The sequence below is a fragment of the Actinomadura rudentiformis genome (assembly GCF_008923185.1).
Lineage (GTDB): Bacteria > Actinomycetota > Actinomycetes > Streptosporangiales > Streptosporangiaceae > Spirillospora > Spirillospora rudentiformis.
Genome location: NZ_WBMT01000011.1, coordinates 56,952 through 113,763 on the forward strand (window position 1 = coordinate 56,952; position 56,812 = coordinate 113,763).

Consider the following 56,812-nt stretch of genomic DNA (forward strand, 5'->3'; position numbering starts at 1 on the left):
TCGGCGGCTCCCTGGGCGGCGGAGCGGGGGCCCGTGTGGGCGTTGAGGTCGGTGGCGCAGTAGCCGGGGTTCGCCGCGTTCACCTTGATCGGGGTGTCGGCCAGTTCCTTGGCGTAGGCGATGGTGATGCCGTTGAGCGCGGTCTTCGAGGAGTTGTAGGCCAGAAGGTTGAACGGGAAGAACGGGCTTTCGGGGTCGGTGAGCAAGGTGAGGGAGCCGAGCTCGCTGGAGACGTTGACGATGCGTCCCGCGGGGGAACGGCGGAGCAGGGGCAGCATCGCGTTGGTCACCGCCACCACGCCGAAGACGTTCGTCTCGTACGTGTGACGGAGGGCCGCGAGCGGGGTCGCGCTGGGCAGGACGGAGGCTTCGGCGGGCGCGATTCCGGCGTTGTTGACGAGGATGTCGAGCCGGTCGAGCCCGCCGGCCGCCTCTCGGATGGAGGCCTCGTCGGTGACGTCCAGGTGGACGAAACGGGCGTCGATGCCGTCGGCGGTGAGCTCGGACACGGCCTTCTCCCCGCGTTCGGGTGAACGGGAGCCGAGGAGAACGGTGATGCCGGCGGAGCCCAGAGCCCGGGCGGCTTCCAGGCCGATGCCCTTGTTGGCGCCGGTGATGAGAGCGATGGAGCCGATGGAGTTCGTCATGCCGTCCAGGCTGGGGTGACGCGCGGCGGGTGAGGAGAGACCGCCTGAGGCTGGGATCGGCGATACCACCCTGGGGGCGGCCGGGGCGCGTCCTCATGGGGGATGCTGGTGAACGTGGACAGAGCGGAGATGGCCCAGTTCCTGCGGTCGCGGCGGAACGGGATCCAGCCGCACGACGTGGGGTTGGAGGCCGGTACGCGGCGCCGTACACCGGGCCTGCGGCGCGAAGAGGTCGCGCGGCTGGCAGGCATGTCGGTCGACTACTACATCCGGCTGGAGCAGGGCCGCGGGCCGCGGCCGTCACGGCAGATCCTCGCGTCTCTCGCGCGGGCGCTCCGGCTGACCGAGGACGAGCGCGCCTACCTCTACAACGTCGCGGGCGAGCCGGTGGGGCCGCCGGTCGGCCCGCCGCACGAGGTGCCCGCGGGCATTCTGCACCTCCTGGACCGGCTGGACGACACCCCGGCGTACGTGCTGAGCGCCGAGCACGAGGTGCTCGCCTGGAACGCCCTGGCCGCGGCGCTGATCGCCGACTTCTCGACGATGGCGCCCAAGGACCGCAACGTGATGCGGTGGTTCTTCGGCCCGGACACCGATGAGCGGCTGGAACAGGACGAGGAGTACCTGGCGTTCGCCCGTGACAGCGTCGCCGACCTCAGGGCGGCGGCGGGTCGCTATCCGGATGATCCAGGGATCAGGGATCTGGTCGCCGAGCTGACCGCCAAGAGCGGCCTCTTCCGGAGGTTGTGGGCCGAACACCGGGTCGAAGTCAGGCGGAGCAACACCAAGCGGATGGTGCACCCGGTCGTCGGCCCGCTGGAGCTGCACTGCGACGTGCTGCTCGTACCGGAGAAAGATCAGAAGGTGGTGCTCTACACCGCGGCCCCCGGCACCGCGTCGCACGAGGCGCTCAAGCTGCTGCGCGTCGTGGGCATCCAGTCGCTGACGACACCGTGAGAAGCCGCGGTGAGCCCGTTGGCCCACCGCGGCTTCTCATCGGCTCTAGCGGAGTTCGCGCTTGAGGATCTTGCCGGTGGCGGTCATCGGGAGTTCGTCGCGGAACTCGACGATGCGCGGGTACTTGTAGTTGGCGAAGTTCTCCTTGCCCCAGGCGATCAGCTCGTCCTCGGTGATCGTGGCGCCGGGCGTGCGGATGATGTACGCCTTGACCTCCTCGCCGTGCGACTCGTGCGGGACGCCGACGACGGCGGCCAGGGAGACCTGCGGGTGGGTCATCAGGACCTCTTCGAGCTCCCGCGGGTAGACGTTGAAACCGCCACGGATGATCATGTCCTTGGAGCGGTCGATGATGAAGTAGTAGCCGTCCTCGTCCCGCCTGGCGACGTCGCCGGTGCGGAACCAGCCGTCCTTGATCGCCTCGCCGGTCGCCTCGGGCCGCTTGTAGTAGCCCTTCATGATGTTGTGGCCGCGGATGGCGATCTCGCCGGGGCCCTCGCCCTCGATCTCCTTCCAGTCGTCGTCGATGAGCTTCATCTCGACGCCCCAGATGGGGAGGCCGACCGAGCCCGGCTTGGTGGGCCGGTCGGGGCGGTTGAACGAGGCGACCGGGGAGGTCTCGGACAGGCCGTAGCCCTCCAGCACGTCGGCGCCGAACTTCTCCTTGATGCCCTTGAGGACTTCGAGCGGCAGCGCGGAGCCGCCGGAGACGGCCACGCGCAGGTTCTCGCGGATGGAGGCCACGTCCTCGGCGGAGGTGTCGTCGGTGAGGAGCGCCCAGTACATGGTGGGCACGCCGGCGAAGATGTTGACCTTCTCCTTGACCATCAGCTCGATCGCCTGCTTGGCCTCGAACCTCGGCAGCAGGACGAGGGTCGCCCGGCGGTAGAACCCCACGTTCATCACGCAGGTCTGCCCGAAGATGTGGAACAGCGGCAGCGTCACCAGCGACGTGTCGTGCAGCGTCTTCTTGAAGAGCGTGTCGTCGATCATCGCGTTGGTCAGCAGGTTGCTGTGCGACAGCTCGGCGCCCTTGGGCTGGCCGGTGGTCCCGCTGGTGTAGATGATCACGGCGGTGTCGGTCGGGGCGGTCTGCACCGACTCGAACGTGGCCGGCTGGTCGGCCAGGGCCGCCCAGAACAGCTCGGCGCCCTCGATCGGCGACTCGGTGGTGGCCAGGCTGGCGGGCAGCAGGAAGAAGTGCTCGCACTCGGCGGCCTGCTCGAAGCCGGCATGCCCGGCCTCTCCCAGCGGCAGTTCCGGGGTGCCCTCGAAGCAAAAGAACGCCTTCGCGTCCGAGTCATCGAGGTGGTAGGCGATCTCGCGCGGCTTGAGCAGCACGTTCAGCGGCACGACCACCGCACCCGCCTTGAGGGCCCCGAAGTAGATCATCGGAAAGTAGGGCAGGTTCGGGCTGGAGAGGGCGACCTTGTCGCCCGGCTTGATGCCCCGCGACACCAGCAGGTTCGCGACCTGGTTGGCGATGCCGTCGACGAACGCGTACGAGAGCCGCAGATCTCCGAAGACCAGTGCTTCGCGATCGGGCGTCTCCCGGGCCGCGTCTTCAAGCAGGACGGAGAGATTGAGCATGGCACTCCTCGCGCACGGGGCATTGTCGCCAGCCGGTTATTACCGGCGAGTCTATGAACGGTTCGCCTCATATTCGCCTACCGGCCCCGCGCTACGCCATCCCCTCCGCCGCAGATGACGTGCATCTTTGTGACCAAGCCCGCCGTCACCCCGGGAAAACTGTGCACCGCCACAAGACCACGGCCCCCGACCGTAGATCGAATACCTGCCGAACTAGATCAAATACGCCCGCTTCGGGTGGTACGGTCCGATTCGACCGCAAAGCTGATCTTGTGTCGTCATTCACGGCGCGGCGCGGGACCGGCGGGCGGCATTCCGATCACGCAGACCGGAGGTACGACCACATATGAAGCGCATCACCCGGGTGCTCGCCACCACGACGCTGGGGGCGGCCGTCGCTCTCGGCGGTGGCCTTGCCATCGCCAGTCCCGCCGAAGCCGCGGCATCCTGCGGCCCCGGCTACAAGCAGATCAGCAAGAAGCCGCTGAAGCGCGGCAAGACGGTGGTAGGCGACATGTACGTCTACGGCTACAAGTACGCCAAGGGCAAGTACAAGACCAAGCACTGGCACTGGACCTGTGCGATCGCCAAGCCCCGTAAGGCATACAAGGGCAAGGTCAGCCACATCCAGGTCGAGATGTTCCGCATGAACAACGTCGGCTCGATCACCGGCTATGTGGAGGACGGCCGCAAGCGCAACTACAAGTCCTACGCGGGCCCGATCCGCCTGAAGACCTACGGCTACGCCCAGTCGGCCGTGGTCAAGAACGCCAAGCTCAAGTACAAAGGCAAGTGGTACTCCAGCTGACGTTCCTTGACAATGCCCGCCGGTGGACCTCACCGGCGGGCATTGTCGTAGCCAGGGGCTCGCGGCCCGGGCCTTGGGATCAATGAGGCGGCCTCGGGCCTTGCCGCTGCGCTAGTCTTGGGGTATGCGACCCAGGCTGCTTCTTAGCCCGCCGCGTTGACGCACCGGCGTTGACGCGGCGACCCCTCCTGCGCGAGGGGTCTCTTCATGTGCAGAGCCTGTAATGCGCAGGGCCTGCCGGCACGAATACGAGCCGGTCGGCATACAGGGGCAGCCGGACGAATCCCGTACAGAAGGACCGGAGTAGCGACCGTGAGCAGCGACGAGCAGTACGACCCCCGGGCGGTTCAGGACAAGTGGCAGGCCCGGTGGGCGGAGCTCGACCCGTTCAAGGCCGTCGAAGAGGACGACGGCCGGGAGCGGCGATACGCGCTGGACATGTTCCCGTACCCCTCCGGTGACCTGCACATGGGCCATGCGGAGGCGTTCGCCATCGGTGACGTGCCCGCCCGCTACTGGTTCCAGCGCGGCTACAACGTCCTGCACCCCATCGGCTGGGACTCGTTCGGCCTGCCCGCCGAGAACGCCGCGATCAAGCGCGACTCCCACCCGGCGGAGTGGACGTACGCCAACATCGACACCCAGGCGGCGTCGTTCAAGCGCTACGCGCCCGCGTTCGACTGGTCGCGGCGGCTGCACACGTCCGACCCCGAGTACTACCGGTGGACGCAGTGGCTGTTCCTGCGCTTCTACGAGCGTGGCCTGGCGTACCGTAAGGGCGGCCAGGTCAACTGGTGCCCCAACGACCAGACCGTGCTGGCGAACGAGCAGGTCGTCGGCGGCCACTGCGAGCGCTGCGGCGCGCTGGTCGAGAAGCGCGTGCTGACCCAGTGGTACTTCAAGATCACCGAGTACGCCGACCGGCTGCTGGAGGACATGAAGCAGCTGGAGGGCAAGTGGCCCGAGCGCGTCCTGCTGATGCAGCGCAACTGGATCGGCCGTTCCACCGGCGCCGACGTGGACTTCGTGATCGAGGGCCGCGACGAGCCGGTCACCGTCTACACCACGCGCCCCGACACCCTGTACGGCGCGACGTTCATGGTCGTGGCCGCCGACGCCGATCTGGCCGAGGAGATCGTCGCGCCCGAGCAGCGCACCGCGTTCGAGGCGTACCGCGAGGAGGTCTCCCGGGAAAGCGAGATCGAGCGGCTGTCCACCGAGCGCGACAAGACCGGCGTCTTCCTGGGCCGGTACGCGATCAACCCGGTCAACGGCGAGCGCATCCCGGTCTGGGCCTCCGACTACGTGCTGGCCGAGTACGGACACGGCGCGATCATGGCCGTGCCCGCGCACGACCAGCGTGACCTCGACTTCGCGCTGAAGTTCGGTCTGGACGTGCGCGTCGTCGTCGACACCGGCGAGCCCCACCCCACCGAGACCGGCGTGGCCACCACGGGCGACGGCCGCATCGTCAACTCCCCGGCGATCGAGGGCCTGAGCAAGGCCGAGGGCATCGCCCGGATCACCGAGGTCCTGGCGGAGCGCGGCACGGGCAAGGCTTCGGTCAACTTCCGCCTGCGCGACTGGCTGGTCTCGCGGCAGCGCTTCTGGGGTTGCCCGATCCCGATCGTTCACTGCGAGGCCTGCGGCGAGGTGCCGGTGCCGGACGAGCAGCTGCCCGTCCGTCTGCCCGACAACCTGCGCGGTGCCGACCTGGCGCCCAAGGGCACGTCGCCGCTGGCCGCGGCGGCCGACTGGGTGAACGTGGAATGCCCCAAGTGCGGCGGCTCCGCCAAGCGCGACACCGACACCATGGACACGTTCGTCGACTCGTCCTGGTACTACTTCCGCTACTGCTCGCCGGACTACACCGAGGGCCCGTTCGACGTCGAGCAGGTCCGCAAGTGGATGCCGATCGACCAGTACACGGGCGGCGTCGAGCACGCCATCCTGCACCTGCTGTACAGCCGCTTCTTCACCAAGGTGCTGTACGACATGGGCATGGTCGACTTCACCGAGCCGTTCACGCGCCTGCTGAACCAGGGCCAGGTGATCCTGAACGCCAAGGCGATGTCCAAGACCACGGGCAACCTGGTCGACCTGGGCGAGCAGATCGCCGAGCACGGGGTCGACGTCGTGCGCCTGGCGATGTTGTTCTCCGGGCCGCCCGAGGACGACATCGACTGGGCGGACGTGTCGCTGCACGGCATGGCCAAGTTCCTGTCCCGCGTCCACCGCATCGCCTCCGAGGTCGCCTCCGACCCCGGCGCCGACGCGACGACCGGCGACGAGGGCCTGCGCCGCGTCACCCACCACACGATCTCCGAGGCCACGACCCTGGTCGATTCCCACCGCTTCAACGTGGCGATCTCCCGGATCATGGAGCTGGTCAACGCCACCCGTAAGGCCATCGACTCCGGCCCCGGCGCCGCCGACCCGGCCGTACGCGAGGCGGCCGAGACGATCGCGATCCTGCTGTCGCTGTTCGCCCCGTACACGGCGGAGGAGTCGTGGGCGCTGCTGGGCCGTTCCGCCCCGGTCACCAAGGCCGGCTGGCCCACCGCCGACCCGGTCCTGCTGGTGCAGGAGACGGTCACGTGCGTGGTCCAGGTCGCGGGCAAGGTCAAGGACCGCCTGGAGATCTCCCCGGAGATCTCCGACGCCGATCTGGAGGCGCTGGCCCTGGCCTCCCCGAAGGTCCAGGACGCCCTGGGGGGCCCCCCCCCGCGCCGCGTGATCGTCCGCGCCCCCAAGATCGTCAACATCGTCCCCGGAGCCTGACGCACACCGACCGTTCCCCCAGACCCTGCGGCGCGACGGCCTTGATCCGCAGGGTCTGCGGGGCGGCACGTGCGGCCACGGACGGCCCGGCGCCGGGTTGTGCGCGGAAGGATCTTGGTCAAGACTGCGGGCATGGCGGACGACCTCCTCAGCAATGGACCCGAGAGGCCGCGCCGCCCGTTGGCACGCCGTGCCGCCGTCGCGGCGGCGGTCCTGCTGGTGATCGGGGCAGGGGGCGTACGCCTGCTGGCCGCCGATGACACGAAGACTCCGCGGCGCCCGGTGGAATCTGCGCCCGCCGGAACGTCCCCGACGTCCGGGATCGTCGTGCCCGCCGGACCGGACGCGCGCCTGGAGCCGGGGGAGATCCCCGGCATCGCGCTCGGGAACGCTTCCAACGGAAGCACACTCGAACGCCGAGACCGGGCGGGAGCGGCAAACCCATGGAGTGTCGTCGTACGGCGGAAAGACGGATCACTGGCCAGCCACGGCGCGGTGATCACTTATCCCGTGCCGAAGGCCTCCCCGCAGCGCCGTGTCCGGATCGGCGGCGTGCAAGGCAGGGCCGGGGACGGGCAGATCATCTGGAAGATCGCCGGGTCGTACGCGCGCATACGGGGCGATCTACCCGAACGCGACCTCGTCCGGCTCGCCGCCGCGACGACGGTCGTCGACTCGCGGCCCTCGGTGCGGGCCCTGGCAGGGTTCCCGTGGACCGTCGACGGGCACTACCGGCCGCGGGTGATCCGGGAAGCGCGGTACGGCTCGAAGGAACTGGCCGAGGTCGCCGCTCTCGGCCGCGGCCTCACCCTCGTCGGCGTCGCTCCCCTCGGCGGGGTGGAGGACCGGCTGTACGAGGCGAACGCGCGACCGGCCGGAACCGTACGCGGCAAGCCCGCCGTCGTCACGTCCGCGCTGGGAGGCAACGGCATACTGGCCTGGGAGGCCACGCCCGGGATGGTGGCCTTCGTCGGCTACAGCGGCGCGTCCATGAACGATGACGCCGTCGCCGCCCTGCGCCGCGTCGCCGAACGGACCAGGCTGCTGGACGAGCAGCAGTGGCGGTCCACCGGACCGCACACCACCGACGGCGTCAACGACTTCGGCTGAGTCACATCTTGCGCAGGACCGCCACCACCCGGCCGAGCACCGACGCCTCGTCACCGGGGATCGGCTCGTAGGCGGGGTTGGCGGGCATGAGCCAGATGTGCCCGTCCTTGCGCTTGAACGTCTTCACCGTCGCCTCGCCATCGATCATGGCGGCGACGATGTCCCCCTGCTCGGCGACGGGCTGCTGCCGGACGACGACCCAGTCGCCGTCGGCGATCGCGGCCTCGATCATCGAGTCACCGGAGACCTTCAGCAGGAAGTGCGTGCCCTCACCGACCAGCTGCTTGGGCAGCGTGAACACGTCCTCCACGGCCTCCTCAGCGAGGATCGGGCCACCGGCGGCGATCCGGCCGACCAGCGGGACGTATGCGGGCGCGGGACGGCCCGAGCTCTCCTGCACGCCCACCGTCTCGTACGAGTCGGCCTCGGTCAGCACCGGCGTGGCGCCCGGCACCCGCACCTCGACGGCCCGCGGGCGGTTGGGGTCGCGCCGGAGGAAGCCCTTGCGCTGAAGCGCGCGCAGCTGGTGTGACACGCTGGAGGTGCTCGTGAGCCCCACCGCTTCGCCGATCTCCCGCATCGACGGAGGGTAACCGCGGCGCTGGACCGAATCGCGGATCACCTCGAGCACCATGCGTTGCCGCTGGGTGAGGCCGCTCTCGTCCATCGGCCCATCGGGCAACTCCCGGACCTTGCTCATCGCTAGTCGCCTCCCGGCGCTTCGATCCGTCACTCCTTGTCATGGAACGTTATCGCGTCAGAGCGGGATGATCAAACAATTGTTCGAAGAAAGTGCTCGCGTTTTGTCGGTGCCATGCGATAGAACATCGTACACGCGTTCGATCGAAAATTCGTTCGAAGATCAACAGGTGACTGGGGGTCGAGATGGTGGCGTACGAGAGGGCGAGCGACCCGGGAATCAGACTGACCCGCAGAGGCCGCGCCGTACTGACCGCATTCGCCGCCTGCACGCTGCTCGTGGCCTTCTGGCTCACCGAGGGCCCCGGCGCCCGCGCCGGCGACGGCGGCCATGCACCCGCCCACCGGCAAACCGTCGTCGTCGAGCCCGGCGAGACTCTCTGGGACATCGCCGCCCGCCACGCCCCCGACTCCGACCCCCGCCGCACCGTGGACCGCATCATCGACCTCAACAGCCTCTCCAGCCCGGTCGTCCAGCCAGGCCAGCAACTCCGCCTCCCCGCCCGCTGACAAGCCCCCGGCCGACCCCCGCAGAGACCGCCGGTTCCGTGGACCCCTGGGCGCAGCGCACCTTGGCAGTAGCCGCGCTGCCACCCGGCGCGGCCACTCGCCCGCGTCCGCGTTGCGCGTGCCTGACCCGCACCCGCGCTGCCTCGCCTGTCCTCCCCACGCCTGCGCTGCGCGCGCCCGCGCCCGCCCAGGCCTGCGCTGTCCACCCCGGTTCTACCCGCGCCACCGCTGCCGCGCCTGCCCTGCATCTCGGCCGCGCTGCCGCGCCTGCCCTGCATCTCGGCCGCGCTGCCGCGCCTGCCCTGCATCTCGGCCGCGCTGCCGCGCCTGCCCTGCATCTCGGCCGCGCTGCCGCGCCTGCCCTGCATCTCGGCCGCGCTGCCGCGCCTGCCCTGCATCTCGGCCGCGCTGCCGCGCCTGCCCTGCATCTCGGCCGCGCTGCCGCGCCTGCCTTGCGCGCGCCTGGACTGCCGCGCCCCGCGCTGCGCTCGCCCGTCCTGCGCGCGCTGGCGCGCCCGCCCTGGTCGGCGTCTGCCCGCGCGCGGCTGCCGTGCGCGTGCCTGCGCTGCCCCTGCGTGCTTGCGCTGTCACCTGGGGGTGCGTGCTCCTCGCGTTTCTGGAGCCGGGATGGTCGCGTGTTGTGGGCGCTTGTGTGGGGTGCCGGCTCGGTGGGCTTCGCTTGCGGGGGAGGTGGTTGAGGGTGCCTCGGGATCCGGTGGAGGTGATCGTGACCTGATCGTGATCTGAGAGGTGGGAGGTCCCGGTTTCTGGGGGCTGCGGGGGGTGGGGTGGTGATCTTGCTGGTGGGTGATGGCGGGTGGTTCCGGGTGCGACAGGTGTTCGATGCTGCAGGTCAAGGGCGCGACACGCCGGGGTGTGACACGGGAGGCCCGGTGTGATCAGGATCTACGTGAGAGGCCCCCGTTGAGGTTGCGAAGGCCTGGCGCGCGCCCTACGGTTGACCACAACATCTAGTAGTTACATGGATGTCATTAACCACAAGTTGTGTTCTTGTGGCGATTGTTTTTGATCTGTCAGGGGAGGAGGGAACGCGGTGCACTGCCCGTTCTGCCGTAACCCTGACAGCCGAGTGATCGACAGTCGTTCGACGGATGACGGGGCCGCCATTCGGCGGCGGCGGTCATGCCCTGAATGCGGCAAACGGTTCACGACGCAGGAGAACGTGCTGCAGATGGTGGCCAAGCGAAGCGGGGTCACCGAGCCGTTCTCGAGAGACAAGATCATCGCCGGGGTGCGCAGGGCCTGTCAGGGGCGCCCGGTGGACGAGGATGCGCTCGCCAAGTTGGGGCAGCGGGTCGAAGAGGCGATCAGGGCGACCGGGGTTGCGGAAATCCCCTCGCATGAGATCGGCCTCGCGATCCTGGGACCCCTCGGCGAATTGGACGAGGTCGCCTACCTGCGATTCGCCTCGGTCTACCGGGGCTTCGAGTCGCTCGACGACTTCGCCAAAGAGATCGAAGCACTGCGCAGAACGGATTCCTCGGGGGAAGCCGACCGGCCTCACTAGAGGCCGTTCCTGCAGACAGTTGAAAGCGCCCGCAGCCGGGATGAGCGGCTGGCAGGGCGACGTTATTCCTGGATAGGGCCCGGCGGAGGCCCGAGGAGGGGGAGTGTCATGACGGAAACGGTGAGCGGCTCGGCTCGGCGCGGCAAGGGGGGCCGCAAGGGGCTGAAGGTCGACCGCATTTTCACCAAGCCCGGCGTGCATCCGTACGACGAGATCCGCTGGGAACGTCGTGACGTGGTCATGACCAACTGGCGCGACGGCTCGGTCAATTTCGAGCAGCGCGGGGTGGAGTTCCCGGAGTTCTGGTCGCTGAACGCCGCGAACATCGTGACGTCCAAGTACTTCCGTGGCGCGGTGGGCACGCCGCAGCGGGAGTGGAGCCTCAAGCAGCTCGTCGACCGCGTCGTGAAGATGTACGTCGACACCGGTCTGCAGAACGGCTACTTCGCCTCCGACCAGGATGCGGAAATCTTCGACCACGAACTGAAGTACGCGCTGGTCCACCAGTTGTTCAGCTTCAACTCCCCGGTGTGGTTCAACGTCGGCACCAAATCCCCACAGCAGGTGTCCGCGTGTTTCATCCTCTCCGTTGACGACTCCATGGAATCGATCCTGGAGTGGTACAAGGAAGAGGGAACGATCTTCAAGGGCGGCTCCGGCTCGGGGGTCAACCTCTCGCGCATCCGTTCCAGCAAGGAGCTGCTGTCGTCCGGCGGCACAGCCAGCGGCCCGGTCTCGTTCATGCGCGGCGCGGACGCCTCGGCCGGAACGATCAAGTCGGGCGGCGCCACCCGGCGTGCGGCCAAGATGGTCGTGCTGGACGTCGACCACCCGGACGTTGCCGAGTTCATCGAGACCAAGGCGCGTGAAGAGGACAAGATCCGCGCGCTGCGGGACGCCGGGTTCGACATGGACCTGGGCGGCAAGGACATAGTGAGTGTCCAGTACCAGAACGCCAACAACTCCGTCCGGGTGTCGGACGAGTTCATGCGCGCGGTGGAGACGGACGGGGAGTTCGCGCTGCGCGCCCGTCTGACCGGCGACGTCGTCGAGAAGGTCCAGGCCAAGGAGCTCTTCCGGCTGATGGCCAAGGCGGCGTGGGAGTGCGCCGACCCGGGCATCCAGTACGACGACACGATCAACGACTGGCACACCAACCCCGAGTCGGGCCGCATCACCGCGTCCAACCCGTGCTCGGAGTACATGTCGCTCGACAACTCCTCCTGCAACCTCGCCAGCATCAACCTGCTGAAGTTCCTCCGCGCGGACGGCACGTTCGACGTCGAGAAGTTCGTCAAGCTGACCGAGCTGATCATCACCGCGATGGACGCGTCCATCACGTTCGCCGACTTCCCGACCCAGAAGATCGGCGAGACGACGCGCGACTACCGCCAGCTGGGCATCGGCTACGCCAACCTCGGCGCGCTGCTCATGGCGACCGGCCACGCGTACGACTCCGATGGCGGCCGCTCGCTCGCCGCCACGATCACCTCGTTGATGACGGGCGTCGCCTACCGCCGTTCCGCCGAGCTCGCCGGCGTGGTCGGCCCGTACGAGGGGTACGCGCGCAACGCCGAGGCCCACAAGCGCGTCATGCGCAAGCACGCCGCCGCCAACGACGAGGTCCGTACGCTCGACGAGATGGGCAAGGCCGTCCACGCCGCCGCCACCAAGCAGTGGCAGGAGTGCCTCAAGGCCGGCGAGAAGTACGGCTACCGAAACGCCCAGGCGTCCCTCCTCGCGCCGACCGGCACCATCGGCCTGATGATGGACTGCGACACCACCGGCATCGAGCCGGACCTCGCGCTGATGAAGTTCAAGAAGCTCGTCGGCGGCGGCTCCATGCAGATCGTCAACCACACGGTGCCGCGGGCGCTCGAGATGCTCGGCTACCAGCAGGAGCAGATCGAGGCCATCGTCGAGTACATCGCCGAGAACGGCCACGTCGTGGACGCGCCCGGGCTGCGTCCCGAGCACTACGAGGTGTTCGACTGCGCCATGGGCGAGCGCGCGATCAGCCCGATGGGCCACGTGCGCATGATGGCCGCGGTCCAGCCGTTCCTCTCCGGTGCGATCTCCAAGACCGTCAACATGCCCGAGCAGGCCTCCATCGAGGACATCGAGAAGGTGTACTTCGAGGGCTGGAAGCTCGGCCTCAAGGCCCTGGCGATCTACCGGGACAACTGCAAGGTCGGCCAGCCCCTGTCGGCCGCCGGCACCAAGACCAAGGAGGAGCCGGTCGCCGTCGAGGCCGCGGCCCCGGCGCGCCCCGTCCGCAAGCGCCTGCCCAAGCAGCGCCCCGCGACCGTGACCCGCTTCTCGGTCGCCGGTGCCGAGGGCTACATGACCGCCTCGTCCTACCCGGACGACGGTCTCGGCGAGGTGTTCCTCAAGCTCGGCAAGCAGGGCTCGACCCTCGCCGGAGTCATGGACGCGTTCTCCATGGCGATCTCCATCAGCCTCCAGTACGGGGTGCCGCTGGAGACGTGGGTGGAGAAGTTCACCAACATGCGCTTCGAGCCGGCCGGCATGACGGACGACCCGGACATCCGCATGGCGACCTCGGTGATGGACTACATCTTCCGCCGCCTCGCCCTCGACCACCTGCCGTACGACGAGCGCGCCGAGCTCGGCATCTTCACCGCCGACGAACGCGCCATGCAGGCGAACGGCGAGGACCCGGCGTCCCTGCACACCGATGCCGAACTCGAGCACGAGACCCTGGCCCAGTCCGCCGAGATCACCAGGCCGTCCACGGCCGCCGCCAAGTCCGCGGCGGCCCCGGCCCCCGAGGCGCATTCGTCGATGGAGGTCATCGAGAGCCGCCAGGGCCGCACCGCCGACGCACCGCTCTGCCTCACCTGCGGCACGAAGATGCGCCCGGCCGGCAGCTGCTACGTCTGCGAAGGCTGCGGCTCCACCAGCGGCTGCAGCTGATTTCGGGAACGGGCAGGGCGCTTTCTGGAGCGGCGTCCTGCCCGTTCGGCTGCGGTTGACGTCCCAAACGTCAGAAGGGGGGAGCCGGCCAGTGCCGGTTCTTCCCTTCGTCGTGTCCGGCCGGGGCGGTCGCGGCGCCGGCGTTCTCCTGGAATTCGGTGGACGGTGATCTCTTGGCCTCCAAGGCCGATAGGACGGAGAAGGCCGTGTCACAGGTGCCGCATTCCGCGTCGCCGAACACGTGCCTGAGGCCCCAGGCGAGTCTCGGCTGCTCGTCTCTTATCGCTGCGTGATGCAGTCCCTGGGCGGCGTCCTGCAAATCGTCCGGGGCGGCCGGGCGCAGCGGGATGGGGTGCACGTCACCGAGATTCCAGTCGCGAATCGACGAGTAGCAGCCGAAGTCTCCGATCACAATGCTGACTTTGTCGGAGCACTGGGGGCAGGAGACGTCACAGCAGAAGTCCAGGAAATCGTCGAGGACGTCGCTCAGGACAGGGAAGCCGTCCAGCGCGAGCTTCGCGCGGAAACAGACCCGGTAGCCGGCTGGCCGTTCCGACAGCCATCCGTCGGCCAAGGCGCTGAGCATGGCCACCGGCTGGTGGAGCTCCTTCATCTTTTCCAGGGGACGACCTTCGCGGAGACCAGCCCCCACGATCTCGCCTGCGAGCTCGATCGCAGGGAACCTCACCGCTCGGTTCGTATGCTGTGCGAGGGAGGCCAGGGCCGGCAACGCTGCAATGCCGGCATCGCAGGTATTCCCCTGGTGCCAGAGTTGGATCCACAGCTCGTCCCAGGCTTCCTTGGCGCCGTTCCCCGCTGCCTGGAGAAGCGTGGGGACGTCGTGCGCCGGCCCGTACACACCCTGCAAACGCGCCCAGTCGATCACAGGCCGAGTTAAGCACGGCTGTGGCGGTCACTCGGGCGATGTCCGCGGGAATGCTGCACACTCCGAATAAGTGCTCTCCCCCAGTAGCGCGACGCCGCAAGGTGTAGGAGAGAACACGAGGGCGGGGAGCCCCGGCAAGAGCCGGGCTCTCCGCTCTTTCATGTGGAAAGTCTCGTCGTCAGTCGCCCATACCGCAGCGTGCGAGTCCGCCTTCACCGCAGCGTGCGGATATCGAGTTGAGGTTCCAGTAACTGGAAGGTGCACGGTGTCTTCATGAGCACGGACGCGGAGTCGTTCACCATCGGGCAGCTTGCTCGCCGGACCGGATTGCCGGCCCGGACGATCAGGTTCTGGTCGGACGCAGGCCTGGTGCCTCATGCACGATCAGCCGGGGGTTACCGCCTCTACGGACCCGAGGCGGTGCTCCGGCTCGAACTCGTCAGGACTCTGCGGGAGCTGGGCCTTGGCCTGGACGTGGTGCAGCAGATCCTCTCGCGGGCGGTCACCGTGACGGATGTCGCCACGACGCAGATCGCTGCGCTGGACGCGGAGATCCGGACGTTGAGGCTGCGCCGCGCGGTGCTCAGCACCATTGCCAACCGTGGAAGCTCGATTGAGGAGACACTTCTGATGCACAAACTGGCCCGGCTGTCGGCGCAGGAACGGCAGCAGATCATCGATGATTTCGTGACGGACATCGTGACCGGCATCGATCCGGACTCGCCCGCCATGGGAGTCGCGAACAGCATGCGGCAGATGCCCGTCGAGCTCCCCGACGACCCCGCCCCCGAGCAGGTGGACGCCTGGATCGAGCTGGGCGAGCTGGTCGCGAACGAGGACTTCCGCAACCGAGTACGTGCGATGGTGGTGGCAGGGGCTGGAGCGGACGAACTCGGCTACGAGCCGGACTACCAAGCGGTCTCAGAACATGCCGGACGGGCGCTGGCAGAGGGTGTCGAGCCCGGCTCGGTCCAGGGGAAGGCCGTCCTCGACCGCCTCATAGCGCCCGAACTCCCCTCCGGAGAGCGCGCCCGGCTCCTCGAACAGCTTGAGGTCTTCGTCGACGCGAGGGTGGAACGCTACTGGCAGCTATTGGCGATCATCAACGGCCGTCCACCACACCCGGCTGCCGTTCCGAACTTCGAGTGGCTGATCGCCGCCCTCCGCGCCCACACGAACGAATGATCACCTTGATGCGGCCTCGCTGGGGAAGCGAGGCCGCATCGGCTCAGAGCATCCCGTTGGGAACATCCGCAGGGTCGGGGACGGGCTGGACGACGTCCCAATGCTCGACGATCAAGCCGTCCTCGATCCGCCAGAGATCGACAACGGCGATGCCACGTTCGTCTCCGGGCGGCGTCATCAGGTAGTGCACCACCGCGTACTGCTCGTCCACGACGACCCGCTTGAGGTCGAGCCTGGCGTCGGCGATCGGTGACTTGGCGATGAACTCGATGAACGCGTCGCGGCCCGAGGGATTCCCGGGGCTGTGCTCGACGAAGTCCTCCGTGAGGACGTTCCGGAGATACTCGACGTTCCCGTTCACGAACTCCTGGAAAGAGCGTTCGATGAGTTGCCTGTTGCGTGCGGCTTGCGCGGTCTCGTTCATGCCCAGACCATCGCAACCCCCCGTGACCACTGTCGATTACATGGCATGTAGTGGTGACCGGCGCCGCACCTTCGATAGAACGGCTGCATGACGGAGGACCGGCCTGTCGGGGAGTTGCTGCGGGATTGGCGGCACCGGCGGAAGCTCAGCCAGCTTGACCTGGCGATTCAGGCGGATGTGTCGCCGAGGCATGTCAGCTTCGTGGAGACCGGTCGCACGATCCCCAGTCGGCCGATGGTGCTGCATCTTGCCGAACACCTGGGTGTTCCGCTGCGCGAGCGCAATCGGCTGCTTGTCGCGGCTGGCCATGCGCCCGTCTACCAGCAGCGTCCGTTGGACGACCCGGATCTGGCCAAGGCTCTGGAAGCGGTCGAACGAGTGCTGCGCGGGCATGAGCCGTTTCCCGCAGTCGCGCTGGATCGCCGCTGGAACGTGATCCTGGCCAACTCGGCGATCGGCGTGTTCTTCGAGGACGCTGACGCGGAGTTGCTGGAGCCACCGATCAACATGATGCGCCTTGGCCTGCACCCGAAGGGCTTTGCGCCGCGGCTGAGCAACCTGGCCCAGGTGCGCGCGTTCCTGATGCCGCGCCTCGCGCGCCAGGTCGCGCAGACCGGCGATCCGGAGTTGAGCGCGCTGCACGAGGAGCTGGTGTCGTACGGGGTTGAGGGGGACCTGCCTCCGCCTGATCCGGCCGATATCGCCCTGCCGATCCGGATCCGGCATCGTGGCGTTGAGCTCAGCCTCTTCAGCACGATCACCACGTTCGGCACGGCCTTCGACATCACTCTCGAAGAGATCGCCGTCGAGGCCTTCTTTCCGGCCGATGATGTGACTGCCGAATTCTTTCGGGCCGCCTAGTGGCCCACACACTGACGAATGTGCGACACGGGTGGCGCCAGTGAGTATCGGCGGTCATTCAGGCGGGGAACGTGGCGGCCCAGCGTTCGTTGTCGAGTCGCAGCGAGTTGGCCAGCTGCCCGATGGTGCGGTACCAGCCCGCCAGGACGACGAACTCCAGCATCTGGGCTTGGTCGTAGTGCCCGGCCAGTTCGTTCCATGCGTCCTCGGACAGGTTCGCCGAGTCGTGGAGCTCGTCGACCGCTTGGATCAGGGCGCGTTGCCGTGGTGACCATGGGGTGGGGTCCCCGGTGACGGTGGCGTCGATCTGCTTCTTTGTGAGCCCGACCGCCTCCGCGAAGGTCGCGGCGTGCACACCCCATTCGTACTCACAGCCGGTGCGGGCGCAGGCTCGGGCGATGACGATCTCGCGGTCTTCCGCAGGGAGCCGGCCGTGTGCCAGCAGTCCGGCACCCAGGACACGCATTCGAGAGGCGAGTTCGGGATTGCGGTGAAGCACTCGGAAGAGCTGCAGCGGGTCGTGGGCCACGCCGGGTGGCATCCACTTGCGCAGAGCCTCGCTGATCTCAGGCGCGTACGGGGGAGTGAGCGGTTCGATGCGCGGCATGGGGCAGGCCCTCCATGATGCTTCTGTTTTCGAATCACTATGGCGCTTTGAAAACAGAAGCGCAAGGTCTCAGCTCCCTCCGGAGAGCGTCGACGCCCAGCGTTCTGACCAGGTGGCAAGCGGCCGGAGTGCCTCGTACGCCTCCTGGCCGAGAGCGGTGAGCGTGTACGGCCCCTCGGGTGTCTGATCGACGAGTCCCGCGGTGGTGAGTTCGACGAGGCGCTGCCGCAGCACGCTCGACGACATGTTGTCGCATCGCTGTTGCAAAGGGCGGAATCCCTGCGGCCCCTCGTGCAGCTCCCACACGATCCGCAGAGTCCAACGCCGACCGAACAGGTCGAGCGCCGCCATCAGTGGTCGGCCAGTACTGGAGCCCCGTACGGGCCGTCCTGGCGTAGGCGTCGTCATCGGAGGCCCCCGTGTTTCGTTTTTCGAAACGCTAGCAGCCGGCCGCCATTGGCACTGCTCGCCTTTCCAGCAGAGCGCACTGGAGCTCTGATGGCCGGAGTGTGTCCGGCGGCGACGCCCTTGTGGTGGACGAGTGATGTGGTGGATGAGTGATGTGGTGGGCGCGGGAGTTGGAATCTGGGCGGTGGGCCGGCTGTTGACCTTGTACGTGACACACGGTGAGTACAAGGTCCCAGGTGGGAAGCTCGTGGCCGTCGACCTTGAGGTCGAGGATGGTCGTCTCCGGCAGGTGAGGGTCAGCGGGGACTTTTTCCTTGAGCCGGACGAGGCACTGGACAGCATCAATGCGGCTCTGGAGGGCCTGCCCGCAGGGCTGGAGGCCCGAGACTTCGCTGGCCGGGTGGACGCCGGCCTGCCTCAGGGCACCGTCATGCTCGGCGTCTCGTCCGAGGCCATCGGCATTGCTGTCCGCCGCGCTCTGGCGCACGCGTCCGACTGGCGTGACCACGACTGGCAGCTCATTCACACCGAACCCCAGGCTCCCGTCCTCCATATGGCTCTGGATCAAGTACTCGCCGAGGAGGTCGGTGCCGGCCGGCGGCCGCCCACGCTGCGCGTGTGGGAATGGGCCTCCAATTCTGTGATCATCGGTAGCTTCCAGTCGTTGCGGAACGAGGTGGACGCCGAGCAGGCGGAGCGTCACGGGGTGACGGTCGTCCGCCGGATCAGCGGTGGCGGTGCGATGTTCGTCGAGCCCGGCAACACCATCACCTATTCGCTGTACGCGCCGGAGTCGCTCGTGGCGGGCATGTCCTTCGCCGAGAGCTACGCCTTCCTGGACGACTGGGTGCTGGGCGCGCTCGGTGACCTGGGGATCAAGGCCTGGTACCAGCCGCTGAACGACATCGCGTCCGCCAACGGGAAGATCGCCGGAGCCGCCCAGAAACGGCTGGCGGCGGGTGCGGTGCTGCACCACGTGACCATGGCGTACGACATCGACGCGGACAAGATGACCCAGGTCCTCCGCATCGGCCGCGAGAAGATCTCCGACAAGGGCATCGCCAGCGCCAACAAGCGGGTCGATCCGCTCCGTAGCCAGACCGGCCTGCCTCGCGAACAGATCATCGACCGGATGATCGCTCATTTCCGCGCTCGGTATGGCCTCACCGACGATCGGCTCACCGAAGCCGAGCTCCGTACGGCGGAGAAGCTCGCCATGGAGAAGTTCTCCAGACCGTCCTGGACCGCCCGCGTTCCCTGACATTCCGACTTCTTCGGCCCGGGTGTTGTCGGTGGCGGCGTGTTCAATGCGCTCATGGAGATGGACACGCAGCGGCCTGGGTTGTTTTGGGATGTGCAGGCAGGGCGGGTCCCGCCACCCCCTGCCGCGGTCACGCTCGGCTGGGAACTGGTCGAGGTCGATCCGGAGCAGGGCACCATCCAGGTGGCCTTTCAGGCGGGCGAGCAGTTCGTCAATCCTGTCGGCGTGATCCAGGGCGGCTTCCTGGCGGCGATGCTCGATGACACGCTCGGCCCGGCGCTGGTCGCGACGTTGCCGGCGAACCAGTTCGCGCCGACTCTTGATCTGCATGTTCAGTTCCTCCGTCCTGCCCGTCCTGGAAGGCTCCTGGGACATGGCCGGATCGTGAAGCGCGGCAAGGATGTGTGCTTTCTTTCCGGCGAGCTCATTGGGCCCGACGGCAAGACGGTCGCTGTGGCGACGGCGACCGCACGAATCCAGACCACTGGCCAGGGGTGACCGCGACTGGCGGCCGTGTCGCCGTGTGACCACCCACCTGGATCGGCGGTGGGCTACTCCCACCTGGATCGGCGGTGGCTAGCGGGGCGGCGGATGAGTGGGGAGGGAGAATCCCGGCTCGTACCGTGTGGTGGGTGAGCCGGGGGTATGGGCCGAGTACGCGCTGCGGACCTCCATCGCCGACAGCGGCTCCAGACGGCCGCCGTTCAGCAGCCAGCCACGGACGGTCTCGCTGCCGTCGCCCTCGGTACGGATGGTGACGGCGGCTGACTCTCCGAGGGCGTACGCGGCGGCGAGGATCGTGGTGAAGATGCCTAATGGCGGGCCGTACGACAAGACCTGGTGTGCCGACTTCTCGAAGTCTGCCTGGATCGAGAGTTGCTCCGGGCCTGCGTCCATGACGCAGGTGAGCCTGTGGACTCCAAGGCCCACGCCTCGTATGAGAGCGAGGAGGATTGCGGTCGCACGCGCTGTCGCTTCTCGGGCCGGATCGTTGGGCTCGTCGCCAGGCTCGGGTCTGGTGGCGTTGCCCAGGAGTTCGAGGGCGGCGGCCGCGGTGCGTTCGTCATCGCGTTGACGGCTGAGCGCGTGAAACAGCACGTCGAGCGGCTCTCCTGCGTAAAGCTGCGGCGGCAGAAGACGAGGACTCGCGGAGTAGTGCGCGCGGCTCTGGACGTGGTCTGTCGGCAGACTCTCGCCTGCGCAGAAAGAGCGGTAGTCCCCCGGATCGAACGGGCGCACCCAGACCCGACTGCCGTGGCGACGCAGATCTCGCAGGAGTAAGCGCAAACGTTCGCGATATCTGGCGTAATCGCCGAACTCCGGCGTTGGGCACACCTGATGCATGGCCTCGAAGTCGGCCTCGCTGCAGATCAGGGCAACGGTGATCTCCGGGCCTGGTCGCCGGACGGCGGACGGAGTCCGGCGGTGGCGAGCATTGCGGATCTTCTTGGTGGCCATGATCCCTCCCGGGTCGGATACCTTGCGGAGTCGGATGACTCCTTATGGTGACGACCGTAGGCCGCGCGTCTGACATTTCCGCGCGGCCGCTCCCCGGGCTGCCGATCAGGGGGTCGGCGGGCCTTCTTCGGGGCGTTCGACGGGTTGGGTATGGGAAGGACGGCGACGACGGATGCCGCGGCGACCGGCCACGAGGGTGTCGTCTTCGGTGCCTTCGATGATGGCGGCGGCTGTGCGCGGCTCGTCCGGGGCGTGAGCGCGTGGCTCGTCCGGGGCGGGAGAAGGCGTGCCCGGGGATTCGCCGACCTCGACGAAGTGCTTGAGGGCCTCGGTGACTTCCGGATCCGGATCCGGGTCCTCCTGAGGCCACGCGCCGCGCTTGAACACCAGCGCGTCAACGGAGAGGCGGCCGCCGGCGCCGGCGGCGAAGAGAAGGCTCACCAGGCCCAGGACCAGCACGAGTTCGTACCCGTAGCCGACCTTGTCGCCTTCCACGAGCATCAGGCCCTGGTCGACGTGGACGAAGACGAACGCGCCTGCCATGTCCAGGAAGAGAAGGGCGCCCGCGATCGGGAGGCCCGCACCGGCGATCAGGGCGGCGCCGCCCAGCAGTTCGACGAACGCCGCGTACGCGGCGGCGGCCGTGGGGACGGGTACGCCGAGGTCGTCGAAGCTCTGGCCGGTCGCGGTGATGCCTGCTTCGATCTTCTGCCAGCCGTGGGCGATGAAGACGACTCCGACGGCGATTCGTGCGAGCAGGGCCACGACGTCGTAGAACAGCGATGGACGCATTGACGTCGCTCCTTCCGTATGGGCAGGGGCCGCTCGTGAGTATGACCCGTAGCAGGGCGAATCCGCGAGCCTTCCTGGCCAGGGGCGGCAGCATAAGCGGCGGGTGTTGTCGCCCATAGGCCGCTCCTGGTCATAGGTTGGGGACCGTCGGATGAGAAGGGGTGCGTAGATGTCGATGCAGAAGGGCGCCAACACGGCGGTGCCTGTGGCCTCGGTCCGGGTGGAGCTGGGATGGCAGGGTGGTCCTGGCGTGCTTGATGCCGACGCTTCCGCGCTGTTGCTCGCTGGGACGGGCAAAGTACGTTCGGACGACGATTTCGTCTTCTACAACCAGCCGGTGCACGGTTCTGGTTCGGTACGGCACGAGGGCAAGCAACGGGGGCCGACCGTACGGGACGTCCTCGCCGTGAACCTGTCGGCGGTCGAGCCGGACATCGAGAAGATCGTGGTCGCGGCCTCGGCGGACGGCGGTACGTTCGGTCAGTTCCAGGGGCTGTATGTCCGGGTGGTGGACGCCGCGGCCGGGACTGAGGTCGCGCGTTTCGACAACCCTGGCGCCACGACCGAGACTGCGTTCGTCCTGGGGGAGCTCTACCGGCGCCAGGGTGCCTGGAAGTTCCGCGCCATCGGGCAGGGGTACGACTCGGGTCTCGCGGGTCTGGCCACTGACTTCGGTATCTCCGTAGACGAGCCGAGCGAGAGCGCCGCCCCGCCGCCACCCGTACAGCCGCCAGCTCCTCCCGCTCCGCCCCAGCAACCCGTGCAGCCGCCGCCCCCGCCCCAGCCGCAACAGGCTGCACAGCCGCAGCCTCAGGTGCAAGGCGGGATGATTTCGCTGACGAAGAGCTCCCCGTCGGTGTCGCTCACCAAGCAGGGTGCCACGTCGGGCAACATGCGGGTCAACCTCAACTGGACCGCGCGCGAGGGCGTCGCGACCGGGCGGTTCGGCAAGCGGCGCCGTGGCTACGACCTCGACCTGGACCTGTGCTGCCTCTGGGAGCTGATGGACGGCCGCAAGGGAATCATCCACGCCGTCGGTGACTTCGGCGCGCTCGACCGCCCGCCGTTCATCCAGCTCGACAAGGACGACCGCACGGGCTCGGTCGAGACCGGCGAGAACCTCACGATCAACCTCGACCACACCGCGCAGTTCAAGCGCATCCTGGTGTTCGCGGAGATCTACGACGGCGCCGACGACTTCCGCGGCCTGGACGCGATCGCCACGCTCTACCCGGTGGGCTCCCCGCCGATCGAGATGCGCATGGACGACTGCCACGACGCCTCGCGAGACGCCGTCCTCGCCCTCATCGAGAACGTGAACGGGGACCTGGTGGTCCGCCGTGAGGGCCGGTTCGTCCTGCCCCCGCCCGGCCGCCCGCGTTGGGGCAAGATGTCGGTCGACCAGGCGTACAACTGGAACCTCGAATGGGTCGCTTCCCGCGGCAAGGACTGAGCCAGCGCAGGGCACACCTTGTCAGTGTGCCCTGCGCTGTCGTATCGGCGGGCTGTCGTATCGGCGGCCGCGCTCAGGACTTGATGGTTTCGGCGAGCTTCTTGTCTTTGCTCACTCGTACGAGGGCGGCGGCGAAGCGGGCCAGGTCCTTCTCTGGGACCTCGTCGGCGAGGCGCTTGGGGTCGGCGGGAAGACCCAGTCGTTCGGCGCCCTTGAGGGTCTGGCTGTCGAAGTAGGGGCGCAGCCAAGGCCACATGGCCTGGGCCTCGCGGCAGAAGATGTCGACACCTGTGGGACCGATCCCTGGGAACTCCCGCAGCAGCTTGCCCGCGCGTTCCCTGTCGCGCCCTGACTCGATCGCGAGCCGCCGCATGTCGCCCTGGTACTTCTCCTGAACCATCTCCGCCATATCGCCGAGCCGCGTCGCGGTGCTCTCGTCGTACCGCACGTAGTGTCCCCGTCCCAGGGCGTCGACGCGGTCCTGCCAGCTCAGCCTGTTCATACCGCGCGGTGTGCCGCCGCCCGCCTCGAACAGCTCATGGGCAGCCGCCATCGCGATGTCCGAGGAGATGCGGGTGCTCATCAGGTTGGCCAGGACCAGCAACTTGAAGAGAGCGGCAGGCTGGTCCTTCAGTGGGATGCCGGCCTCCTCCGCATAGGTCGTGCTCGCCTCTCGCATCAGCTTTCGTACGACAGCGTCCATGGCATCGTCCTCCCGTCATCGAGCGGCTTACCCCGGCTGTGGGGAACAACTCCGCCCGAAGTCAAAGACGATGTCAGATCAGGCTGAGCTGTCCCTCTCCCGCGAGCGGGTCGCGGTGCTTCTTAAGGTGACGCCATCGCGGGAGGTCGTCCAGATATGACCACGACATCCGGTGATGAGGTGTTGGTCCGTGTTCCTCCAGGGCCTTCTGGTGGACGGGCGACGGGTATCCGGCACACGCGCCGAAGCCGTACGCCGGGAACTCCGGGTCGAGCCCGGCCATCAGGCGATCGCGATGCACCTTGGCCAGGACGGACGCCGCCGCGACCGTGACGGACCGTTGGTCGGCTTTGACTTCGCAGCGCACGCGCCAAGGCCGCTTCAGGAAGTCGTTGTTGCCGTCGAGGATCACCATGTCGGGCGGCTCCGGCAGGGCCTTGAGCGCGCGCAGGGTTGCGCGGCGCAGCGCCTCTGTCATGCCGAGCTCGTCGATCTCCTCGGGCGAGGACGAACCGATGGCGTACGAGGCCAGCCAGCCGGGCAACACCTCGGCGAACGCCTCCCTGTGCGCCTCGGTGAGGAGCTTGGAGTCGGTGAGCTTGACCTTGCGCTTGCCCCGTCCAGGTAGCTCCGGCGGCGGGCTGAGATCGGTGACCGCCGCGCACACCACCACAGGCCCGGCCCAGGCGCCGCGCCCGACCTCGTCCACGCCTGCGATCCGCAGGGCGCCACCCTTCCGCAGCTGATTCTCGATCTCGTACCCCGCCACCCGAGGCAACGGAGGCGGGGACGAGCCTTCACCTGCCGATTCGAGACCTGGGAGCGATTCCCCGCCGGCTTCCACGAGGTCCGCGTCATCTATGGGGCGGCGACCAGTCGCGCTGCGGCGACCACTTGCGCTGCGGCCAGCGATGCGGGGCCGGACGCCCCCGTTGGAGTTGGCGGTTCCGCGGGGATCGTTGTCGGTCAAGTGGGCTCCGGTCCAAGAGTGTCGTCCTCCAAGAGTATTGACTCGCGTCCTGCGATCACCATGCTTAGGCTGCCGACATGGCCGTGTCTTTGTTCGCCGTCACACTCGACTGTCCCGATCCGGAGAAGCTTGCGCGGTTCTACGAGGGCTTCCTCGGTGGCCGTGTGCATGTCGCGGACGATGGCCATTTCGCGGTGCTGGTCATCGAGGGCGAAGTGCGGCTCGACTTCCAGCGGGCGGACAATCCGGCGCCGCCGAAGTGGCCCGACCCGACAGCGCCGCTGCGCCATCATCTCGAGTTCGCCATAGACGAGGAACCGGATGAGATGGAACGCAGGCTCCGTGAACTCGGGGCCTCGGTGCCCTCTCACCAGCCCGATGACGACCATTTCCGGGTTTACGTCGACCCGGCAGGTCACCTGTTCTGCGTGGCCCCCAGAGCCAACACCTACGTCCGCGAGGATTAGGCCCGGTCGACCAGGACAGGCAGTCGACCAGGACAGGCAGTGGAGGCGCCGGGAGTTCAGAGCCAGCCGTTGTGGCGGGCGGTGCCCACGGCCTCGATGCGGTTGCGTGCGCCGGTCTTGCCGATGGCGGACGAGAGGTAGTTGCGGACCGTGCTCTCCGACAGGTGCAGCCGGGTGGCGATGTCGGCGACCGTGGAGCCGTCAGCCGCGGCTGTCAGTACGTCGCGTTCGCGATCGGTGAGCGGGTTGGGGCCGACCGAGAGGGCGGCGGCGGCGAGGGCGGGGTCCACGACCTGTTCGCCGGCGAGAACGCGTCGAATGGCATCGACGAGGTTCTCGATCGGGCCGTCCTTGACCAGGAAGCCGCTGGCGCCGGCCTCCATCGCGCGGCGCAGGTAGCCGGGACGGCCGAAGGTCGTGACGATCAGGACCTTGCAGGACGGCAGCTCGCGGCGAAGGTCGGCGGCGACGTCCAGGCCGCTGCGGCCCGGCATCTCGATGTCGAGCACGGCGACGTCGGGCTCGGACTGGAGTGCTGCCGCGAGCGCCGAGCCCCCGTCCGCGACCTGGGCGACGATCTCCAAGTCCTCTTCGAGGTCGAGCAGGAGCGCGAGCGCGCTGCGCATCATGCCCTGGTCCTCGGCGAGCAGAACTCTGATCACGCGACCATTGTCTGTCCTTACGGGTCTCCGGTGACCGGAATGGCGACCTTCAGCATGTAACCGCCACCGGGGTGCGGGCCCGCCTCGACGGTCCCGTTCGCAGCGGCCATGCGTTCCTTGAGGCCCTTCAGCCCATAGCCGCCGGTGTCCAATGACAGCCCGTCCCCAGCAGAACCCGTTGGATGGCCGTGCCCGGTATTCGCGCCAGAGCCGTCGTCGTGAATTTCCAGGACGGCGTGGTAGCCGTCGTTGTGGACGGAGATCTCGCAGTGCCGGGCGCCGCTGTGCCGGATCACGTTCGTGATGCCCTCCCGGACCGCCCAGCCCAGCAACGCGTCGGGCTCGGGCGGCGGCGGAGGCCCTTCGCGGCGTACGACCGGCTCGATTCCGGCGTCGGCCAGCGCCGTGTGCGCGGCGTCCAGTTCACCGGCCAGGCCGCGCCCCCGATAGCCGTGGACCGCCTGGCGTACTTCGCCCAGTGCCTGACGGCCCACGGTCTCGATGTCGGCGGCCTGCTCGGCCGCGACCTTGGGATCATGCTCGGCTATGCGCCGCACGGCCTGGGCCTTCACCACCATGATCGACAGGGTGTGGCCGAGGAGGTCGTGCAGGTCGCGGGAGAATCGCAGCCGCTCCCGTTCGACGGCGGCGTGCGCGAGCTCCTCGCGTGCCTCGCGGAGCATTCCGATGACGATGAAGAGCCGCAGCACGATCGCGGTCACCAGCGCGGCGGTCGCCGTTCCGTACGCGTATCCGAGCACGCTCTCGCCGCTCTCGTCCGCCAGCCAGGGAACGAGGATGGACAGCGCCGTCGGCAAGCCGATGATCACCAGAAGGGGCAGGTCCGGCCCGTTCTCCCGGGCTCGAACGTGGCCTGCCAGCGCTCCGGAGGCCAGTCCCAGCATCGGGAAGAGCGGGTACCACCCGTCCCCGAAACCGAACGTCGCTCCGCCCACGACGGCCATCAAGGCCCCGAACAGCAGGAACGGCAACCGCAGCGGCACGCGCCCACTGAACGCCGTGAACACGACCGCCACGTACAGCGCGCCGGCAGCCACGATCGCGGGCAGCGCCAGCCAGAGCGGCCCGGTCCCGTCGCCCAGAACGTTCTTGATGGGCCACGCCAGGAAGAGCATCCAGATGCACAACGCTCCCGCGCTCGGGCCCTTCCGGTCGACCTTGTCGAGATCGATGTCCGGACGCCGCCGCCGGCTGCCGCTCACCTGGCGATCACCTCGTTCACGCGCGCCGGCGTATGCCGGTCCGCCTGGGCCGCTCATGCTGAGCGAGCCGTGCGCCGATGCGCGCGGACGGCCGGGGGCGCGAACGCCGGCCAGCAGCACGCCGGCGGGTTTGCCGGTCTTGGTTGTCACATGACAGACGCTACGAGTGTGTCCGACAAGTCTGGCAGGGTCGACGATCCACCGTTGCCCGGTACAAATGTCCTGTTCGCTGGGCTCGCCGCCTGCCTCGTTCGACAGAAACTTTCGCCGTCCTGTCCCGGCAGGAGTCAACGAACCGCGTGCGAGGAGTCCCGTTCGAGCCTGTCCTGCGCTTTACTCGCCTGTGATGGCATTGTTCGGCAGATCCCGCTCCCGCCCGGCGGGCACCGCGGCGCGGGATCTATTCGAGCGCCTGCGATGGCGTTACTTCCAGGTCCAGGCGGGACTGCGCTTCCTGGGCGGGCTGCTGCTGCTCACCCTGGCGGTGGCAGGGGCCGTGCTGCTGAACGGACCGGTGCTCAGCGCCGCCGCGTTCACCCTCATCCTGCTGATCGTGGTGCATCTGACCCTGCGATCGCCGGCGGGCATGGCCGTGGTCTCGGTGATCGTGGGCTGGCTGGTGGTGTCGGTTCCGCTCGGCCATCTGTACCCAGGACATGAGGACCAGCGGCCCTACCTCAGCCCGTCTCTACTGCTCGCGCTCCTCGCTCTGCCTGTCGCGTTCGTGGCGCTGCGCCTGCGGGGGTACGCGCCGTGGCGCACGGCGTTGCTCGCCTTCGCCGCGGCCGGAATCGTCACGGCTGCGGCAGCCCATCCGCTACCGGACTTGCAGGTGCTGCCCGGCTGGCTGGCTGCGCTCGGCTTCCTGGCCTACCGATGGGACCAGGCGCGCCGTTCGGTGCCCGCCGAGGCGTACGAGACGGGATGGGTGCAGGAACAGTCCAACCCGGGAGGCGACGGCATGACGGCGCCCGGCAAGCCTCGTCCCGATCGCCGCACCGGTGCAGGGTCGCGCAAAGGGCCGAAGCCTGGCGTTGGTCCGCGTTCGGGCGGCGGCTCCGGGAAGGGAAGCGGGCCAGGTCCGGGTGGCGGCTCAGGCGCGGGTGGCGGCTCTGGCACTGGTGGCGGTTCAGGCATGGGCGGCGGGCTGGAGGGCGCGTCTGGAGGAAGCTCAGGGAGCGGGTCCGGCTCGGGTAGGAGTGGCGGGACGCTGGACTCCGCCGGGGTGCCTGTGGCCACGCAGGCGGCGTACGAGGCGCGCGCGGCGGCGCAGGCTCAGGAGCTCGGCGGCGGTGAGGGGTCGCGGGACGACGGCACGCAGGACGGACGTGCCGAGGACCAGCCGGAGATCTCGGTCGCCGAGGCGCTCGCCGAGCTGACCGGCATGATCGGGCTGGAGCCGGTGAAGCGCCAGGTGCGTTCCATCGCCGCGTCCATCGAGGCCGCACACCTGCGAGCCGCCGCCGGTGTGCCGACCGAGAAGCCCATGCGGCACTTCGTCTTCGTCGGCCCGTCGGGCACCGGCAAGACCAGCGTGGCCCGCGTGCTGGCCAAGATCTTCTACGCCTTCGGGCTGCTGCCGACGCCGAACCTGGTGGAGGCGCACCGCGCCGACCTCGTCGGGGAGTTCCTCGGCGCCACCGCGATCAAGACCAACCAGCTCGTGGACTCGGCGATCGGCGGCGTGCTGTTCATCGACGAGGCGTACGCGCTGGTCAACTCCGGCGAAGGGCAGCCGGACCGGTTCGGCAACGAGGCCGTGCAGACCCTCCTCAAGCGCGCCGAGGACGACCGCGAGAATCTGGTCATCATCCTCGCCGGGTACGAGGCGCAGATGACCGAGTTCCTCGACTCCAACCCCGGGCTGGCCTCGCGGTTCGGCACGCGCGTGCATTTCCCCTCGTACCGGACGGCCGAGCTCCTGTGCATCGCCGACTACCACACCGGCCTGCGCGACGACCGGCTCGACGACGAGGCCCGGCGCCGCCTGGGTGCGCGTTTCGAGGAGATCGAACGGCGCGGCATCGTCGACGAACTCGGCAACGGGCGGTTCGTGCGTTCGCTGACCGAGGCCGCCGCCCGCGCGCGTGACGTCCGCGTGGTCGAGGCATCCGACCGGCCCACCGCCGACGACCTGGTCACACTGCGCACCGAGGACGTCGAGACCGCGTTCGCCGAGCTCACCGAGCGGTACCGCGGGTACGCCGAGACGCCGACCCTCGACGAGGCCCTCGGCTCCCTCGACGCGATGATCGGGCTGTCCGCCGTCAAACGCCAGGTGCGTGAGATCGCCGCGCAGCTCCAGGTCGCCCAGATGCGCGCCGAACAGGGCCTGGTCACCCGCTCGCCGACCCGCCACTTCGTCTTCACCGGGCCGCCCGGCACGGGCAAGACCACCGTCGCCCGCGTCCTCGGCCGTATCTTCGCGGCGCTCGGCCTCCTGGCGCGGCCCTCCGTCGTCGAGGCCCAGCGCGCCGATCTCGTCGGCGACCACCTCGGCGCCACCGCCCTCAAGACCAACAAGGTCATCGACTCGGCGCTCGGCGGCGTGCTCTTCGTCGACGAGGCGTACGCGCTGAGCAATCCCGGCTACAGCGGCGGCGACGCGTTCGGTGCCGAGGCCGTCCAGACGCTTCTCAAACGAGCCGAGGACGACCGCGACCGCCTCGTCGTCGTCCTGGCGGGATATGACCGGGACATGGAGCGCTTCCTGGCCTCCAACCCGGGCCTGGGCTCGCGCTTCGACGTGCGGGTCGACTTCCCCTCGTACGGCCCGGACGAGCTCCTCCAGATCGCCCAGCTGATCGCCGAGCAGGAAGGTGACCGCTGGGAGGAACAGGCGCTGGACGACCTGGCGCTCGTCTTCCAGCGTGCCTGCGGCACGGGACGCATCGACGAACTGGGCAATGGCCGCTTCGCGCGTTCTCTCTACGAGAAGGCCTGCGCCTCACGTGCCGTACGAGCAGCCCAGCTGGGCCCGGCCGCCACCACTGCCGACCTGACCATCCTCACCACCGACGACGTCCGCGCCGCATTCGCAGAGGTGACACACCGCCTCGGCTGAACACACCTCCACGGATTGTCGGATGGATGCGGTCTAATCGGGCTATGGGATCAGTGACGTGGGCTCAGGTGCTGGCCTGGCGAATGCGGCGGCAGCTCCTCGAACCGGCCGGAGACCTCCCGGCCGTGGAGGTGGCGCGGCGGCTGGCCGGCGTGCAGGCGCAGGTCGCGTCGTCCGCCGAGCTGGCGATCGCGGTCCGGCAGGCGACGCCCGCGCCTGGGGAAGTGCCGAAGGCGCTCTGGGACGAACGTTCACTCGTCAAGACGTGGGCCATGCGCGGGACGCTCCATCTGCTGCCCGCCGACGTCGCCGGGGCCTACCTCGCGCTGTGCGCCACGCTCCGCCACTGGGAGAAGCCTTCGTGGGCCAAGGCCTTCGGAGCGAGCCCGCCCGACCTGGAGGCGATCGCCGAGGCCGCCGGAGAAGCGTTGGCCGGGGGAGCGGCGCTCACCCGCGAGGAGCTGAACGCGGCGATCGTGGAGAAAACGGACTCGGCGCATCTCGCCGAGGTCTTGGGATCGGGCTGGGGGCCGCTGCTCAAGCCGCTCGCCTGGTGGGGCGTGCTCTGCTACGGCCCTTCGCAGGGCCAGCGCGTGACGTTCGCGTCGCCTGAGCAGTTCGTGCCCGGCTGGAAGGGGTTGCCCGAGGTCGAGGACGCGGCCCGTACGGTCGTGCGTGCCTTTCTTGGGGCGCACGGGCCTGCGACGCCGGAGATGTTCGACAACTGGCTGACGCGCAAGTCCTCCCGCAAGAAGGACGTCAAGGCGTGGTTCGCGGCGGCGGGCGAGCTCGCCACGGTCGACGTCGAGGGCGTCGAGATGTTCGTTCTGCCGGAGCATCTGGACGCGCTCATCGACACCGCACCGACGCGTTCCGTGCGCCTTCTGGGTGGGTTCGACCAGTACGTGCTCGGCGCCGGAACGGCCGCCACGTACCTCATCCCGGCCGAGCGCCGCGCCGCGGTCAGCCGGACGGCAGGCTGGATCTCGCCGGTGGTGCTCTACGAAGGCCGCGTGGCCGGGGTGTGGGAGGGCAAGGACGGCGACATCGCCGTGACGCAGTTCGAGGACATCCCTGCCAAACCGCTGGCCGCCGAGATCGCCAGGATCACTCCGCTCCTGTCCCGTACGGCCAAGGCCTCCTGACTCCGGGCGCGCGCGCCTGGATCCGGCGTTGTTTCAAGCTTCGAGGAAGTCCTTGAGGGCGGCGAGGCGGTCGCGCCAGAGGGCCTTGAGTTCGGCCGCCGTCTCGGCATCGGGCAGCTTCTCGTGCAGCAAGGCGACCTGGGCCCTGTTGTGGCCCTTGGGGGTGAAGCCGACAGCGATGCGCGTCGAACCGTCCTCCCAGTCGGCCCGCAGAGATTTGGGCTCGGCGGCGGTGCGGATCTTGATCTGGTCCGGGAGCCAGCGTTTGCGGAGTTTCGGATCGGTGAACGCCTCGAACAGCCGTTCCGCCGAAGCGTCCACGGTCTTGCTGACGCTTGCCGAGAAATAGCCGGAGGCGTTCTGCCCCGGCGCGCGCATGCCGCGTTCCTGCTCGTACCCCACGGTGAGCGTCTGCGCCCACCAGTGATCGATTCCCTGCTCGTCGGTGAGCCAGCGCACGATGTCGCCGTGCTCGCGACCCATGGCGCCCCAGTCGTCCAGCAATGCGAACCAGTCGTCCCAGGTGCGAGCCGTGTGCTCGTGGACGGAGGCATTGGTGATCTTGGACGTGAGCGCCTTGGGGGCCCCGGCATCCGGAGCCTTGGGCTTGGACGGCTTCTGACTCATGATCAGTTCCTTCCCCAGTTGTGCCGTCGTCATGGCGTTGACCTGCTCTTTCGATTGTCGAAGACCCCGGACGGGCTCCGTTGCACGTTGTGACCGCCCGGGGACGACCGCCCGGGGACGGTCGTCCCCTAGCTCTCTCGGGGTGTTAGGGGCGGCCGGCGTGGGGGACGTCCACCTGGCAGGTGAGGATGCGGGCCTGACGGATCTTGGCGGCTTCCTCCGGGTCGTAGGTGGGGGCGGCGCACAGGAAGAGGGTGCGCCCGTCCTCACCGCCCAGAGCACAGGCGAAGACGCCCAGGTCACCGGCGCTGATCTCCTCCAGGATCTCGCCGCCCTCCCGGACGCGGAGGGCGCGGTTGCCGCCCGCGTCGGCCATCCAGACGGCCCCTTCGGCGTCGAGGGTGATGCCGTCCGGAGGGCTGCCGGGCGTTTCCGCCCAGATCCTCCGGCCGGCCAGCGTCCCGTCCGGCTGGATGTCGAACGCGGTGAGGCGTTCGGCCCAGGACTCGGCGATGATCAGGGTCGAGCCGTCCGGGGTGATGGCCGGGCCGTTCGGGAACGACATCCCGTCCGAGACCACGGCGACGCTGCCGTCAATGTCCACGCGGAGCAGGACGGTGGTCGGCTGCTCGTCCCAGGCCATGTAGTCGACGCAGCCGATGTACGCGCGGCCCTCGGCGTCCACGACCAGGTCGTTGGCCGTTCCGCCGCCGGCGTACGAGGAAAGATCGGCATGGACGGCGGGCTTGCCGTCCTCCAGGCGGAGCAGCTTGTTGTCCATCATGGAGACGATCAGCTGGGTGCCGTCGGGCAGCCAGCCGAGGCCCGATGGCGACCCGGGTACCTCGGCCACCGTTTCGGCCGTACCGTCGAGAGAGACCGCCAGTACCTGGTGGCGCCAGAAATCGGAGACCCACAGGCAGCCGTCGTGCCAGCGCGGGCCCTCGAAGAACGCGCCGCCGGTGATGAGGGTGTCGAGTGAACGCATGATCGTGCTCCCCTGCTCGGGGCGCCCTCGGTGGGCGCCTTTCACCGGGGACGTAGAGACCGCCTCGACGTTCTCGACATTGCGTGGGGGAGAATTTCCCAAGGATCTCTGGAGGCGGCCGTGAAGTTTCTGATCATGATCTACCACAACCCGGAGAGCCGGGCGATATGGGCGGAGATGTCCCCGGAAGACCAGAACCTGGGGCTGGACGCCTACGAGGCCCTCGACGCGGCGCTCACCGAGTCCGGGGAGCTCATCGCCTCCGAACGGCTGGCCTTCCCCGAGACCGCCCGCCGGGTCAGCGTCCGCGACGGCAAGACGATCTCCACGGACGGCCCGTTCGCGGAGGTCAAGGAACAGCTGGCGGGCTTCTACCTGGTCGACTGCGAGGACATCGAACGTGCCACCGAGATCGCGGGGCAGATCCCGGAGGCGTTCCTCGGCATGATCGAGGTACGACCCGTCATGGGCTTGCGAGGCCCGGAGATGTGAAAGGCACCGAGGACCTCCTGCGCGAGCTCGCCCCGCAGGTGCTCACCGCCCTCGTACGGCATCACGGCGATTTCGACGCCTGTGAGGACGCCGTGCAAGAGGCGCTGCTGGCCGCCGCCGTGCAATGGCCGGACGAGGGCGTGCCCGACAACCCCAAGGGCTGGCTGATCACGGTCGCGTCCCGCCGCCGGATCGAGCTGTGGCGCAGCGACTCGGCCCGCAGACGCCGCGAGGAGACCGTGGCCGCCCTGGCGCCGGCGGCCCCCGAGGCCGTGCCCGCCACAGACGACACTGTCACGCTCCTCCTGCTGTGCTGCCACCCGTCCCTGACGACGGCCTCCCAGATCGCCCTGACCCTGCGCGCGGTCGGAGGCCTGACCACCGCTGAGATCGCCCGCGCGCTCCTGGTGCCCGAGACGACCGTCGCCCAGCGGATCAGCCGGGCCAAGGCGCGCATCAAGGCCGATGGCGCCGAGTTCCGGATGCCGCCCCCCGCCCAGCTGCCCGAACGCGTCGCCGCGGTCCTGCACGTCCTTTACCTGATCTTCAACGAGGGCTACACGGCCAGCTCCGGCCCGGTACTCCACCGCGTCGAGCTCTCCGGCGAAGCGATCCGCCTGACCCGCCAGCTCCACACCCTGCTCCCCGAGGACGGCGAAGTGGCAGGCCTCCTGGCCCTCATGCTGCTCACGGACGCCCGCCGCCCCGCCCGGACCCGTTCAGACGGTGCCCTCGTCCCCCTGAACGAACAGGACCGCACCCGCTGGGACCGCACTGCCATAGCCGAAGGCACCGCGCTTGTAACCCGCGCCCTGGCCACCACCCCGATCGGCCCCTACCAGCTCCAAGCCGCGATAGCCGCCCTCCACGACGAGGCTGCCCGCGCCGAAGACACCGACTGGCGCCAGATCCTCGGCCTCTATGAACTCCTGGAAACCATGGCCCCAGGCCCCATGGTCACCCTCAACCGCATAGTCGCGTACGCCATGGTCCACGGCCCGCGGGCAGGCCTAGAACGCCTGGCCGCCGCAGAGTCGGCCCCCGCGCTAGCCGATAACCACCGGGTCCACGCCGTACGAGCCCACCTGCTCGACCTAGCCGGCGACCACGCCGCCGCCCGTCCCCACTACGAACGAGCCGCGCGCCTAACCCTCAGCATCCCGGAACAGCGCTACCTCCACTCCCGCGCCACCGCCCAGCCCTGAAGACCCAACCCCCGCCAGGGGCCAGGTGGTGAGGAGCAGGTCTACGGCTTGGTGGAGTTCTTCGGCTGTGGCGCCGCTGGTGGCTTGGACTGAGAGGCCGTTGGTCGTTGCCCAGATGAGGCGGGACAGGGCGTTCGGGTCTGCGTCGGGCGGGAGGTCGCCTTCGGCTTGGGCTCGTTCGAAGCGGGCTCGGAGGGCGGCGTGGCCTGCTTGGCGGCGTGCGGTCAGTTCTTTGCGGGCGGCGGCGCCTTGTTGGCCGGTGGCCAGGGCGCCTTGGACGAAGAGGCAGCCGCCTGGGGCCGAGGTCGTGAGTTCTATGGCGCCGCGCATGAGTGTCTCGGCGGTGGCGCGGGCGGTGGGTTCGGCCATGGCCTTGGTGGCGTAGTTGGCCGGGCCGGTGGCGTAGCGGTCGAGGACCTTGATGAAGAGGGCGTCCTTGTTGCCGTAAGCCGCGTACAGGCTCGGCTTGTTGATGCCCATCGCCTTGGTCAGGTCGGAGAGCGCGGTGCCCTCGTAGCCCTGGCGCCAGAAGACCTCCAGGGCGCGGTCCAGGCGTTCGTCGACGTCGAACTCGCGTGGCCGTCCCGTCATCGTCCCCTCCGTTGCGTAATCCGTACCGATCGGTATAGTACTCCACGTCATTCCATACTGCTCGGTACATAAGTGGAGGCTGGACGTGGGCAAGGTTCTGGACGGCAAGGTCGCGCTGGTGACCGGTGGGTCGCGGGGCATCGGCGCGGCGACGGCGCGGGCGCTGGCGGACGCGGGCGCGGACGTGGCGATCAGCTATGCCGCTTCGGCGGACAAGGCGGCGGACGTGGTCCGGGACTTGGCGAGCCGGGGTGTACGGGCCGACGCCTACAAGGCCGACCAGTCCGACCCGGAGCAGGTCGCCGGGCTGGTGGAGGGAGTGGTGGCGGACTTCGGCGCGCTGGACGTGCTGGTCAACAACGCCGGGGTGATCACGTACGGGGGCGTGGGCGACGAGATCGACGAGGCGGCGTTCGACCACATGTACGCGGTCAACATCAGGGGAGTCGTCGCGGGTACGCGGGCCGCTGCGAAGGCCGTCCGGGACGGCGGGCGGATCATCACGGTGGGGTCCAACCTCGCGAGCCGTACGAGCTTCCCGGGGATGGCCGACTACGCGGCGACCAAGGCTGCGATCGTCGCGTACGCGCAGGGCGCCGCGCGCGACCTCGCACCGCGGGGCGTGACGGTGAACGTGGTGCAGTCGGGGTCGGTGGCGACGGACATGAACCCGGAGGACGGGCCGATGGCCGACGCCCAGCGGGCGGGCAACGCCATGGGACGGTTCGGGCGGCCGGAGGAGATCGCCGCCGGGATCGTCTTCCTGGCGAGTCCGGCCGCGTCGTTCGTGACGGGGACCGTTCTGACCATCGACGGCGGTGCCCTCGCCTGAAGTCGCGCCCGGGTGGCGGTCATGGTCGCAGCGGTTAGGGTCTCGGTGTGGCGCCGAACGACGATCAGACCGAGTACCGCCAGACCCCCTACGCGCCGCCGCCCGGGGCGACCGAGATCCTGCTCGTCCGGCACGGGGCGTCGGAACCCGCACGGCCTGACCGCCCCTTCCCGCTGGTGGACGGGCACGGAGACCCCGAGCTGGCACCGGAAGGCCGTGAGCAGGCCGGACGGGTCGCAGAGCGGCTGAGCAAGATCCGGCTCGACGCCGTCTACGTGACGTCGCTGCGGCGGACCACGCAGACCGCCGAGCCGCTGGTGCGGATGAGCGGGATCGAGCCGCAGGTCGAGAAGGACCTGCGCGAGGTTCATCTGGGGGAGTGGGAGGGCGGCCTCTTCCGCAAGATGATCCGGGAGAACGGTCCGATCGCGCAGCGGTTCTGGGCCGAGGAACGGTGGGACGTCATCCCCGGCGGAGAGCCGACCGAGGCGTTCGCCGCACGCGTGCGCGGCGCGGTGGACCGCATCGCGGCGGCGCATCCGGACGGGCGGGTCGCGGTGTTCACGCATGGCGGCGTGATCGCCCAGGCGCTGGCGATGGCCAGCGGGGCTCGGCCGTTCGCCTTCCTCGGCGCCGACAACGGGTCGATCTCGCAGCTGGTGGTGCTTGGTGGCCTGTGGTCCGTACGGCGTTTCAACGACACCGCCCATTTCGAGTCCGCCCTGGGCGCCGGCTTCACACCGCTGAGCTGACCCGGGACGGCCGCCTCCACGGTGATCAGGTCGCCGGGGTGAAGCGGAGTCGCTGGCCGGGCCTCAGCTGGGCGGCCAGGGGGATGTCGGCCGCGCGGACGACCGCCACCACAGGGTAGCCGCCGGTCGTCGGGTGATCGGCCAGAAAGATGATCGGCAGGCCGCTGGGCGGCACCTGGAGGGCGCCGGTCACCATGCCCTCGCTGCCCAGTTCGCCGTCACGGGCGCGGAGGAGCTTCGGGCCGTCGAGGCGTACGCCCACGCGGTTGCTGTCCGGCGTCACCTCGTACGGCTGCCCGCACAGCACGGAGATCGCGTCGGGCACGAACCAGTCGTCGCGGGGGCCCGGCAGGATCCGCAGTATGGGGACATCGGGCGGCTGCGCCACGGGAGCGACGTCCACCCCGATGTCACTCAATCCGGACGACCCACCGATCGGCAAGCGGTCACCGGCCGAGAGCGGAGCGGGGCCGAGTCCGGAGAGGAGGTCCGTGGACCGGCTGCCGAGCACCGGCTCGACCCCGAGCCCGCCGCGTACGGCCAGGTAGGTGCGCAGGCCGCGGGCGGGAAGCCCCACCTCGACGAGGCTGTCCGGCGGGACCCGGCAGGGCGCGTTCATGCCGTGTGCGCGTCCGTTGATGAGGAGCGGGGCCGGGGCGCCGGAGACGGCGATCCATGCGGCACGGTGGAAGCGGAAGGCGGCGCCGCCGAGGGTGAGTTCGACGCCCGCCTCACTCTCGGGGTTGCCGACGAGACGGTTGGCCAGCCGCAGCGCGCGGCCGTCGGCGGCTCCTGAGCATGGCACGCCCAGATGCGCGTGGCCGGGACGGCCGAGGTCCTGCACGGTCGCCAGCGGCCCGGGTCGGACGACCTCGATCACCGCGCATCCTCCGGGGAGCGGACGAAGCGGACGCGGGTACCGGGCTGGAGGAGGGACGGCGGGTCGCGCGTCACGTCCCACAGCCGCAGGTCCGTACGGCCGAGGAGCCGCCAGCCGCCCGGTGACGCGGACGGGTAGACGGCGGCGTACGGCCCGGCGATCGCGACCGACCCCGCGGGTACGGAGGTGCGCGGCGACTCCCGGCGCGGGACGTGCAGGGCGGGGTCGAGGCCGGTGAGGTATCCGAAGCCAGGCGAGAACCCGAGATACGCCACGGTGTACGCGGCGGACGCGTGGCGTTCGATCACTTCGTTCCGCGAGAGGCCCGTGAGCTGGGCGACCTCGTCGACGTCCGTGCCGTCGTACACCACCGGGATCTCCACGGCGGGAGCCTCACCGGCCGCCGATTCCGGAAGGGGCAGCTCCGGCAGCCGGGCGGCGAGCCGGCTGAGATCGCAGCGGGCCGGGTCGATGACGACCAGGACCGTGCGTTCGCCGGGAATGACGTCGAGCACGCCGGTCACGGTCGCGTCCTGGCCCGTGGCCGCCTTGCGCACGGCGGCGTGGAGACGGTGTGCGGTCTCCAGATCGCCGGTCTCGACCAGAAGCGCGGTGTCGCCCGCCCTCCGGACCCTCACGCGAAGGGCTCCAGCGCGACGCCCGCCTCCGCCAGCGCGGCCCGGACGGACCTGGCGAGCTCGACGGCGCCGGGGGTGTCGCCGTGAACGCAGATCGAGCGGGCCCGCAGCGGGACCTCGGCGCCGCCGACCGCGACGACCACCCCGTCGACCGCCATCCGGACGGCCCGTTCGACGACGACGGCGGCTTCATGGATGACCGCTCCCGGCTCGCGCCGCGACACCAGCCTGCCCTCCGGCGTGTAGGCGCGGTCGGCGAAGCATTCGGCGACGACCGTGAGGCCGTCGGCGACCTCGTGCACCGCCGAGCCCGGCAAGGTGAGGAGCGGCAGCGACGGGTCGTACGCGCGGACCGCGTCGGTGACCGCGCGAGCCTGTGCCGGATCACCCGCGATGCGGTTGTAGAGGGCGCCGTGGGGCTTGACGTAGGCGACGCGGCCGCCCTCGACACGGGCGATCCCGTCGAGCGCCGCGAGCTGGTAGAGGATCTCGGCCGTCAGTTCCGGCGCCGCGACGTCCATTTCGCGGCGGCCGAACCCGGCCAGATCCCGGTAGGACACCTGCGCGCCGATCGTCACCCCGCGGGCGACCGCGCCAGCGCACACCCGCCGCATGATGAGCGGATCGCCGGCGTGGAAGCCGCACGCCACGTTCGCGCTGGTGATCACGTCGAGCAGGGCGAGGTCGTCGCCGAGCTCCCAGATGCCGAATCCCTCACCCAGGTCGGCGTTGATGTCCATGACGGGCATGTCCCAGATCTATCACCCGGCCGCACCGGCGCCGCGCCCGAGTGCTCGGCGTGGTGTGGTCACAGTGGGGCGGCGTCCGAGTGGTCGGTGATGAACATCCGGCCCGGCGAGTGGGTGACGGCGAACGCCGGCTTGCTCGCCATCACGACCGCCTGGGGAGTGACCCCGCACGCCCAGAAGACCGGCACGTCGTCCGGCGCGAACTCGACCGCGTCACCGAAGTCGGGCCGGTCGAGATCGGCGATTCCCAGCTCCGCGGGGTCGCCGACGTGGACCGGCGGTCCGTGCATCTCCGGATGGCGCGCGCTCACCTCGATGGCGGTGGAGACGAGCGCGGGCGGGACCGGGCGCATCGACACCACGAGGGGCCCGGAGAGCCGTCCGGCGGGAACGCACGGCCGGTTGGTCACGTACATCGACACGTTCCGGCCCTGGCCTATGTGCCGTACCGGCACGCCCGCAGCCGACAGCGCCGCCTCGAAGCTGAAGCTGCACCCGAACAGGAAGCCGATCAGGTCGGGCCGCCAGTACTCGGTGGCGTCGGCCACCTCGGCCAGGAGCGTGCCGTTCTCGTAGATCCGGTAGGCGGGCAGGTCAGTGCGCAGATCCGCGGCCGGTGCGACGCCGCGGGGATGCGGGTCGCCGGGGTCGGTCACGTCCAGCAGCGGGCACGGACCGGGATTGCGATGCGCGAACAGCAGCGCGTCGAACGCGAGCTCACGTGGCACGGCGAGCAGGTTCGCCTGCGCGTATCCGCGGCACCAGCCGCTCGTCGTCGGCGTCGTGGCGCCCGTACGGAACAGGGCGCGGGCCTGCGTCGGCGTCAGAACCGACGGTTGGTCGAGGGCCTGGCTCATGCAGGCGTCATGCCCGATTACCGCCTCTTTAGACGGTTTCCTCGCGCAGATCCGCCACGTCGGCACGCGGCGCCCACGCCTGGTAGACACCGCGGTCGAACGTTTCGAGGCCGAGCCGTTCGGCCACCGGCGCCTTGCCTCCCGTGTACTCCACCCGGAGCCAGGTCTGGTGCTCGCCGAGCACCACGAAGGGCTCGCCCTGCCACGTGCAGAACGTGTTGACGTACGAGAGGTGCTCCAGCTCCGCAGCCGGCACCACCCGCACGAAGCGACCCGGCGCCGCCTCGGTGAAACCGTCCGCCGGGGCCGCCGAGTAAAGCCGCACTTCGGCCCCATCCGGGCTCGCCTCGTACTCCGCACCGCGCCAGCCCGCGTAGTAGCCGTGCCGGAAGCTCATACGCCCTCCACTCGCACCCAGCGGCGGCGGTCCGCGTCGTATCCGGCGACCAACGCCTCCACTCCGGACCGGTGGATCCGGTACATCTCCGCACCGTGCGGCAGGCGCTGGCTGTCGACCTTGAACTCCGGGATCGCGGGCCCGTCACCCGGCGCGTACCCCGACCCCGGGAACGGCGCCTTCTCGATCACCCAGCCGCCCGGAATGATCCCCATGCTCCACTCGTCGATCCCGCCCAGTGGCCGCCGGAACAACGACGGCTTCACGGCCGGCCACCGGATCACGTAGATGTCCTCGTCCCTGGCCGAGAACGGCGACCCTTCGTAGACCAGGCCAAGCGCGCGCACGAGCAGCTGTGGAGTATTCAGCTCCGCCACGTCCTGCAGCCGATGCACATACCCGGCGACCCACTCGTAGCCGCCGTCGAGATAGTGCGCCACATGCTCCGGCCGGACCACCTTCTGCATCACGACGAAGTCCGCATCGACAGGCGGTGCCGTAGATGGAGACCCCGGTACGGGCGGCTGCGGTGGCACGAAGTCTCGCCCATATGGCGGTGCGCTCTCTCGCATAGGCGGGGGCGCTATCTCCTGCACCGACGATGCGGCGCCCTCCCGCACGGGCGGTGGCGCGCCCTCCTGTATTGGTGGTGGCGGGCTTTCCTGTACGGCGGGTGATGCGCCCTCTTGCACGGGCGGTGCTGAGGCCTGCTGCGAGGACGGCGGTGCGTCTCGCACAGGCGATGGTGCGCTCTCTTGCACCGACGATGCCGCGAACTCTCGCAGGGGCGGTAGCGCGCTCCCGCGTGAAGATGGCGCGTTCTCCTGAACGAGTCGCGGCGCCGTCTCCCGAATAGGCGGCGTGGTTTCCCGCACGGACGGTGGCGCGCTTTCCGGCACGGGCGGTGACGCGGCTTCTTGAAGGGGCGGGGCGAGGTCTCGTACGGGTGGCGGCGCGGCTTCTCGTACGGCAGGTGCGGGCTCCGGTGCCGCTTGAGGCGCAGGAGCAGGTGCCTTTTGCTTGGCTGACTTAAGGAGGGCGGCGTCCAGATAGGCGGCGCTGGGAAGCCCGGGGTTGACGGCGAGCTGCCACTCGGGGCGAGGCCAGTTGCCGGCGAGTTCGGTGAGGGTGGCGGGCCGGTGATGGACCGCTTGCCCTCGCAGCGAACGATCCATCGCGTCCGGCGACGTGAAGGCCAGGACGAACGTGCCGTCGCCGAACTGGGCGGTCGCGTAGTGATGCCCGGCGCGCGACGGGTCACCGGGGACCGGGAGATGGAGGACCGCCCCGGCGAGCAGATCCAGATAACCGCGCTGGTCACCGCGATCACGGGCCTCGGCGAGCGCGGCCTCCAGGTCGGCGTCGGAGGCCTCTGCCTCCTGCTCCTCGGGGGCCGACTCGTCGGGGATGGCCAGCGGGATGCCCAGGCCGGGCAGCGCGAGAGGCCCTCCGTCAGGGCCGCTGCGGCTCGCCTGGTAGACGAGCTCCAGCGGGGAGCCCACCCCGTGCACGTCCCGGAACGCCGCCGCCATCCGGCCCGCCATCTGCTCGCAGGTGGCGGAGAGGTCGTCGAGGGGACGCCCGGCGCGGTCGGCGACGGAGGCACGGTGCCACCAGTTGAGCCGGTTGCGATCGTTCGGCGGACGCCAGCCCAGGTCGGTCAGCAGACTCTCCTGGCGCGCGTTCAGCGGGCTGGGCAGGAAGGCGCTGCTGACAGCCTCGGCGTCAAGCGCGTCCTGCGCGCGCATCACCTGAACGTAGGGCAGGCCACCGGGTTTCTGCAGGATCAGGAACGACTGGACCGGCAACCTCATCAGCTCGATGGCCAGCCGCTTGGCGAAGTCCTCCCAGTCCACTTTTCGACCGTACCCGGAACGTCACTCGGTCCAAGGGGCAGGCACGGCGTCGGTGCGGACCGGAGTCCACGATCCGCCGATCGCGTCGTAGACGGCCACGGGGACGGCCCTCTCGTTCTCGTCTCCCTCGCCGTTCCAACGCCAGAGCCGTGTGCCCTGGGGGGCGCGGACAGGGACCACAGGACCCGACAGCACCGCACCAGGCGGGGGGGCCGGTTCCGGAGCCACCGGTCCCGGAGACGACGCGCCGGGGGACATCGGTCCCTGGGGCGTCAGCCCGGGCTGTGCGGGCGCGGGAGACACCGAGCCGAGCTGACTGGGGCCGGGACCCGGACCGGGGCCCGGGCCCGAACCGGGACTGGAACCGGAACCGGGAGTCCCTGCACCAGGCTGAGGGGTCTCAGGAAACGCGGAACGGGGCCGAGCGGCCTCCGGGATAGGCGAGCCAGGCTGAGGGGCCTCCGGGAAAGGAGGGCCGGGCTGTGGGGCTCCTGGGAAGGCCGCGCCGGGCTGTGGGGCTCCGGGCGACGCCTGACCCAGCTGCGCGGGATTCGGCGGGACGGAGCCCGGCTTGGGCTCTGGGGCGATGGGGGCCGACAGCATGGCGGACGCCCCTGGACGGCCTGATGGAACGGGTGGCTGCTCAGGCGGAGCGACGGCCGGAGCGGCGGCCGGAGGGAGAGCGGTCGGCCGCTGGGAGGCGAGGCGGGTGACGGCGGTGGCGTCGAGGTGGACCTCGCTTGGCAGGCCCGCGTTGATGGCGAGCTGCCACGTCGGGTCCGGCCAGGCGGCGGCGAGCTGACCGAAGGAGGAGCGGCGGTAGAGCCCCGCGGCCCGGTCGCCGACCGAGCGGGCGAGGGCCTGCGGGGAGGTGAAGACCATGAGGTACGTGCCGGAGCCGATGGTGGTCGTCGGGAACTCGGCGTACTCCGGATCTTCGACGGCCGCGCCGGTGGCGGGCAGGACGAGGTCCGCCGCGAGCAGCAGCTGGAAGTACGTCGCGTGGTCGGCGCGCTGCTTGGCCTCGGTGAGCTGCACCTCCAGCTCTTCGGGATCCATGGCCGGGGCGGTCACGTTCTCGATGACCGACCGCCGCCGCATGCTGATCCGGCTCGGGTCGGCGGCCTCGATGCCGAAGTCCAGCAGTTCGATCAGGCCGCTGCCGTGCCGGTGGAACGACTCGTACACCAGGTCGGACGGGCGCCGCACGCCCTGCACGTCGCGCAGCGCGGTCACCATCACGTCGGCGAGGCGGGCGTAGTCGCCCGGGGTCACCGTGTGGATCCCGGTGCCCGACTCGGGCAGCTCAGTCCACCAGTTGCGCGGTGACGGCTCGGCGGGCGGGCGCCACCCGGCCTCGCTCATCACCTCTTCGTCGGCGAGCGTGAGCAGCAGCGGCCCGTCGAGGAAGTTGTTGCTGACGGCCTCGGCGTACAGCCGGTCCGGCTCCCGCATCGCCTGGACGTAGTGGCGGCTCTCATCGCGCTCCCGCACGATGAGGATGGTGTCCCTCTCGAGGACCGCCAGCTCGCGTCCAAGGTGCCGGGCGAACTCGGACCACTCCAACAAGATCACTCCCTACCGCCGAGCCGTCCCCGAGGCTCCGGCGAAGACCGCCGCGGCGCCGTTGCCCGAGATCTCGATGATTGTCGTCCCGGACGCCTCTGGCAAACCGGAAGTTCACTCAGGTGGGGGTTCGTGACGCAACACACGCAAGGATTTCACCAGCTCAGCATCATCGTCGCCGCACCGGTCGAGAACGTCGATCAACTTGTGCAGGATCTCGTGCCGTTCGTAGCCGACGTCCAGCAGTGCTTGCGCGGTCTCCCACAGTTGCGGCGGATCGCCGTTCCACAGGCGTTCGGTCAGCCGTTCGTGCGAGTCGAGGTGGTCGGCGGGGGCACCGGGGTGCTCGAACTCGAGCATGACGCGCCGGTCGTCGGGGTCCGACGGATCGAGGGTGGACAGGTCGATCGAGCCGTGCCGCCCGGAGAGCCGGTGCTTGCCCGACAGGAACGGCAGCGCGAACGCCCGGCGCGGGAGCGCCTCCAGGTCGCCGTCGGGCAGCAGCCGGTCGACGAGCTCGCGCTCCAGGCCGAACGCCGAGGGGTCGCGGTACGCCTCGGCGAACTTGGTCGTGGCGTCCCAGATCGCGTCGAGCGTGGCACGGACGCCCTCCTCGGGCAGCCCGGTCTGCCTGCCCGCCCAGCGCACCCAGGCCGCCAGCACGTGCGGCACGGCCTCCTGCTCGGTCGGTGACAGCAGGACCTTGCGGGGCAGCCAGTCCAGCAGGAACATCTCGCTCTTGATCGGGCTGACCCGCAGCGGCCGGCCGAAGTCGTGCGCGCACCCGTAGTCGATGATCCGGTCGACGCAGCGGCTGGCGGCGGACCGGTCGGAGAGGTCCTCGGCCTCGTCGGAGGCCAGGAAGCTCACCGCGATCTTCGCGCGGCGGTCCTTGCCGTAGGTCTCGGGGCGCGGTGGCCGCCCGCCCGGTGGCAGCGCGCGCACGCGGGCCCGGAGGAACGCGTGGTACGAGCCGAAGTTCTCGTTGACCGGCGGGTCGATGGTCTCGTTGGTGAACTCCAGCGCGCGCTGGAGCACCGCCCTGGTGTCGCGCGGATCGAGCTGCTCGAACCGCATCAGCGGATTGGTGCGGCCCTCCCGGCGGCAGTGGTCGAGAAGCGTGCCGACCTGCGACGACACCCACGCGTCGCGGACCATCCCGAAGGCGGGCGGGCCGCCGTTGCCGGTGGGGGCGGCCTTGTTACGGTCCACCAGGACCACGAGCGCGTGCCGTTCCGCGCCGCCGTAGGTGTACGTACAGATGATCGAATCCTGGTCTCCGTAGACGTCGCGGGAGACGTAGCACTCCTCGTGCGCGACCGCCCCGACCCGGTCGGCCCAGCCTGGCCGGGCCACACCGCGGTCCATGAGCGCCAGCGCGGCGCGTTCGGCCTTGGCCTGCTGCCGGGTGGTGCCGAGATAGGAGATGCCGGTCAGCAGCGCCAGCGCGGCCGGGGTGCCGGCCTGCCCGGCATGGTCGACCAGGGCCTCGCCGATGACCTCTTCGACCTCTCCCTCGCCGATGCGGTGCCCCCACCAGGAGCCGAGGATCTCGCTCACGATCAGCTCGGCGTCCAGCGGGCTGCGCACCGCCAGCAGTTCCCGGGCGTGCCGCAGCATGTCGTCGAAGATCGCGGAGACCTCGTCCGAGGGCGGCCTGCCGTCCCCCGCGGAATCCCCGTGGGGATGGCGGCGGCTGCGGGAACTCACGGTCCTAGCTTCTCAGATCCCGTGCCGGACGGTGTCAAGGACATCGCGCGCCGACCGGATTGGGACGCGACATGCCCGCCGGACACCCCCCGCCACCTGGGATGGCAAGGACCGGCCACCGTCCGCGACGCGCCGGTGGCTGCAGAGATCGCCGTGTTCAGAGGTCGCCGTGCCCCGAATGGAACGGGCCGCGCCCCGACGGCGGTTCGGATTTGATCATTCCGACCAGGTGCTCGCGCGCCAGCCGTTCCACGAGATCCGGCGTGGCGTCGAGTCCCAGATGGGTCATACAGGCGTGGACGTCGGCCACGCAGCGTTCCACAGTGCCGGTGCTGAACGTCGCGAACTCCGCAGCGAGACGCCGCGCGAGAACGTCGCGGGTCTCGCTCCGGTGAGCGGCAAGTGCAGGCATCTACGCACACCCTCCGAGCCCGAGAGGTCCCAGCGGACGGGGTTCCGACCAACCTCTCCTCGATGTCCTATTCCAACGCGTTTATGTGGAGTGTCAAGGGCTCTCCGGGCCACGTTTTCGGGGCACGGCGGCGTCCGTCAGTGGAACGCTCTGAGAACCCATATCTTCTGCTGCTCCGTCTCTTACCCCGTTTGAGCTGGAACGATCCATCGCCGTCAGCCATCCGGCGTGATGGCGAGCCGCCCATGACCGGTCCACCCGGCCGGTGAGCATCCCGGTCAACGCCCCCTGGTCGCGCAGCGCGTACCAGAGGTGGCCGAACGTCATGACCACGATCGCCAGCGTCAGCCAGTCGTGCACGAACGTCGCGCCGCCCCGCCACGAGTCCGGCCACGGATCGGGGAAGGTGAGCATCGCGCCGGTGCCGAGCATGACCAGGATCGACCCGGCCACGAACGCGGCGTTCAGCTTCTGGCCCGCGTTGAACTTGCCCACCTCGATCACGCCGCGCCCGTTCAGCACGGCCCGCCGATCACGCCGGCGCAGCCACTCGGTGTCCCGCGGCCCGAACCGGTTGAGGCGCCGCAGGTCTTGCCGGAACGCCCGAGACAGCACTCCGAGCAGCACGGGCACCGGCAGCAGGAACCCCGCCCACACATGGATCGGCTTGATGAGGTTGCGCCGCCCCACCAGCGTCGAGAGATCCGGCACGTACAAGCACGCCGCCGTGACCAGGCAGACCAGCATCAGGAGCCCGGTGACATGGTGAACGGCCCGCTCGGCGACGCTGAACCGCGCCACCCACGCCGCACGCCCGTCCACCGCACGGCCGTCCACCGCACGGCCGTCCACTCGGGGGCGCTCGTCAGGTCGGTTCATCGTCACGTCCGTTCGATCTGCCCACCCAGGCGTCGACGTCGTAGCCCCGTTCCTCCCAGTAGCCCGGGATGACGTCGGAGGTCAGCTCGATCCGGCCGAGCCACTTGAGGGACTTGTAGGCGTACATCGGCGCCACGTACAGGCGTACGGGGCCGCCGTGGTCGTGCTCCACCGGCCCGCTGAGCATCCCGGTCGCGACCAGGACGTCCCGCCGCCGTGCCTGTTCGAGCGTGAGCGACTCGGTGTAGACGCCGTCGAACGAGTGGAACCGCACCGCCTGGGCCTGCGGCGGCACGCCCACGGCGTCCAGCAGATCGGGGAGCGCGACACCCGCCCAGGCGACGTTCTCCACCCGCCAGCCCGTCACGCACTGGAAGTCCTTGGTCATCTGGGTCTGGGGGAGACGTTGCAGGTCGGCGAACGAGAACGTGCGCGGTTTCTTCACCAGGCCGTTCACCGTCAGCCGGTAGTTCTCGGGCTTGCGCGCCTTCACGCCCGCGACCACCGAGTAGTAGCGGAAGCCGCCCGCCGCGGGCAGCACCTGGCCGACCGGGCCGAGCGGCGCCAGCGCGCGGTTGACCTTCTGCTGCGCGTTCGCGCCCACGGCGATCCCCAGGGCGCCGAGGCCGAGCATGCCGAAGATCACCCGCCGCCCGACGGGCGCGCCGGTGGTCTCGTCGTCTTCGTTCACCTTCCCATTCGAGCACCGCGGACTCGGCGGCGCCAAGGGCGGCCGCCGGACGTAAGGGATCTGTCAGATCTAAGCTGAGGGCATGGCCACCAAGGTTCACCTCGCACAGCAGCCGGAGGCGGACGAGCTGCTCGGACGCAGCCCGCTCGCCGCCCTGGTCGGCATGCTGCTCGATCAGCAATTTCCCATGGAACGCGCCTTCGCCGGGCCGTACGTGATCATGCAGCGCGCGGGCTGGGACGATCTCGACGCGCACGAGATCGCCGCCTACGACCCGGAACGCTTCGAGGCGCTGATGGCGGAGCCGCCCGTGGTGCACCGCTACCCGAGGTCGATGGGCAAGCGGGTGCAGCAGCTGTGCCAGTACCTGGTCGAGCATTACGAGGGTGACGCCGAGGCGATCTGGCGGGACGCGCCGAACGGACGCGAACTTTTCAAGCGGCTCAACGCACTGCCGGGGTACGGCAAGCAGAAGGCCCAGATCTTCACGGCGCTGCTCGGCAAGCAGTACGGGGTGACGCCGGAGGGCTGGCGGGAGGCGGCCGGTGCGTACGGCGAGGAGGGCTCGTACCGTTCGGTGGCCGACATCACAGGGCCCGAGTCGCTGGAGAAGGTCCGCGCCTTCAAGAAGGAGATGAAAGCCGCCGCCAAGGCCAAGGACTGACGCTGGTCCAAGCGGGCGGCCCCAAAAGAACGCTCAGTTTGGACCATGCCGACCGGGCTGACCAAGGAGACTGACCCTCCGTAAGGCTTTACCTTCTTTTTGCAAAAGGAAGCGACCCAGCTAGGCCCCTATTCGGTGCATCCTTAAACCTGATCTTCATCGAACTCCCGCCCCGGAGAGCGCCTTGGCGTCGTAACATCTGCTACTCGCCGTCCGAACGGGCCTCCCCCGGAAAATTTCGGGGGATACCGGCCGGGCGGCGTCCGAATTCCCGAGGAGTCGTCCGACATGGATGCCTGCCAGGGCTTCCGTCCACGGCGAACCATCGGGATGATGAGTACCTGACTCCGACCGGTGTTGTGATGGAGGCGGGAGCGTTAGCCTGCTCCCATTCACTCATTGTGATGAAGACTTGCCTCGCGGTACGGGACCCCCTGGGACGGAGGTGTTGTCCATGAGCACCGACACGTCCGTTCCGCGTCCCCGGATCTCTGGGGTGGAGGGCAAGCCCATGGATGCGTCCGACTCCGCGCTGTACGTGACGTTGATGAAGGAGGCTCCAGCAGGGTTCGCGTTCTTCGACACCGGGCACGGTTGCCGCCGGGTCAACGACGCGCTCGCCCGCATGCTCGGCGTGGCCGCCGGCGACCTGCAGGACCGCCGCCCTGCCGAGGTGCTTCCCGAGGAGCTCGCGACCGCCTTCGAGGCAGCGCTCCGCAAGGTCCTGGCCGAGGACCGGCCGCTGACGGACATCGACCTGGTCGTACGGGGCGCGACGTCGTCCGCGCCGGGTGAGCCGGGCCAGGCCCCGGCAGGCGACCCGTCCAACGAGATGAACGGCCCTCACAGCTCCAACGGCCCGTCCACCGTGTCCTTTCCGGAGTCCGCCGCGGACCGAGGGGCCGATGGCGGCGACCCGGCCGGCATCGGTGTCAGCGCCGCCGACACGCCCGGGCGCCCGTTCGGCGACGAACGGATCCTGAGCTGCTCGTGGCTGCCTTCGCACGGCCGCGACGGCAAGCAGCTCGGCGTCGTGCTCACCGCGCTGGACGTGACCGAGCGCCGCCGCGCCGAGGAGGTCATCCGCCGCAAGGAGCAGCGTTACCGCTCGCTCGTGGAGGCCAGCTCCCAGGTGGTGTGGGTGGCGGCGCCCGAGGGCGGCGTGATCGACGACGCGCCCGAGTGGCGGTCGATCACCGGCCAGACGCCCGACGACTACGCCCGCGACGGCTGGCTGGCGGTCGTGCACCCGGAGGACCGCCCCCGCATCGAGGCGACCTGGCGTGAGTGCGTCGAGGACGACCGCGTCTTCGAGACCAACTACCGGATCCGCACCAAGAGCGGCACGTACCGCCACTTCGACGTCCGCGCAGTGCCGATCCGGCAGGGCGAGACGGTGATCGAGTGGGTCGGCGCCAACACCGACGTGACCGGCCAGCGCGAGGCCGAGGAGATGCGCGGCCGCCTCACCGAGCAGCTGTCGGCCGCCGCGCTGCGCACCGCGCGGCTCCAGCAGGCCACCTCGATGCTGGCCGAGGCACTCACCGTCAGCCAGGTCGTCCAGGTGATCACCGAGGTGGGCCGGTCGGCGATCGGCGCCGACTACTCCGCGGTGGCGCTGCTGGACGACGACAAGCTGCGGCTGAGCATCGTCGCGCCGTCCCAGCCGGGCGCCGAACGGGACGGCCGCGGCGGGGAGGGCAGGCCCTCCTCCCGCGATGACTTCAAAGTAAGTGACCAAACTGTTATGTCGGTCGCCGTGCGCGAGAGCCGGCCGTTCCTCGCCGAGCATCCCGACAGCCTCCGGCTGCAGCTGGGCCGCGACGAGGCGGGCCTGTTCCTGCAGCACACCGAGGAACGCGCGTGGGTCGGCCTGCCGCTGCTCGCGGCCGGTGCCCCGATCGGCGCCCTGCGGTTCTCGTTCACCCGCCCACGGGAGATCACCGAGGAGGAGCGGGTCTTCCTGGAGGCGCTGGCGGGCCAGTGCGCCCTGGCCGTCGAGCGCGCGCTGCTGTTCGAGCGCGAGCACAAGACCGCCGAGGAGCTGCAGCGCAGCCTGCTGCCCAGCGATCTTCCACAGCTGCCCGGGATGCAGCTGGCGGCCCGCTACAACCCGGCGACACGCCATGTGCAGGTCGGTGGCGACTGGTACGACGTGTTCCGGCTGCCGGACGACCGGCTCGCCGTCGCCGTCGGCGACGTCATGGGCAAGGGCGTGCTCGCCGCGGCCGGAATGGGCCGCGTCCGCAACGCCCTGCGCGCCCTCGCGCTGAACGACCCCCGGCCCGCCGCGGTGCTGGCGGGCCTCGACCGGCTGTTCAGCGCCACCGAGGACGAGGAGCAGTTCACCACGGTCGCCTACGCGGTGATCGACCCCGAGACGGGCCGCGGCGCGTTCAGCAACGCGGGCCACCCGCCACCCCTGTTGATCTCGCCCGACACGCCCGCGCGCGTGAGCACGCGGGAGCCCGGCACGCCCCTCGGGTGGCCGAGTCAGAGACAACAGACAAGTTTTTCCATCGAGACCGGCAACACTGTGGTGTTCTATTCCGATGGACTGGTGGAGAACCGTAGGCGTGGAGTGGACGCCGGCCTCGAGGAGCTCGTCTCCGTGGCCATGGACGCTCCACCTGAAGTGGTAGGAGACCCAGAGAGACTTGTCGACTTCCTGGTCGATCGCATGCTTGCCGGGTATGAGCAAGTGGACGATGTGACCGTACTTGCCCTGCACGTCCCGCCGAAGTCCGCCTGATCACCACCGAAGACCCGCGCAAGACGGCGTAGTACGTACGAAGGACCGCTCCGCGCCCCCTAAGGTGGTGTGTTACCGGGCAGGACATCGATGCGGAATGCGCAGCCGTGCCAGAATGCTTGACCCTAGTAAGAGCGGGTACGCTGCGGTCCCGCACCGGGGAGTCCCGCCCAGTGTGTGGCCCCACCCAGTGTGAGGCCGGGCCCGTCAGGGCACTTGGGTCAACCAAGCCACACGTTCGTTCGAGAGGTATTTGTGTCGCCTGCTAGCTCGACCTCGAAAGCGTCAGATCTGCACGAGCACGTCATCGCGCAACTGATCGAGCGTGGACGGTCCCAGGGTTACCTCGAAGCCGACGACGTACGACGTACGTTCGAGGAGGCCGACATCCCCGTGTCGAAGGCCTCCAGCATTCTGCGGAGCCTCAGCAAGGAGGGTGTAACCGTCATGGTGAGCGCTGCCGACTCCGCAGCGCCCAAGCGTCCGCGCAAGCGCGCGACGCCGACGGCGCGCAGGCCCAAAACAGCCGCTGCAGCACAAGAGCAGCCCGACACGGTGACCGCGGTCGTGAGTGACGACGCTGACGAGACCGCCGCCGCGCCCAAGCCGGCGCCCGCGGCGAAGAAGGCCGAGCCCAAGAAGGGCCCGGCGAAGCCGAAGAAGGCCGGAGCCGCCAAGAAGGTCGCCGCCGCCGACGCCGCCAAGGGCCCGGTGAAGGAGGCGACCGGCAAGGCGGGCGACGACCCCGAGCTCGAGGACGTCGACGTCGCCGACCTCGAGGACGCCGACCTCGAGGATCTCGAGGCGGACCTGGAAGTGGTCGCCGAGACCGAGGTCGAGGCCGACAGCGAGGCCGAGCCCGAGGAGGGCGCCGCCAAGGCGGTGGCCGGCAAGGCCGTCGCGGGCAAGGCGGCCGAGGGCGGTGCCACCACGTCCGAGGAAGAGTCGTTCACGCTCAGTGACGACGAGGACGACGCTCCGGCGCAGCAGATCGCCGCCGCCGGCGCCACCGCCGACCCGGTCAAGGACTACCTCAAGCAGATCGGCAAGGTCCCGCTGCTCAACGCCGAGCAGGAGGTCGAGCTCGCCAAGCGCATCGAGGCCGGCCTGTTCGCCGAGGAGCGCCTGGCGGCCGACGGTCCGTCGATGTCCGAGGAGGACCTCGAGGACTTCGAGTGGATCGCCGAGGACGGTCGCCGGGCCAAGAACCATCTGCTCGAGGCCAACCTGCGACTGGTGGTCTCGCTGGCCAAGCGCTACACCGGCCGCGGCATGCTCTTCCTGGACCTGATCCAGGAGGGCAACCTCGGTCTGATCCGCGCCGTCGAGAAGTTCGACTACACCAAGGGCTACAAGTTCTCCACGTACGCCACCTGGTGGATCCGGCAGGCGATCACCCGCGCGATGGCCGACCAGGCCCGCACCATCCGCATCCCGGTGCACATGGTCGAGGTCATCAACAAGCTGGCCCGCGTCCAGCGCCAGATGCTCCAGGACCTGGGCCGCGAGCCCACCCCGGAGGAGCTGGCCAAGGAGCTCGACATGACCCCGGAGAAGGTCGTCGAGGTCCAGAAGTACGGCCGCGAGCCGATCTCCCTGCACACCCCGCTGGGCGAGGACGGCGACAGCGAGTTCGGTGACCTCATCGAGGACTCCGAGGCCATCGTCCCGGCCGACGCGGTCAGCTTCACGCTGCTGCAGGAGCAGCTGCACTCGGTGCTCGACACGCTGAGCGAGCGCGAGGCGGGCGTGGTGTCGATGCGGTTCGGCCTCACCGACGGCCAGCCCAAGACGCTCGACGAGATCGGCAAGGTGTACGGGGTGACCCGTGAGCGCATCCGCCAGATCGAGTCCAAGACCATGTCCAAGCTGCGTCACCCGAGCCGCAGCCAGGTCCTCCGCGACTACCTGGACTGATCACCCACTCACGGGAAACGCCGGTCTGCCCCACGGGCAAGACCGGCGTTTTCCGTCCCAAACCCCCAACCGCCGCCTCAAGGGCTTGGTCAGGTGGGGAGGATCACGTCCAGATCGGTGCCGTTCAGCTCGACGGTGTAGCCGAGGTCGGCGACGGCCTTGAGGAGGGCTTCGGGCGTCCGCGGGTTCGCGCCCGCCTTGATCAGATCGTGGGCGACCTTGCCGCGGGTGGCCTTGGCCATGTGGCTGACGACGGTGCGCTTCGGCACGCCGCCGAGCATGCGCTCGCGGAACACGCGGACCGTCACGGCCGGCTGCGGGGCCTTCCACGCAGCCATGTACGGGCCGGAACGCATGTCCACCACCAGCCGGCCGTCCGGGTGCAGGGCCTCCTTGAGGGCGGGGCGCCAGACGGCCGCCAGACGCCCCTCGGAGGGCAGGGTCACGCCCATGGCCAGCCGGTATGGCGGGATGCGGTCGGTGAGCCGCAGTGCGCCCCACAAGCCCGAGAAGACGATGATCTGCTCGGCGGCGCGGTCCGCGTCCAGGTCGGGGAGGGCCAGATTGTCGTACAGCACGCCGGTGTAGAGGCGGGACACGGGCAGCGTCGGCGCCTCGTACAGGACCCGGTTGCGGCCGAGCGCCTCGACGATCTGCCCGGCGGGCAGGCACAGGACCTCCGGCGCGTCCGCGCGCACGCACACCTCGGCCAGCGCGCCGAGCACGCGTTCGCGGGTGGGGTTGAGCTCCGGGAAGCTGAGCCCGGACAGGTCGAGCGGCGGGCCCTCCCCGTCGATCGCCTTCCGTTCCGACGGCGGCAGCAGGATGAGCACTTTCCTCCCCGAAACTTCCCATAGGGTTCTGCGATGGACGGCCTGAACATCGACGACCTTGTGGCCGCGGCGTGGCCGGCTCCGTTCTCCCAGGATATGGCGGGCTGGCGGCTGCGACACGCCGGCGGGGTGACCAAGCGCGCGAACTCGGTGCTCCCGCTGGGAGATCCGGGGCCGGTGGACGCGGCGATCGAGCGGGCCGAACGTTTCTATGCCGAGCTCGGCCTTCCCACCGTCTTCTCGGTGAGCGGGCGGGCGTGTCCGGCAGAGTTGGACGGGATGCTTGCCGATCGGGGTTATGCCCTGGTCGATCCCACGCTGGCGATGATCAGGGAGATCGGCGAGGGAGGCGGCGGGGTGGCGGTCGACGACACGCCGTCGCGTGAATGGCTGGACCTGTGGTGGTCGGTGGACGGCCGGTATCCGGAGCAACTGCCGATGGCCGAGAAGATCCTCACGGGTGTTCCCGCCGGATACGTGATGCTCGACGGCGTGGCCGTGGGGCGAGGTGTGGTCCAGGGGGAATGGCTCGGGATCTACTCGATGGCGGTGGCGCCTGAGGCGCGGCGGCGGGGCCTCGCCAGGCGCGTGCTCCGCGCGCTGCTGGAATGGGGCAGCGGACGGGGATGTACGCGTGCCTATTTGCTGGTCGTCGAGGAGAACGCGGCGGCCCGGGCGCTGTACGCGTCGGAGGGATTCGAGGTGGCCGGGGGCTATCACTATCGCGTGAAGTGATTTTCAATACGGAGAGTATTGATGTGATAACCGTGTGAAACTAGGCCTTCCCGAAATACCAACGGCGGCCACCCACACCGGTGACCGCCGTCGAGGGATTCTTTTATGTAGGGGCTTACCGCTCTTCGGCCGGGGCAGAAGCCGGGGTTTCGTTCAGCCTGTCGCTCTCGTCCTGAATGTCGGCCCCGTTCGCGCGGAGAGCCTCTGCGTACTTACGCCCGTGGTGGGCGCAGAACAGAAGGTCGCCGCCGCCTACAAGGACTGCACGGACGTAGGCCTGGGCGCCGCAGCGGTCGCAACGGTCTGCGACGGACAGCGGCTTGGTTGGGGCAAGGGCTCCAGTCACGGCACCTTCCTCATGCTCGGGGTCGGTACTTAGGAGAACATCTAACCCGACGCTGGCGTTCCCAACCTGCCGTGAAGTACGCCCAGAGCAGAATGGGGGGTTAAGTGACCGACGTCACACGTTTTGGCAAGGGTTTTATGAACGTCATGCGGCATCCCAGCGGAACAGTCTGGTAGCGACCACTGCGCCCGCCAACGAGATGCCCAGAAGGATTCCGATCTGCGGGAGGGCCGACGAGGGGCCGAGGCCCCGCATCATGACGTTGAGCATCCCCTCGTTCAGATACCGCAGGGGGAAGACGTACGACAGGGCCTGCAGCCAGCCGGGCGCGCCGTCCAGCGGGAAGAACGAACCGCCCAGGAACGCCATCGGCAGCACGATCAGCTGGGTGACGGTCTGCGCCGCCTCCTGGGTCTTGGCCCAGGCGCCGATCACCATGCCGATCGACAGGAAGGCCAGCACGCCCGAGACCACCAGCGGGATCGCCATCCACCAGGAGTCCTGCAGTTTGAGGCCGAAGACCGGCAGCCGGGCGATCGCCAGGAACAACGCCATCTGGGCCAGCGCGATGCCGATGCTGACGACCACCCGGGCGCCGAAGACGGCCGAGATCGGCGCCGGCGACAACCGGAGCCGCCGCAGGATGCCCTTGGTGCGCCAGGTCACGAGCGTCTGGGACGCGCCGAACACGCCCGCCGAGGCCAACGCCCAGCCCAGAAGGCTCGGAGTGAAGAACTGGATCGCCTTCGTGGAGTCGTCCTCGACCTGCTCCGGCACCATCCGATAGGTCGGCGGCCTGCCCGTGACGGCGATGTTGGCCGTCTGCACGATCGACTCCATGTAGCCGCGGACCGTGCCGGACTTGACCTGGTCGGCGGCCGAATAGTGCATGACGACGCTGTCGCCCCGCTGCTCGACGGCCGCGTCGGCGTCGCCCTCGCGGACCTTCTTCAGCGCGGCCGCCCGGTCGGTGCCGCCGGTGATCGACATGATCTTGCCGAGCTCGGCGCCGTCGTGCGCCCGGGCCTGGTCCAGCACGGTCACCCGGCCGATCTGGATCACCTTGGCCTTGGACGTGGTCTGGTTGCCGAACACCCCGCCGAAGATCACCAGGAACATCAGCGGGAAGACGATCGTGAAGAACAACGCGCCCTTATCCCGCCGGAAACCCAGGTACATCGCGCGGGACAGGCTCTTGAAGCTCGCGAACGTGCTCATGCGCGGTACTCCCTGCCGGTGAGCTCGAGGAAGACGTCTTCGAGGGTGCCGCCGTGGATCTGCACGCCCGCCAGGGCGTCCTTGGCGGCCATCGCGGCGACGACGGCCGACGGGTCGCGGGTCGAGATCGTCAGGGACACGCCGTCGTCGCTGACCGTGTCGGCGCCCGGCAGCGCGCGGGCGTCCTCCTCCGCCAGGAGCCCGCTGGCGACGCTGATCCGGGCCGGAGCGTCCAGCCCGCGGACGAGGGCGGCGGGCGGGCCCAGCTGCAGGATCCGGCCCCGGTCCATGATCGCGACACGGTCGCAGAGCACCTCGGCCTCGTCCATGTGGTGGGTGGTGAGCACGATCGTCCGGCCGCCGGTGTTGATCTCGCGCAGCAGGTCCCACAGGTTGCGGCGTGCCTGCGGATCGAGGGCGGCGGTCGGCTCGTCCAGGAACACCAGCTCGGGATCGTGCACGAGCGCGCAGGCGATGGACAGCCGCTGGGCCTGCCCGCCCGACAGCTTCTCGACCTGCACGTCGGCCTTCTCTCCGAGGCCGACCGTCTCCAGCATGGCGTCGGCCTTCTCGGCGGGCACGCCGTAGAGGGAGCCGAAGGTCTGCAGTTGCTCGCGCGCGGTCAGCCGTTCAAAGAACGACGACGCCTGGAGCTGGACCCCTATCCGGGGCAGTAGCGTGGAGTTGCGCGGCCATGGCGGCAGTCCGAGGACGGTCACCGTGCCCTCGTCCGCCTCCCGGAGGCCCTCGATGATCTCCAGGGTGGTGGTCTTGCCGGCGCCGTTCGGGCCCAGGATCCCGAAGAACTCGCCCTGATGCACATCGAACGACACGCCGTCGACCGCTCGCACGTCCCCGTACCGTTTGCGGAGACCGTCAACGCTGATGGTGTATGCCATGATCAGGAAGTTACGGAGGGCGAGGCCGGGGGACACCCGTCCACGGGTGGAGTTCGGCTTCTCCACCCGCCGTGCCCCCCTGGAGGACCCCACCGATGCAAGATTCGATGGTATGTTCGAACATCCGCTCGCCGGTATCGGCGAGCCTGGCGGAGGACCGTCCGCACCCGGGGGTACTCTGCTGCCGACG

At 69.3% G+C, this 56,812-nt stretch carries 54 protein-coding genes (1 of these 54 running past the window's edge); 23 read left to right on the plus strand and 31 right to left on the minus strand.

The features are described 5' to 3' along the window. Positions 1-647 carry the 5' portion of an SDR family oxidoreductase gene (locus F8566_RS23185; RefSeq protein ID WP_151563249.1) on the minus strand. It extends 94 nt beyond the left edge of the window, so 647 of the gene's 741 nt are visible here — the first part of the coding sequence; the start codon lies at positions 645-647; its stop codon lies beyond the left edge, outside the window. A 114-nt stretch (positions 648-761) separates the two neighbouring features. Here F8566_RS23185 and F8566_RS23190 point away from each other — a divergent pair, with 114 nt between their 5' ends. Beyond that, complete coding sequence (locus F8566_RS23190) at positions 762-1,604, plus strand: helix-turn-helix transcriptional regulator (RefSeq protein WP_151563251.1); 843 nt, start codon at positions 762-764, stop codon at positions 1,602-1,604. A gap of 45 nt (positions 1,605-1,649) precedes the next feature. Here the strand turns inward: F8566_RS23190 and F8566_RS23195 are convergent, their stop codons facing one another. Next, a complete protein-coding gene (locus tag F8566_RS23195; RefSeq protein WP_151563253.1) occupies positions 1,650-3,194 on the minus strand; it encodes a long-chain-fatty-acid--CoA ligase in 1,545 nt (514 codons plus the stop codon). A gap of 346 nt (positions 3,195-3,540) precedes the next feature. Between F8566_RS23195 and F8566_RS23200 the strand changes: the two genes are divergently transcribed. The 3 genes from F8566_RS23200 to F8566_RS23210 all read left to right on the plus strand — a co-directional run bounded on the left by F8566_RS23200 (position 3,541) and on the right by F8566_RS23210 (position 7,893). Beyond that, positions 3,541-4,002, plus strand: coding sequence for a hypothetical protein (locus F8566_RS23200; RefSeq protein WP_151563256.1), 462 nt, complete (start codon positions 3,541-3,543; stop codon positions 4,000-4,002). A gap of 282 nt (positions 4,003-4,284) precedes the next feature. Continuing rightward, positions 4,285-6,783 (plus strand): leucine--tRNA ligase, encoded by a 2,499-nt coding sequence (gene leuS, locus F8566_RS23205; RefSeq protein WP_404800337.1) that lies wholly within the window; start codon positions 4,285-4,287, stop codon positions 6,781-6,783. Between the two features lie 132 nt (positions 6,784-6,915). Then, the gene (locus F8566_RS23210) at positions 6,916-7,893 is read left to right on the plus strand and encodes a hypothetical protein (protein WP_151563260.1); all 978 of its coding nucleotides are present in this window, start codon (positions 6,916-6,918) and stop codon (positions 7,891-7,893) included. A gap of 1 nt (position 7,894) precedes the next feature. On the opposite strand, the gene lexA is transcribed toward F8566_RS23210, so the two are convergent. After that, positions 7,895-8,593 carry a transcriptional repressor LexA gene (gene lexA / locus F8566_RS23215; protein WP_151563262.1) on the minus strand — a complete coding sequence of 233 codons (699 nt, stop codon included), beginning with the start codon at positions 8,591-8,593 and terminating at the stop codon, positions 7,895-7,897. Positions 8,594-8,778: 185 nt separating this feature from the next. On the opposite strand from lexA, the gene F8566_RS23220 reads away from it, so the two are divergent. The 3 genes from F8566_RS23220 (at position 8,779) to F8566_RS23230 (ending at position 13,567) form a co-directional block, all read left to right on the plus strand. Continuing rightward, positions 8,779-9,102 carry a LysM peptidoglycan-binding domain-containing protein gene (locus F8566_RS23220; protein WP_151563264.1) on the plus strand — a complete coding sequence of 108 codons (324 nt, stop codon included), beginning with the start codon at positions 8,779-8,781 and terminating at the stop codon, positions 9,100-9,102. A gap of 1,054 nt (positions 9,103-10,156) precedes the next feature. Then, entirely contained in the window at positions 10,157-10,630 is a 474-nt protein-coding gene (gene nrdR / locus F8566_RS23225) for a transcriptional regulator NrdR (protein WP_151563266.1), read from the plus strand. 108 nt (positions 10,631-10,738) lie between these two features. Beyond that, the gene (locus F8566_RS23230) at positions 10,739-13,567 is read left to right on the plus strand and encodes a vitamin B12-dependent ribonucleotide reductase (RefSeq protein WP_151563268.1); all 2,829 of its coding nucleotides are present in this window, start codon (positions 10,739-10,741) and stop codon (positions 13,565-13,567) included. Positions 13,568-13,637: 70 nt separating this feature from the next. Here the strand turns inward: F8566_RS23230 and F8566_RS23235 are convergent, their stop codons facing one another. Then, positions 13,638-14,453 (minus strand): hypothetical protein, encoded by an 816-nt coding sequence (locus tag F8566_RS23235; RefSeq protein ID WP_151563270.1) that lies wholly within the window; start codon positions 14,451-14,453, stop codon positions 13,638-13,640. Positions 14,454-14,726: 273 nt separating this feature from the next. On the opposite strand from F8566_RS23235, the gene F8566_RS23240 reads away from it, so the two are divergent. After that, a complete protein-coding gene (locus F8566_RS23240; RefSeq protein ID WP_151563273.1) occupies positions 14,727-15,638 on the plus strand; it encodes a MerR family transcriptional regulator in 912 nt (303 codons plus the stop codon). A gap of 43 nt (positions 15,639-15,681) precedes the next feature. Here F8566_RS23240 and F8566_RS23245 read toward each other — a convergent pair whose 3' ends face one another. Next, positions 15,682-16,062, minus strand: coding sequence for a nuclear transport factor 2 family protein (locus F8566_RS23245; protein ID WP_151563275.1), 381 nt, complete (start codon positions 16,060-16,062; stop codon positions 15,682-15,684). 87 nt (positions 16,063-16,149) lie between these two features. Between F8566_RS23245 and F8566_RS23250 the strand changes: the two genes are divergently transcribed. Beyond that, entirely contained in the window at positions 16,150-16,923 is a 774-nt protein-coding gene (locus F8566_RS23250) for a helix-turn-helix domain-containing protein (protein WP_151563278.1), read from the plus strand. 58 nt (positions 16,924-16,981) lie between these two features. Here F8566_RS23250 and F8566_RS23255 read toward each other — a convergent pair whose 3' ends face one another. Together F8566_RS23255 and F8566_RS23260 are read right to left on the minus strand one after the other, a co-directional pair. Then, entirely contained in the window at positions 16,982-17,530 is a 549-nt protein-coding gene (locus F8566_RS23255; RefSeq protein WP_151563281.1) for a carboxymuconolactone decarboxylase family protein, read from the minus strand. A 69-nt stretch (positions 17,531-17,599) separates the two neighbouring features. Next, positions 17,600-17,938, minus strand: coding sequence for a winged helix-turn-helix transcriptional regulator (locus F8566_RS23260; RefSeq protein ID WP_151563283.1), 339 nt, complete (start codon positions 17,936-17,938; stop codon positions 17,600-17,602). A 247-nt stretch (positions 17,939-18,185) separates the two neighbouring features. Here F8566_RS23260 and F8566_RS23265 point away from each other — a divergent pair, with 247 nt between their 5' ends. Further along, on the plus strand, positions 18,186-19,199 hold the full coding sequence (locus F8566_RS23265) for a lipoate--protein ligase family protein (protein WP_225993444.1): 1,014 nt from the start codon (positions 18,186-18,188) through the stop codon (positions 19,197-19,199). Between the two features lie 54 nt (positions 19,200-19,253). After that, the gene (locus F8566_RS23270) at positions 19,254-19,697 is read left to right on the plus strand and encodes a PaaI family thioesterase (protein WP_151563287.1); all 444 of its coding nucleotides are present in this window, start codon (positions 19,254-19,256) and stop codon (positions 19,695-19,697) included. A 78-nt stretch (positions 19,698-19,775) separates the two neighbouring features. Here the strand turns inward: F8566_RS23270 and F8566_RS23275 are convergent, their stop codons facing one another. Both F8566_RS23275 and F8566_RS23280 read right to left on the minus strand, forming a co-directional pair. Further along, on the minus strand, positions 19,776-20,297 hold the full coding sequence (locus F8566_RS23275) for a hypothetical protein (protein WP_151563290.1): 522 nt from the start codon (positions 20,295-20,297) through the stop codon (positions 19,776-19,778). A gap of 465 nt (positions 20,298-20,762) precedes the next feature. Then, positions 20,763-21,449 (minus strand): DoxX family protein, encoded by a 687-nt coding sequence (locus tag F8566_RS23280; protein WP_151563292.1) that lies wholly within the window; start codon positions 21,447-21,449, stop codon positions 20,763-20,765. 169 nt (positions 21,450-21,618) lie between these two features. Here F8566_RS23280 and F8566_RS23285 point away from each other — a divergent pair, with 169 nt between their 5' ends. Next, positions 21,619-22,902: a TerD family protein gene (locus F8566_RS23285; protein WP_151563295.1), complete on the plus strand. Its 1,284-nt coding sequence runs from the start codon at positions 21,619-21,621 to the stop codon at positions 22,900-22,902. A 73-nt stretch (positions 22,903-22,975) separates the two neighbouring features. Here the strand turns inward: F8566_RS23285 and F8566_RS23290 are convergent, their stop codons facing one another. Both F8566_RS23290 and F8566_RS23295 read right to left on the minus strand, forming a co-directional pair. After that, positions 22,976-23,605, minus strand: coding sequence for an HhH-GDP family DNA glycosylase (locus F8566_RS23290; RefSeq protein WP_151563297.1), 630 nt, complete (start codon positions 23,603-23,605; stop codon positions 22,976-22,978). A gap of 73 nt (positions 23,606-23,678) precedes the next feature. Continuing rightward, on the minus strand, positions 23,679-24,449 hold the full coding sequence (locus tag F8566_RS23295; protein ID WP_404800338.1) for a ribonuclease HII: 771 nt from the start codon (positions 24,447-24,449) through the stop codon (positions 23,679-23,681). Between the two features lie 203 nt (positions 24,450-24,652). On the opposite strand from F8566_RS23295, the gene F8566_RS23300 reads away from it, so the two are divergent. Continuing rightward, complete coding sequence (locus F8566_RS23300) at positions 24,653-25,042, plus strand: VOC family protein (protein WP_151563301.1); 390 nt, start codon at positions 24,653-24,655, stop codon at positions 25,040-25,042. 56 nt (positions 25,043-25,098) lie between these two features. On the opposite strand, the gene F8566_RS23305 is transcribed toward F8566_RS23300, so the two are convergent. Beyond that, positions 25,099-25,704, minus strand: a complete 606-nt coding sequence (locus tag F8566_RS23305; RefSeq protein WP_151563303.1) for a response regulator transcription factor — start codon at positions 25,702-25,704, stop codon at positions 25,099-25,101. A 17-nt stretch (positions 25,705-25,721) separates the two neighbouring features. Continuing rightward, on the minus strand, positions 25,722-27,077 hold the full coding sequence (locus F8566_RS23310) for a sensor histidine kinase (protein ID WP_151563305.1): 1,356 nt from the start codon (positions 27,075-27,077) through the stop codon (positions 25,722-25,724). Positions 27,078-27,273: 196 nt separating this feature from the next. Between F8566_RS23310 and F8566_RS23315 the strand changes: the two genes are divergently transcribed. After that, on the plus strand, positions 27,274-29,991 hold the full coding sequence (locus F8566_RS23315) for an AAA family ATPase (RefSeq protein ID WP_225993445.1): 2,718 nt from the start codon (positions 27,274-27,276) through the stop codon (positions 29,989-29,991). A 44-nt stretch (positions 29,992-30,035) separates the two neighbouring features. After that, positions 30,036-31,136 (plus strand): winged helix DNA-binding domain-containing protein, encoded by a 1,101-nt coding sequence (locus F8566_RS23320; protein ID WP_151563307.1) that lies wholly within the window; start codon positions 30,036-30,038, stop codon positions 31,134-31,136. Positions 31,137-31,169: 33 nt separating this feature from the next. Here the strand turns inward: F8566_RS23320 and F8566_RS23325 are convergent, their stop codons facing one another. Continuing rightward, positions 31,170-31,763, minus strand: coding sequence for an SRPBCC family protein (locus F8566_RS23325; RefSeq protein ID WP_151563309.1), 594 nt, complete (start codon positions 31,761-31,763; stop codon positions 31,170-31,172). 145 nt (positions 31,764-31,908) lie between these two features. Next, the gene (locus F8566_RS23330) at positions 31,909-32,751 is read right to left on the minus strand and encodes an SMP-30/gluconolactonase/LRE family protein (protein ID WP_151563311.1); all 843 of its coding nucleotides are present in this window, start codon (positions 32,749-32,751) and stop codon (positions 31,909-31,911) included. Positions 32,752-32,871: 120 nt separating this feature from the next. On the opposite strand from F8566_RS23330, the gene F8566_RS23335 reads away from it, so the two are divergent. Further along, positions 32,872-33,243, plus strand: coding sequence for a YciI family protein (locus tag F8566_RS23335; RefSeq protein ID WP_151563313.1), 372 nt, complete (start codon positions 32,872-32,874; stop codon positions 33,241-33,243). Next, positions 33,240-34,448: an RNA polymerase sigma factor gene (locus F8566_RS23340; RefSeq protein WP_151563315.1), complete on the plus strand. Its 1,209-nt coding sequence runs from the start codon at positions 33,240-33,242 to the stop codon at positions 34,446-34,448. The genes F8566_RS23335 and F8566_RS23340 overlap by 4 nt, the downstream gene beginning before the upstream one ends. Here the strand turns inward: F8566_RS23340 and F8566_RS23345 are convergent. After that, on the minus strand, positions 34,389-35,039 hold the full coding sequence (locus tag F8566_RS23345) for a TetR/AcrR family transcriptional regulator (RefSeq protein WP_151563317.1): 651 nt from the start codon (positions 35,037-35,039) through the stop codon (positions 34,389-34,391). The two genes, F8566_RS23340 and F8566_RS23345, sit on opposite strands and share 60 nt — an antisense overlap. Before the next feature lie 85 nt (positions 35,040-35,124). On the opposite strand from F8566_RS23345, the gene F8566_RS23350 reads away from it, so the two are divergent. Together F8566_RS23350 and F8566_RS23355 are read left to right on the plus strand one after the other, a co-directional pair. Next, positions 35,125-35,871, plus strand: coding sequence for an SDR family NAD(P)-dependent oxidoreductase (locus tag F8566_RS23350; RefSeq protein ID WP_151563319.1), 747 nt, complete (start codon positions 35,125-35,127; stop codon positions 35,869-35,871). A 47-nt stretch (positions 35,872-35,918) separates the two neighbouring features. After that, entirely contained in the window at positions 35,919-36,623 is a 705-nt protein-coding gene (locus F8566_RS23355) for a histidine phosphatase family protein (protein WP_151563321.1), read from the plus strand. 25 nt (positions 36,624-36,648) lie between these two features. Here F8566_RS23355 and F8566_RS23360 read toward each other — a convergent pair whose 3' ends face one another. The 11 genes from F8566_RS23360 to F8566_RS23415 form a co-directional block, all read right to left on the minus strand. Then, positions 36,649-37,503 (minus strand): 5-oxoprolinase subunit C family protein, encoded by an 855-nt coding sequence (locus F8566_RS23360; protein ID WP_151563323.1) that lies wholly within the window; start codon positions 37,501-37,503, stop codon positions 36,649-36,651. Continuing rightward, entirely contained in the window at positions 37,500-38,141 is a 642-nt protein-coding gene (gene pxpB / locus F8566_RS23365; protein ID WP_151563325.1) for a 5-oxoprolinase subunit PxpB, read from the minus strand. The genes F8566_RS23360 and pxpB overlap by 4 nt, the downstream gene beginning before the upstream one ends. Further along, positions 38,138-38,890 (minus strand): LamB/YcsF family protein, encoded by a 753-nt coding sequence (locus F8566_RS23370; protein ID WP_151563328.1) that lies wholly within the window; start codon positions 38,888-38,890, stop codon positions 38,138-38,140. The genes pxpB and F8566_RS23370 overlap by 4 nt, the downstream gene beginning before the upstream one ends. 59 nt (positions 38,891-38,949) lie before the next feature. Then, the gene (locus F8566_RS23375) at positions 38,950-39,747 is read right to left on the minus strand and encodes a putative hydro-lyase (RefSeq protein ID WP_151563330.1); all 798 of its coding nucleotides are present in this window, start codon (positions 39,745-39,747) and stop codon (positions 38,950-38,952) included. A 28-nt stretch (positions 39,748-39,775) separates the two neighbouring features. Continuing rightward, entirely contained in the window at positions 39,776-40,144 is a 369-nt protein-coding gene (locus F8566_RS23380) for a hypothetical protein (protein WP_151563332.1), read from the minus strand. Then, positions 40,141-42,000 carry a TY-Chap domain-containing protein gene (locus F8566_RS23385; RefSeq protein WP_151563334.1) on the minus strand — a complete coding sequence of 620 codons (1,860 nt, stop codon included), beginning with the start codon at positions 41,998-42,000 and terminating at the stop codon, positions 40,141-40,143. Before F8566_RS23385 ends, F8566_RS23380 begins: the two co-directional genes overlap by 4 nt. A 21-nt stretch (positions 42,001-42,021) precedes the next feature. Then, entirely contained in the window at positions 42,022-43,569 is a 1,548-nt protein-coding gene (locus F8566_RS52335; protein WP_264159399.1) for a TY-Chap domain-containing protein, read from the minus strand. A gap of 111 nt (positions 43,570-43,680) precedes the next feature. Beyond that, positions 43,681-45,276 carry a hypothetical protein gene (locus F8566_RS23400; protein WP_318836436.1) on the minus strand — a complete coding sequence of 532 codons (1,596 nt, stop codon included), beginning with the start codon at positions 45,274-45,276 and terminating at the stop codon, positions 43,681-43,683. Between the two features lie 157 nt (positions 45,277-45,433). Further along, entirely contained in the window at positions 45,434-45,688 is a 255-nt protein-coding gene (locus tag F8566_RS23405) for a hypothetical protein (protein ID WP_151563336.1), read from the minus strand. A gap of 93 nt (positions 45,689-45,781) precedes the next feature. Next, positions 45,782-46,567: a cytochrome b/b6 domain-containing protein gene (locus F8566_RS23410; RefSeq protein WP_151563338.1), complete on the minus strand. Its 786-nt coding sequence runs from the start codon at positions 46,565-46,567 to the stop codon at positions 45,782-45,784. Further along, positions 46,554-47,258 (minus strand): molybdopterin-dependent oxidoreductase, encoded by a 705-nt coding sequence (locus F8566_RS23415; RefSeq protein ID WP_225993446.1) that lies wholly within the window; start codon positions 47,256-47,258, stop codon positions 46,554-46,556. The genes F8566_RS23410 and F8566_RS23415 overlap by 14 nt, the downstream gene beginning before the upstream one ends. Positions 47,259-47,340: 82 nt before the next feature. On the opposite strand from F8566_RS23415, the gene F8566_RS23420 reads away from it, so the two are divergent. From F8566_RS23420 to F8566_RS23430, 3 genes are all read left to right on the plus strand, one after another. Continuing rightward, positions 47,341-47,922 (plus strand): HhH-GPD-type base excision DNA repair protein, encoded by a 582-nt coding sequence (locus F8566_RS23420; protein WP_151563340.1) that lies wholly within the window; start codon positions 47,341-47,343, stop codon positions 47,920-47,922. A gap of 454 nt (positions 47,923-48,376) precedes the next feature. Then, a complete protein-coding gene (locus F8566_RS23425) occupies positions 48,377-50,674 on the plus strand; it encodes a SpoIIE family protein phosphatase (RefSeq protein ID WP_151563342.1) in 2,298 nt (765 codons plus the stop codon). Between the two features lie 255 nt (positions 50,675-50,929). Further along, positions 50,930-52,591 carry an RNA polymerase sigma factor gene (locus F8566_RS23430; protein ID WP_192809821.1) on the plus strand — a complete coding sequence of 554 codons (1,662 nt, stop codon included), beginning with the start codon at positions 50,930-50,932 and terminating at the stop codon, positions 52,589-52,591. An 89-nt stretch (positions 52,592-52,680) separates the two neighbouring features. Here the strand turns inward: F8566_RS23430 and F8566_RS23435 are convergent, their stop codons facing one another. Next, positions 52,681-53,424, minus strand: coding sequence for a YaaA family protein (locus F8566_RS23435; RefSeq protein WP_151563344.1), 744 nt, complete (start codon positions 53,422-53,424; stop codon positions 52,681-52,683). Positions 53,425-53,457: 33 nt separating this feature from the next. Here F8566_RS23435 and F8566_RS23440 point away from each other — a divergent pair, with 33 nt between their 5' ends. Beyond that, complete coding sequence (locus F8566_RS23440) at positions 53,458-54,159, plus strand: GNAT family N-acetyltransferase (RefSeq protein WP_151563346.1); 702 nt, start codon at positions 53,458-53,460, stop codon at positions 54,157-54,159. 115 nt (positions 54,160-54,274) lie between these two features. Here F8566_RS23440 and F8566_RS51500 read toward each other — a convergent pair whose 3' ends face one another. From F8566_RS51500 to F8566_RS23455, 3 genes are all read right to left on the minus strand, one after another. Further along, entirely contained in the window at positions 54,275-54,505 is a 231-nt protein-coding gene (locus F8566_RS51500; RefSeq protein WP_151563348.1) for a DUF7455 domain-containing protein, read from the minus strand. Between the two features lie 144 nt (positions 54,506-54,649). Then, positions 54,650-55,723, minus strand: coding sequence for an ABC transporter permease (locus F8566_RS23450; RefSeq protein WP_151563350.1), 1,074 nt, complete (start codon positions 55,721-55,723; stop codon positions 54,650-54,652). Beyond that, entirely contained in the window at positions 55,720-56,622 is a 903-nt protein-coding gene (locus F8566_RS23455; RefSeq protein WP_151563352.1) for an ABC transporter ATP-binding protein, read from the minus strand. The genes F8566_RS23450 and F8566_RS23455 overlap by 4 nt, the downstream gene beginning before the upstream one ends. Between the last annotated feature and the right edge of the window lie 190 nt (positions 56,623-56,812).

Excerpts from the sequence above, each read along its gene's own strand:
- F8566_RS23195 (WP_151563253.1), bottom strand. The coding sequence starts at position 3,194 with ATGCTCAATCTCTCCGTCCTGCTTGAAGACGCGGCCCGGGAGACGCCC.
- F8566_RS23200 (WP_151563256.1), top strand. The coding sequence starts at position 3,541 with ATGAAGCGCATCACCCGGGTGCTCGCCACCACGACGCTGGGGGCGGCC.
- F8566_RS23210 (WP_151563260.1), top strand. The coding sequence starts at position 6,916 with ATGGCGGACGACCTCCTCAGCAATGGACCCGAGAGGCCGCGCCGCCCG.
- lexA (WP_151563262.1), bottom strand. The coding sequence starts at position 8,593 with ATGAGCAAGGTCCGGGAGTTGCCCGATGGGCCGATGGACGAGAGCGGC.
- F8566_RS23220 (WP_151563264.1), top strand. The coding sequence starts at position 8,779 with ATGGTGGCGTACGAGAGGGCGAGCGACCCGGGAATCAGACTGACCCGC.
- F8566_RS23230 (WP_151563268.1), top strand. The coding sequence starts at position 10,739 with ATGACGGAAACGGTGAGCGGCTCGGCTCGGCGCGGCAAGGGGGGCCGC.
- F8566_RS23240 (WP_151563273.1), top strand. The coding sequence starts at position 14,727 with ATGAGCACGGACGCGGAGTCGTTCACCATCGGGCAGCTTGCTCGCCGG.
- F8566_RS23245 (WP_151563275.1), bottom strand. The coding sequence starts at position 16,062 with ATGAACGAGACCGCGCAAGCCGCACGCAACAGGCAACTCATCGAACGC.
- F8566_RS23250 (WP_151563278.1), top strand. The coding sequence starts at position 16,150 with ATGACGGAGGACCGGCCTGTCGGGGAGTTGCTGCGGGATTGGCGGCAC.
- F8566_RS23255 (WP_151563281.1), bottom strand. The coding sequence starts at position 17,530 with ATGCCGCGCATCGAACCGCTCACTCCCCCGTACGCGCCTGAGATCAGC.
- F8566_RS23260 (WP_151563283.1), bottom strand. The coding sequence starts at position 17,938 with ATGACGACGCCTACGCCAGGACGGCCCGTACGGGGCTCCAGTACTGGC.
- F8566_RS23270 (WP_151563287.1), top strand. The coding sequence starts at position 19,254 with ATGGAGATGGACACGCAGCGGCCTGGGTTGTTTTGGGATGTGCAGGCA.
- F8566_RS23280 (WP_151563292.1), bottom strand. The coding sequence starts at position 21,449 with ATGCGTCCATCGCTGTTCTACGACGTCGTGGCCCTGCTCGCACGAATC.
- F8566_RS23285 (WP_151563295.1), top strand. The coding sequence starts at position 21,619 with ATGTCGATGCAGAAGGGCGCCAACACGGCGGTGCCTGTGGCCTCGGTC.
- F8566_RS23290 (WP_151563297.1), bottom strand. The coding sequence starts at position 23,605 with ATGGACGCTGTCGTACGAAAGCTGATGCGAGAGGCGAGCACGACCTAT.
- F8566_RS23300 (WP_151563301.1), top strand. The coding sequence starts at position 24,653 with ATGGCCGTGTCTTTGTTCGCCGTCACACTCGACTGTCCCGATCCGGAG.
- F8566_RS23315 (WP_225993445.1), top strand. The coding sequence starts at position 27,274 with ATGGCATTGTTCGGCAGATCCCGCTCCCGCCCGGCGGGCACCGCGGCG.
- F8566_RS23320 (WP_151563307.1), top strand. The coding sequence starts at position 30,036 with ATGGGATCAGTGACGTGGGCTCAGGTGCTGGCCTGGCGAATGCGGCGG.
- F8566_RS23325 (WP_151563309.1), bottom strand. The coding sequence starts at position 31,763 with ATGAGTCAGAAGCCGTCCAAGCCCAAGGCTCCGGATGCCGGGGCCCCC.
- F8566_RS23330 (WP_151563311.1), bottom strand. The coding sequence starts at position 32,751 with ATGCGTTCACTCGACACCCTCATCACCGGCGGCGCGTTCTTCGAGGGC.
- F8566_RS23345 (WP_151563317.1), bottom strand. The coding sequence starts at position 35,039 with ATGACGGGACGGCCACGCGAGTTCGACGTCGACGAACGCCTGGACCGC.
- F8566_RS23370 (WP_151563328.1), bottom strand. The coding sequence starts at position 38,890 with ATGCCCGTCATGGACATCAACGCCGACCTGGGTGAGGGATTCGGCATC.
- F8566_RS23375 (WP_151563330.1), bottom strand. The coding sequence starts at position 39,747 with ATGAGCCAGGCCCTCGACCAACCGTCGGTTCTGACGCCGACGCAGGCC.
- F8566_RS23380 (WP_151563332.1), bottom strand. The coding sequence starts at position 40,144 with ATGAGCTTCCGGCACGGCTACTACGCGGGCTGGCGCGGTGCGGAGTAC.
- F8566_RS23405 (WP_151563336.1), bottom strand. The coding sequence starts at position 45,688 with ATGCCTGCACTTGCCGCTCACCGGAGCGAGACCCGCGACGTTCTCGCG.
- F8566_RS23410 (WP_151563338.1), bottom strand. The coding sequence starts at position 46,567 with ATGAACCGACCTGACGAGCGCCCCCGAGTGGACGGCCGTGCGGTGGAC.
- F8566_RS23420 (WP_151563340.1), top strand. The coding sequence starts at position 47,341 with ATGGCCACCAAGGTTCACCTCGCACAGCAGCCGGAGGCGGACGAGCTG.
- F8566_RS23425 (WP_151563342.1), top strand. The coding sequence starts at position 48,377 with ATGAGCACCGACACGTCCGTTCCGCGTCCCCGGATCTCTGGGGTGGAG.
- F8566_RS23440 (WP_151563346.1), top strand. The coding sequence starts at position 53,458 with ATGGACGGCCTGAACATCGACGACCTTGTGGCCGCGGCGTGGCCGGCT.
- F8566_RS23450 (WP_151563350.1), bottom strand. The coding sequence starts at position 55,723 with ATGAGCACGTTCGCGAGCTTCAAGAGCCTGTCCCGCGCGATGTACCTG.
- F8566_RS23455 (WP_151563352.1), bottom strand. The coding sequence starts at position 56,622 with ATGGCATACACCATCAGCGTTGACGGTCTCCGCAAACGGTACGGGGAC.